Below are 57317 nucleotides of genomic sequence, written 5' to 3'. Positions count from 1 at the left end.
ATCAGCACCGCCCCGCGCAGGCGCTCGACGTGCGCGGCGACGAGCTCGTCGACCTCGACACCCTTGAGCAGCCCGCCGACGACCCACACCACCGACGGGAACGCCTTCAGAGAGGCATCCGCCGAGTGCGGGTTGGTCGCCTTCGAGTCATCGACCCAGGTCACGCCGTCGGCGACGGCCACCGTCTCGATGCGGTGCGCGTCGAGACGGAACGTCTTGAGCGCCTCGTGGATCACGCCGGTCTCGACCCCGTACGAGCGGGCGAGGGCGGCGGCCGCGAGGATGTTCGCGATGACGTGCGGCGCCGAGAGGCCCGCCGCCGTGAGCTCGTCGACGGTGGTCAGCTCGAGCGCCGTGTGGTGCCGCTCGTCGAGGAACGCCCGGTCGACGAGGATCCCCTCGATCACGCCGAAGTCGCTCGGCCCTGGCACCCCGAGTCCGAAGCCGATGGCGCGCGCGCCCTCTTCGACGTCGGCGTCTTCGACCATGCGCATGGTCACCTCGTCGGCCTTGTTGTAGACGCAGGCGACCTTGGTGTTGTCGTAGACCTTCGCCTTCGCGGCGCGGTAGGCCTCGAACGAGCCGTGCCACTCGAGGTGGTCCTCGGCGATGTTGAGGCAGACGCTGGCGTAGGGGTGCAGCTCGCCCGCCGGCCCGTGCCCGTCGCCCGTGAGGTTGATGCGGTGCAGCTGGTGGCTGGACAGCTCGATCACGAGCACGTCGAAGCCCTGCGGGTCACGGATGGCGTCGAGCACCGGAATCCCGATGTTGCCCGCGGGCGCGGCGCGCAGGCCCGCCGCTGCGAGGAAGGTCGCCGTGAGCTGCGTCGTCGTGGTCTTGCCGTTGGTGCCCGTGATGGTGATCCATTCGACGGGCGTGCCGTCTGGCCGAGCCACCTTGTCGCGCAGGCGCCACGCGAGCTCGATGTCGCCCCAGACGGGCAGTGCGGCCTCGCCCTCCGCCCACTGCAACAGGGGGTGCGAGGGTGGGAAGCCGGGGTTGGCGACCACGAGCTGGGGGTCGAAGTCGAGCAGCCGCTGAGGCGGGCCGCCGGCGAGCACGTCGAGGCTCTCGTCGACGACGAGCTCCGCGCCGATCACCTCGAGCAGCCGCGCTCGCTCATCGTCCGCCTGCTGGGTGATGACGAGCACCTCGCTGCCGAGCTCGACCAGCGTGTCGGCCACAGAGAACCCGGTCTTACCGAGGCCGAACACGGCGACGCGCAGGCCTTTCCAGGCATCCGTATGCCACGAATTCAGCGCCTCGAAATCGACGGCGCCCGCATGCCGGCCCGTCAACTGACGCTCAACCACTCGAGATAGAAGGTGCCGACGCCGGCGGCGACGAGCAGGCCCGCGATGATCCAGAACCGCACCACGATCGTGACCTCTGCCCACCCCTTGAGCTCGAAGGTGTGGTGGATCGGCGTCATCAGGAAGATGCGCTTGCCGTGCGTGATCTTGAAGTACGCGCGCTGCAGGATGACCGAGCCGGCCTCGATGACGAACAGGCCGCCGATGAGGATGAGCAGCAGCTCGGTGTGGGTGAGCACCGCGAGCGCGCACAGGGCGCCACCGAGCCCGAGCGAGCCGGTGTCACCGAGGAAGATCTGCGCGGGGTTCGTGTTCCACCACAGGAATCCGACCAGGGCGCCCGTGATCGCGGCCGCCACGATCGCGAGCGACAGCGGGTCGTTGGTCGTGTAGCACTTGCTCAGGTTGTCCTGGTCGATCGTCGCGCTGAAGCAGGACTGGTTGAACTGCCAGAAGCCGATGAAGATGAACGACCCGATCGCGAGGATCGAGGCCCCAGGGGCGAGGCCGTCGAGCCCGTCGGCGAGGTTCACGCCGTTGGTGGTTGCGGCCGCCAGGAAGTTGACCCAGATCAGATACAGGATGATCGCGATCGCCGGCACCGCCGTCGCGATGCGGGCGATATCGAGGGCGGGCACGTCGCGCACGGCAGAGATCCCGAGGGATGCCGGGGTGTAGCCCTCGCGGTTGGGGAACTGGATCGCCAGCACCGCGAACAGCGTCGCGACCACGACCTGGCCCGCCACCTTCGCCCAGCCGCCGAGACCGAGACTGCGCTGGTTGCGCACCTTGAGGAAGTCGTCGACGAAGCCCACGGCGCCCATGCCGACGAGCATCAGCAGCACGAGCAGCGAACTCGGCGAGATGCCGTCGCCCGGGAACATCAGCGATGCGGCGAAGAACCCGAAGAGCGTCGCCAGGATGATGATGATGCCGCCCATGGTCGCCGTGCCGCGCTTGGCGTGATGCGACTGGGGGCCGTCGTCGCGGATGAACTGGCCGAGCTGAAGCCGGTGGAACAGCTTGACGAACAGCGGCGTGAGGAACAGGGAGAAGGCCAGGGAGAGCGCACCCGCGGTCAGAAGAGTCCTCACGAGAACGATTCTCCCAGGCGGTCACCCAGGAAGCGCAAACCCGCGACCTTCGAGCTCTTCACGAGGATCGTGTCGTTCGGCTGCGCCAGGGCGCGCACGAGTTCGAACGCCTCGTCGGCGGTCTCGACGAACTGCGACTCATCTGAGAAGAACGTGCCCTCGCGCATCGCAGAGACGTGTACCCGGCGGGCGCCTTCGCCCACCACGACCAGGCGGTCGATGCCCAGCACGACGACGTCGAGGCCGACCCTGTCGTGCTCTTCGCCCGCGAACTCGCCGAGCTCCGCCATCTCGCCGACGACGGCGATCGTGCGGCCACCCGGTCGTTTGAGCTTCGCCAGCGTGCGCAGGGCGGCAGCCATCGAGTCAGGGCTCGCGTTGTAGGCGTCGTTAATGACGGTGATGCCGTCGCGGCCGCCGAGCACCTCCATGCGCCAGCGCTCGGCGCGCGTGACGGCCTGCAGACCCGCGACGATGTCGTCGATGCCGACGCCGAGCGCGTGGGCGGCAGCCGCCGCCGCGAGCGCGTTCATGACGTGATGCTCGCCGAGGACGCGGAACGAGACGCGCGCCTCCGCTCCTCCGGGCAGGACGAGCGTGAAGGCGGTGCCGTCGGCGCTCAGAGTGATGTCGCGCGCCGTGACCTGTGCGCCCCGGCCCAAGCCGAACCAGAGCACCTCGCCCGCGGTGGTCTTCTCGGCCATGGCCGCCACCCTCGGGTCGTCGATGTTCAGCACGGCGACGCCGTCTGCCGGCAGGTGGGTGACCATCTCGGCTTTCTCGCGGGCGACGCCCTCGATGCCGCCGTAGCCGCCGGCGTGCGCGAGACCGACCTTGAGCACCACGCCGAGGTCGGGTTTCGCCATCGCCGCCAGCCGGGTGATGGCCCCGGGCGCATACAGGCCCATCTCCGACACGAGGAAGCGCGTCGACTCGGTGATGCGCAGCATCGTCACGGGCGCGCCGACCTCGTTGTTGAAAGATTCCTTGGGCGCGACGGTCTCGCCGAGCGGCGTCAGGATGCTGGCGAGCAGGTTCTTCGTCGTGGTCTTGCCGTTCGAGCCGGTGATGCCCACGACCTTGAGCGCACCCTTCGCGTGCACCCGCGCGACGACCTCGGCGGCCAGCGCCGCGAGGGCGTCGATCACGTCCGCGACGACGATCTGGGGCACGGATGCCTGATCGGGCAGCACCCGCTCGACGATCAGCACCGCCGCCCCGTTCTCGGCGGCCTGCGGTGCGAACAGGTGGCCGTCCGTGGCCTCCCCCGGCTTCGCGAAGAAGATGCCGCCGGGCACCACCTCACGCGAGTCGGTGTACGACAGCCCGGTGACGGGCTGGTCGGCGCTCACGCCGCTCTCGCCGAGGTGCAGGGTTCCCGAGACGGCGTCGGCGATCTCGGTCAGGGTCAGTTGGATCATGCGGCCAAACTCGTGGGGCTCATCAGTGGGTAACAGGCAGATCGCTGGGGGCGCTGTTCGACGGGCTCACCCGGTAGGTCTTCAAGACCTGGCTCATGATCGTGTGGAACAGCGGCGTCGCCGCATACGACATTTTATTGCCGGCGGGGAAGCCGATGTTCACGTCGACGAGGTACTGCGGGTTGTCGACGGGGAACATGCCCATGACCGAGATGTAGAAGCCCTGCCGATAGCCGCCGTGCCCGTCGGGCTCCTGCGCGGTTCCGGTCTTGGCTGCGAGGCGGTACCCGGGCGTCTTCAGCGCCGCGTCGCTGGCGTTCTTCTGCGGCACGGACTCGAGCATGTCGAGCATCGTCTTCGACGTCGACGACTTGATCACTCGCGTCGTCGTCTTCTTCGGAACGTCCGTCATCGTGCCGTCGGCCTGCTTGCAGCCCTTGACGAGTGACAGCGGCACCATGACTCCGTCGTTCGCCATGGCCTGGTAGGCCTGCACCATCTGCGCCATGGTCGCCGAGACACCCTGGCCGAACATCGTCGTGAAGTACGTCTGGTTGTCCCACGTGCTCGGCTTCGTCAGGATGCCGCTTGCCTGGGCGGGGAAGGCCACCGAGGTCGGGCTGCCGATGCCGAACTTCTTGTAGTACTCATAGCGCGTCTGCGCCGACATGCTCTTGCCGAGCAGCGAGATGCCGACGTTCGACGAGTTCATCAGGATGCCGGTGAGAGTCATGTCCTCGACCGGGTGGTACTCGGCGTCGCTGAACCGGACCCCCTTGCTCGGATCCGAGTAACTGTCGGGCGTCACGACGTGCGAGGAAGGCGTTGCGTAGCCCGAGTCGATCATCGCCGCCGCCGTCAGCGACTTGAAGGTCGACCCGGGCTCGAACATGCTCGAGAACATCATCGACGTGCTGCGGTACGCGGCGGGAACCGACTCGATGTTGTTCGGGTCGACGGAGGGGTACTGGGCCGCCGCCTTGATCTCGCCGGTCTTGATGTCGACCACAGAGCCCTGTGCGAACTCGGCGCCCAGCTGCTTGGTCGAGGCGGCCAGGTTCTGGTTGACGAACCAGTTGAGGTCGGGGTCGAGGGTGGTCACGAGGGTGCCGCCCTGCTTCGCGGGCTTCGTCACTTTGGTACTGCCCGGCAGGGCGACGCCGTCACGGCTGGCCTGATACGTCTCTTCGCCGTTCTCGCCGACGAGGCACTTCTGGTACTGCTGCTCGAGCCCCTCGGCGCCTGCCCCCGCGGAGTTGACGTAGCCCACGATGTTCCCGCCGACCGCGCCGTCGGGGTACGTGCGCGCGGGGTGGCTCACCGGCGTCAGCCACGCGATCTTCAGCGCCTCGATCTTGTTGAAGGTCGGCACGTCGGCGTTCTTGATGAGTGGCGCGTACTGCGACTGGGCGTTCGCCTTGAGCGCGTTCCTGAACGCGGTCATGAACGTGGCGACGGGCGTGCCCGTGACCTTCGAGAGCTTCGCGAGCACGGGGTCAGCGGCGAGCTTCGCGAGGGCCTGGTCCTGCGGAAGCGCATTGCCCGAGGCATCCGTGTACGCGCTCAGCGCGTTGACGGGCGAGGCGATGAAGTCGTAGCGCAGCACGCTGCCGGCGAGCACCGTGCCGTCATCGCCGACGATGTCGCCGCGCGCCCCGTAGAGCGTGATCGCGGTGCCGCGGCGCTCGGCCGCCTGCGCCGTGAGCGCGCTCGCGTGCACGACCTGGATGTCGAACAGCTTGTAGACGAGGCTCGCCACCACGGCGAGAACGATCAGAAGGGCGATCGAAGTGCGGCGCCTCGTCGACTTCGTGGCCCTCACCTGATCTCCCCTCGTCGTCGTACTAGTGCGTCGCTGGCGCGGGCAGCGGCCCGCTCCACGCTACGGGCCCGTGCTGCTGCGGGTTGACATTCGCCGCCGGTGTGCCGGAGGACGGCTTGCTTCCGGTTTGCTGTGAGGCAGTGGGCAGGGATGCCTTGTCCGTCGCGACCTCAGAGGGCGACGGCCCCGTCTTCGCGTTGACCAGCGGAACACCCTTGATCAGCGCGTTCGGCACGAGCTGGCTTCCGGTGCCGGCGCTGCCGCTCTTCGCCGCGGGCGCGGCGGCCGTCGGCGAGCCGACCACGGCCCCGTTCGAGAGACGCAGGTAGACCGGCGACCCGTTCGGCACCATGCCGAGCGCGTTGGCGTTGGCGGCGAGGTTCTGCGGGCTCGACAGCTTGTCCGCGGCCTCGGACGACGCCTGCTGGTCGCGATCGAGCTGCTTCTGCTGCTGCTGCAGAGAGTTGAGCTCGTACGCGCCGTTCGACACCCCGATGCTCAGGGCGAGCTGTGCGATGACGATCAGCACGAGAGCGGCGACGGCGATACCGGCGTACATCAGCTTCGGCCGCTGTGCGTGGGCGACCGGCGTCTCGACGGGGGCGAGCAGGCCGCGCTTGCGCTGCTCGCGGTTCGGCAGCGGCAGCTGCGACACCCACGGGTGCTCTTCGACCCCCTCGGCGGCGGTGTCGATGGCGGTGTCGATGGCGGTGTCGATGACCGCGGTGTTGCCGTTCATGCTCATGAGGCCCCCCTCAGCAGTTCTCGAACACGCTCGACCGCGCGCAGTCGCACCGGGGCGCTGCGCGGGTTCCGCTGCTTCTCTTCGTCGCTCGCGAGCTCGGCGCCGCGGGTCAGCAGCTTGAGCTCCGGCTTGTGCTCCGGCAGCTCGACCGGCAGCCCCGCGGGGGCAGTCGAGCGCGACCTGGCCTGGAAGACCCGCTTGACGATGCGGTCCTCGAGCGACTGATACGACATGACGACGAGCCGGCCGCCGACGTTCAGCGCGTCGACCGCCCGGGGCATCGCCCGCTCGAGCACGGCGAGCTCCTGGTTCACCTCGATGCGCAGCGCCTGGAAGACGCGCTTGGCCGGGTGCCCCTGCTTGCTGATCGCGGCCGGCGTCGCCGCCTGCAGCACGTCGACGAGCTGCATGGTGCGGGTGATCGGATGCTGCGCCCTGGCCTTCACGATCCAGGAGGCGTATCGCTGCGCCAGCTTCTCTTCGCCGTAGTCGCGGAAGATGCGCCGCAGCTCGGTCTCCGGGTACTCGGCGACGATGCGCTCTGCGGTGAGCTCTGCCGTCGTGTCCATGCGCATGTCGAGCGGCGCGTCCTTCGCATACGAGAAGCCGCGCTCGGGCAGGTCGAGCTGCATCGAGCTGACGCCGAGGTCATACAGCGCGCCGTCGACGGACTCGAAGCCGAGCTCACGGATGGCGGTGTCGATGCCGTCGTAGGTGATGTGCACCGGCCGGAACCGGTCGCCGAACCGTGCGAGCCGCTCCCCTGCGAGGCGCAGCGCCTCGGGGTCGCGGTCGAGGCCGATCAGCGTCACGCCGGGGAAGCGCTCGAGCATGGCCTCCGAGTGGCCGCCGAGGCCAAGGGTGCCGTCGACGACGACGGCGTTCGGCCGGCCGATCGCCGGGGCGAGCAGCTCGAGGCAGCGCTCGAGCATGACGGGAACGTGCAGCTGTGAGGCATCCATGGTGAGAAATCGGCCTGCCACCTGCCGTGATCCCCATCCATCCTTGTGGTTCTGACTTGGCCGCGGGGAAGTCGGCCAAGGCAAGCGGATGGCTGGGAGTCACAGCCTGCGGCTCAGAAGAGGCCGGGGATCACCTCCTCCGCGGTGTCGGCGAACGCGCTCTCCTGGTCGGCGAGGTATGCCTCCCAGGCCTTGGCGTCCCAGATCTCGGCGCGGCTGCCCGCGCCGATCACGGCGAGTTCCTTGGTGAGTCCCGCGTATGCGCGCAGCGCCGGCGGGATCGAGATGCGGTTCTGGGCGTCGGGCGTCTCGTCGCTCGCGCCGGAGAGGAAGACGCGCAGGTAGTCGCGGGCCTGCTTGCTCGTCACGGGGGCCTGGCGGATCTTCTCGTGCATCGAGCTGAACTCCTCCTGGCTGAAGACGTAGATGCAGCGTTCCTGACCACGGGTGAGGACCACTCCCCCGGCGAGCTCTGCGCGGAATTTCGCGGGGAGGATCACGCGGCCCTTGTCGTCGAGCTTCGGGGCGTAGGTGCCGAGGAACATGCGCGGCGCCTCCCTTCCCCGAATGCGAACCGCGGTGCCGGTCTGACCCAGCGAGCCCCACGTTACTCCACTTCCTTCCACTCGCAAGGATTTGAAGCTAGTTTTGGGGGTCTTTTCTCATCCAAGAGCCGCGGAATTCCGCGGCAGAAGCCTGGTGGAGGACGGTGGAGGGACATGAGCGGCCCGGGGCGGAAATCGTGCACAAAAAAGGGCCGACCCGAAAGGGTCGACCCTGAGCTGCGCATTCGCCGCCGGCGCGGCGGTGTTCGCGCGGGAGGAAAGTGGAGGTGGCGGGTTAGCGGTCGCCGTCTTGCCGCTTGTCCCAGCGCTCGCCGAGGCGGTCCATGAAGTCCGATGAGTTCTTCTGCCGCGTGCCACTGCCGGACTGAGCGCTTCCGCCCTGCGCGGTGAACAGCGGGTCGCCGCCGCGCCGACGCCCGGGCGTGATCGCGACGAGAACGCCCACGAACATGACGAGGAAGCCGAGGATGCCGACGATGGCGAGGCTGATCGCGACGCCCAGGACGAGCACCGCGACGCCGATCACGGCGAGGAGCACCCCGAGCACGATCGCCCGGTAGGCCGGCTTTCGGCGAGGCGTCTGACTGATGTTCGCCACGAAGTCGGCATCGTTCTGATAGAGGTTGCGCTCCATCTCGTCGAGAAGGCGCTGCTCGTGCTCCGAAAGCGGCATCCCGATCCCCTCTTCTTCAGCTTCGTCAGCTTCGTTGCGTCCTGCTGTGACGCCTCAGTGTAATCACGGGCACTGTGCCCTGCTAGCCCGTTGCGCCATGAGTCCCTTCGGCCGCCATTAAGCTGGCCTCGTGGCGGATAGCGTGAGACTCGTCGATCTGGTCCAAGCCCGTCTCGACGGCTTCCTCGATGACCGCTCTTCCATTGTCAGGACTGTGGGCGCCGACGTGACCGCCCTGCTCGACGACTCGCGGCGATTTCTCAGCGGTGGCAAGCGATTCCGCGCCCAGTTCTGCCACTGGGGGTGGCGCGCCGTTGCAGGCATCCGCGAGTCCCCCGTGACCCAGCGCGAGCTCGATGCCGTCGTCGGCGCGGCCAGTGCCCTCGAACTCTTCCATGCAGCCGCGCTCGTGCACGATGACGTCATCGACAGCTCGGACACCCGCCGCGGCGAGCCGAGTGCGCACCGCCGCTTCGCCGACCGCCACGCCGACCATCGCTGGGCCGGCGACGCGGCAGGCTTCGGCACCTCCGCCGCGATCCTGCTCGGCGACCTCTTGCTCGGCTGGAGCGATGAGCTGTTCGACGACGCCATCCACGAGCTGGGTGACGCGCAGCGCGCCCGGGCCGCACGCCGACTGTTCAATACGATGCGAACCGATGTCACAGCCGGGCAGTACCTCGACGTGCTCGAAGAGAGCGCCTGGGTGGAGCGCGACGAGCAGGAACTGCTTGACGCAGCCCGCCGCGTCGTGGTGTTCAAGTCGGCGAAGTACAGCATCGAGTCGCCACTGCTGATCGGCGCCGCGCTCGGCGGCGGCAGCGAGGCGCAGCTCGAGGCGCTGAGCGCGTTCGGACTTCCGCTCGGCATCGCGTTCCAGCTGCGCGACGACCTGCTCGGAGTCTTCGGCGACGCTGCAGTCACCGGCAAGCCGAGCGGCGACGACCTGCGTGAGGGCAAGCGCACGGTGCTCGTCGCCCTCACGCGCAGCCGGGTCAGCAGCTCGGTGCGGCGAGCGTTCGATGAGCTGCTCGGCGACCCCGAACTCAACACCGAGCAGGTGCTGATGCTGCAGGGTGCGATGCGGGACTCGGGCGCCGTGGAAGAGGTCGAGGAGCTCATCGAGCGCGAGGTCCGCCGTGCGAACGCCGCGCTGGACGAGGCATCCCTCGCCCCCGAGGCGATCGCCGCGCTTCGTCAGCTCACCGCCCGCGTCACCGACCGCGACGCGTAGAGACGCGCTCAGACCAGCCGAGACGGCGGATCAGCCGAGCGCCTGGGCGACCCGGCGCACCTCGGTCTTCCGGCCGCTGCGCAGCGCGTCCACCGGCGCGACGCCAAGCGACTCTTCCTCGGTGAGCAGCCAGTCGATCGCCTCGTCGTCGGTGAATCCGGCGTCGCCGAGCACGATGAGGGTGCCGCGCAGCTCGCCGAGCGGCTGGCCGTTCTCGAGGAAGTCTGCGGGGACGGCGAGCACGCCGCTGCGCTTGCTGCCGGCGAGCTGCCTGTCCTCGATGAGTCTGCGAATGCGCGACGGCGAGAGCCCGAGCGTCTCGACGAGTTCGGGCACGGTCAGCCAGGTGCGCTCCGGCGACGAAGAAGCCATGGAGAAAATCGTGCCAGAAGATGCACCCCGTGTTCACAGTCGGTGTTCATCCGTTTCTGACGTGTCACGCCGCGCGCGGAATATATCGCTACCTAGACTCGTGGGGTGACCAACACGAGCCAGACCGACCCCCTGCTCGGCCGTCTCATCGACGGCCGATACCAGGTGCGGTCGCGCATTGCGCGCGGCGGTATGGCGACCGTGTACCTCGCGACAGATCTGCGTCTCGAGCGGCGTGTCGCGCTCAAGGTGATGCACAGCCACCTGGCCGACGACACCAACTTCAAGACCCGCTTCGTCCAAGAGGCACGCTCGACGGCGCGCCTGGCGCACCCGAACGTCGTGAACGTCTTCGACCAGGGGCAGGACGACGACATGGCCTACCTGGTCATGGAGTACCTGCCCGGCATCACACTGCGCGACCTGCTGCGCGACTACGGCAAGCTCACGCCCGAGCAGACGATCGACATCATGGAGTCCGTGCTCGCCGGCCTGGCGGCCGCCCACCGCGCCGGCATCGTGCACCGCGACCTGAAGCCCGAGAACGTGCTGCTGGCCGACGACGGCCGCATCAAGCTCGGCGATTTCGGCCTCGCGCGCGCCGCCGCCAACGCGACGGGCACCGGGCAGGCGCTGCTCGGCACGATCGCCTACCTCTCCCCCGAGCTCGTCACCCGCGGCATCGCCGACACGCGCAGCGATATCTACGCCATCGGCATCATGATCTACGAGATGCTCACCGGCGAGCAGCCGTTCCAGGGCGAGCAGCCGATGCAGATCGCGTACCAGCACGCGAACGACTCTGTGCCCCGGCCGAGCCTCAAGAACCCGCTCGTCCCGCCGCAGCTCGACGATCTCGTGCTGTGGGCGACCGACCGCGATCCCGAGCAGCGGCCCGCCGACGCGCGCGCCCTGCTCGAGAAGCTCTACGAAGTCGAGCGGGCGATCCACGCGCCGCACCCCGACGCGGGCCTCGATGCGACGCGCGTGATCTCCCCGACCGGGAACGACGCGCAGGCGACGACCGTGCTGGCGCCCGCCGGTGCGGCAGCGCTCACGTCGTCCTACGGCGGCGGCTTCGGCGCGGGCGCCACGACCCAGTTCGCAGGTCCGGCTGCGCAGGTGCGCAGCGAGGCGACGGCAACGGATGCCGTCAGCAAGCTCGCCTCGGTCAGCAGGCACCGCCGCGGCCGCGGCTGGTGGCTGTTCGCGGCGCTGATGGTGATCGCCGGGCTCGCCTCCGGCACCGGGTGGTACTTCGGTGCGGGGCCGGGCGCACTCGTGGCCGTTCCCTCTCTCGATGAGAAGACAGCCCAGGCCGCGACCGCCGCTCTGCAGAACGTCGAGCTGGTCGCGAAGTCGAACCCCGTCTACAGCTGCGAGGTGCCGGAGGGGCACGTGGCTCGGGCGCATCCGGCACCCGGGCGCTTGCTGCACAAGGGCAGCACCGTGACGATCGACGTCTCGCGCGGCCACCAGCCGAACACGATCCCGCCGCTGGGCGGCGTGCCGATCGACCAGGCGAGGCAGAAGATCACGGCAGCGAAGTCGCTCGTCGGCACGCAGGTCGATACGCAGTTCAACGCAAAGGTCCCGAAGGACGCCGTGATCTCGGCGACCAAGGCGACCGACAACGGCGACATCACGGGCGGCGGCGCCTTCACGCAGTGCGACACCGTGAACCTCGTCGTCTCAGCCGGCGCCATCCCCAACGTCGTGGGCAAACCCCTGGCCGAGGCGCAGGCCGCACTGCAGGACGTCGACCTCAAGTACGGCGCCGGCCAGGCGAAGTACGACGACAACGTCCCCAAGGGCTCGGTCATCGCGCAGACCCCTGCGGACTCCGGCCCGGTGCACCCGGGCGACACGATCCTGCTCGACGTCTCGAACGGGCCGCACCTCTACGACGTGCCCGACGTGACGAGCATGACGCCCGCCGACGCGAAGGCGACGCTGGAGGAGGCCGGGTTCACGGTGACCGTACCCGACACGTTCTCGGGCCTGCCGCTCGGCATCTTCCAGGACGGCACGATCGTCGTCTCGAAGGAGACGCCTGACGCGCACTCCAAGCAGCGCAAGGGCACCAACATCAGCCTGACGCTGGGCCTGAAGGGCTAGTTCTTCCGCAATTCCTCTGCGACGAGGAACGCGAGCTCAAGCGACTGCATGTGGTTCAGGCGAGGGTCGCACAGCGACTCGTAGCGCGTGGCCAGCGTCGCCTCGTCGATCATCTCGCTGCCGCCGAGGCACTCGGTGACGTCGTCGCCCGTGAGCTCGACGTGGATGCCGCCGGGGTGCGTTCCCGCCGCGCGGTGCGCCTCGAAGAATCCCTTGACCTCATCCACCACGTCGTCGAAGCGACGCGTCTTGTAGCCCGTGGGCGTCGTGATGCCGTTGCCGTGCATCGGGTCGGTGACCCACAGCGGCGTCGAGCCCTCTGCCTTGACCGCCTCGAGCAGCGGCGGCAGCGCCTCGCGGATGCGACCGGCGCCCATGCGCGTGATGAACGTGAGGCGCCCGGGCTCGCGCTCGGGGTCGAGCTTGTCGATGAGGCGGAACACATCGTCGGGCGTCGTGGACGGGCCGAGCTTCACGCCGAGCGGGTTGCGCACGCGTGAGAGGAAGTCGATGTGCGCGCCGTCGATGTCGCGCGTGCGCTCGCCGACCCAGAGCAGGTGCGCAGAGACGTCGTAGGGGGTTCCCGTTCGCGAGTCGATGCGCGTGAGCGGGCGCTCGTAGTCCATCAGCAGCGCCTCGTGGCTCGCATAGAACTCGACGCCCTTGATCTCGTCGAAGTTCGCGCCGCACGCCTCCATGAAGCGCACCGCGCGGTCGATCTCGCGCGCCATGCCCTCGTAGCGGGCGTTGGCGGGGTTCTCGGCGAAGCCGCGGTTCCAGCTGTGCACCTCGCGAAGATCGGCGAAGCCGCCCTGCGTGAACGCACGGATCAGGTTCAGGGTCGAGGCGGCCGTGTGGTAGCCGCGCACCAGGCGCGCGGGGTCGGCCTGGCGGGATTCCGGCGTGAAGTCGTAACCGTTGACGATGTCGCCGCGGTAGGCGGGCAGCGTCACGTCACCGCGGGTCTCGGTGTCGCTCGAGCGGGGCTTGGCGAATTGGCCCGCCATGCGCCCGACCTTGATGACGGGCAGCGAGGCGCCGTAAGTGAGCACGACAGCCATCTGCAGCACGGTCTTGACGCGGTTGCGGATGCGGTCGGCCGTCGCGTCGGCGAAGGTCTCTGCGCAGTCGCCGCCCTGCAGCAGGAATCCGTGCCCAGCTGCGGCGGAAGCCAGCCGCTCGCGCAACTGGTCGACTTCGCCCGCGAACACGAGCGGCGGCAGCGTCGCGAGCTCGGCGCTCGCGGCGGCGACGGCCGCGGGATCCGGCCAGTTCGGCTGCTGCTTGATCGGCAACGTGCGCCAGTGATCGAGGCCCGCGAGGACGAGCGGGTCGGTCAGGGCTGCGGGGGTCTCGACCAGAGAACTCATAGAGCAGTGAGTTTACCGCCGCCCCCTGGCGCCCAGAGACCGCGTTACCCGGCGAGACACGGCCTATCCGTTGAGACCGGCTACCGGTTGAGACGCGGCTACCGGTTGAGGCTGGGCGTCGTCGCCTTCACCGAGCTGGCGTAGACGTCGACGTACTCCTGACCGGAGATGCGCCACAGCTCGTACTGGATCTCGTCGGTCACCGCCCGCAGCACGTAGCGGTCGCTCTCGAGGCCTGCGTAGCGCGAGAAGTCCAGCGGCTTGCCGATCACGATGCCGATGCGGCGGATGCGCGGCAGCTTCACCCCGACCGGCATGATCTCTTGGGTGCCGACCATCGCGACGGGGATGACGGGAACCCGCGCCTCGAGCAGCATGCGCGCGATGCCCGTGCGGCCGCGGTACATGCGGTGATCGGGGCTGCGCGTGCCCTCTGGGTAGATGCCGAGCAGCTCGCCGGAGGCCAGCACCCGCAGGCCCGTGTTGAGCGAGTCCTCAGACGCCTTGCCGCCGGAGCGGTCGATCGGTAGCTGGCCGGTGCCGAGGAAGAACATGCGCGAGAACCAGCCCTTGATGCCGCGGCCGGTGAAGTACTCGCTCTTGGCGAGGAACGTCACGTGGCGGTCGACCATGAGCGGCAGGAAGATCGAGTCGAAGAACGAGACGTGGTTGCTCGCAAGGATCGCGGCGCCTTCGCGCGGAACGTTCTCGAGCCCGGTCACCCACGGCCGGAACACCGCCTTGAGCAGCGGGCCGAGGAAGACGTACTTGAGGAACCAGAAGAACGCGTTCATCGGATGCCTCCAGCGGCGCTCACTTGAGGTTGGCGGCCGCGTGCTGTCGGGCCACGTCGGCGGCGCCCACGACGCCGGCGTCGTTGACGAGCTCGGCGATGCGGAACTCGGGCTCCGGGTGGTAGCCGCGCGCCGGCAGCGTCTGCAGGAACGCCTGGCGGATCGGCTGCAGCAGCTTCTCACCGGCCGACGCGACGCCGCCGCCGAACACGAACACCTGCGGGTCGAGGATCGCCGCGAAGCTCGCGCACGCCTGGCCCAGCCAGTCGCCCAGCTGCCTCAGTGCCTGCAGTGCGCCGGGGTCATCGACGGCGACGAGGTCGCCGATGTCCTTGCCGTGCAGGTAATTGCCGTTCTTCGAGCGCACGTCGGCAAGGGCCTGGCCGATGCCGCCCGCGTCGGCGAGGGTGTTCGCGTAGCGCTGCAGCGCCCGACCCGAGCCGTACTGCTCGATGCAGCCGTTCGCGCCGCAGCCGCAGGGCAGGCCGTTCGGAACGACCCTCATGTGGCCGAGTTCGGCACCGGCGCCGAAGCCGCCTCGGAAGAGCTTGTCGTTCGCCACGATCGCGCCCCCGACACCGGTGCCGATGGTGAGCATCACCATGTCGGAGGTGGCCTTGCCTGCGCCGAAGCGGAACTCTGCCCAGCCGGCGGCATTGGCGTCGTTCTCGATGATCACCGGCACCGACACGCGCTTCTCGAGCTTGTCGCGGAAGGGCTCGTGCCGCCAGTTGATGTTCGGCGCGTAGTACACGATCGACTGCGTGGCGTCGATGAACCCCGCCGCCGCGACACCGGCTGCGACGGCATCCGTGCCATCTGCCAACTCGTTGATCATGTCGACGACGATGTCCTCGAGCGCCTTGGAATCGCCCGCAGGCGTCGGCTTGCGCAACTGCGTGACGATCGTGCCTTGCTCGTCGACGAGGGCCCCTGCGATCTTGGTCCCACCGATGTCGATTCCGATCGCGTGCACGCAGATTCGCCCTTCTGGATTGTGTGTCGGCTACAAGGAGGACAGAGCGTCCATGCCGCGCTGTCTAGAGTGTATGAGGTCAACTCGCCGCCTGCCATTGACGGCGGCGCCCCGGTATCGAAGGAGCTACCGTGCTCGAATCCGTGATTCCCGCGATCGTCCCCGCCGACCCCTCGGCCAACACGACTGATCTGCTCATCGAGCGGGCAGAGCTCACCCCTGACAAGGTTCTGTTCGGCATTCCAGAGGGCGACGGCTGGCGCGACGTCACCGCAGCGCAGTTCCTCGAGCAGGTGCGTGCGCTCGCGAAGGGCTTCGTCGCCGCCGGCGTGCAGCCGGGCGACAAGATCGGCATCATGAGCCGCACCCGCTACGAATGGGTGCTCATCGACTTCGCCATGTGGTTCGCGGGCGGTGTGCTCGTGCCCGTCTATGAGACGAGCTCGGCGTCGCAGCTCGCGTGGAACCTCACGGATTCGGGGGCGGTCGGCGTGATTCTCGAGGATGCCGGCCACTTCGCCGCCTTCGATGAGATCGCCGCCGACGTGCCGCTCGTGCGGAACGTCTGGCACATCGACCTCGGCGACCTCGACAAGCTCGTCGCCTCGGGCGTCGACGTGCCCGACGACGAGATCGAGCGCCGCCGTAAGATCGCGAACGGCGACGACATCGCCACCCTCATCTACTCGTCGGGAACCATGGGCCGGCCCAAGGGCGTCGTGCTCACCCACGCGAACTTCGTCGAGCTGTCGCGGAACGCGGCGCAGAAGCTCGGCTCGGTGCTCGAGGATCGGGCATCCACCGTGCTCTTCATCACCATCGCGCACGTGTTCGCGCGCTTCATCTCGGTCGTGTCGATCCACGCGGGCGTGCGCGTCGGCCACCAGGCCGACACGACCAAGCTGATGGACTCGCTGCAGTCCTTCCAGCCGACCTTCCTGCTGATGGTGCCGCGCGTGTTCGAGAAGGTCTACAACACCGCCGAGCAGATCGCCGAGTCCGGCGGCAAGGGCAAGATCTTCCGCGCGGCGGCCGACACCGCGGTCGCGTACTCGGAGGCGAAGGCGGCCGGAAAGGTGCCGCTCGGCCTCAACCTCAAGTTCAAGCTGTTCGACAAGCTGGTCTTCTCGACGCTGCGGGCCAAGATGGGCGGAAAGGTCGAGTACGCGGTCTCGGGCTCCGCTCCCCTGTCGACCCGCCTCGGGCACTTCTTCTCGGCGCTCGGCGTCGAGATCCTCGAGGGTTACGGCCTCACCGAGACGACGGCTCCGGTGTCGGTGAACCTGCCCGGGGCATCCAAGATCGGCACGGTCGGCCCCGCGCTTCCCGGCAACTCGATTCGCATCGCCGACGACGGCGAGATCGAGATCAAGGGCATCTGCGTCTTCAAGGAGTATTGGAACAAGCCGGACCTCACGGCCGAGTCGTTCGACGACGGCTGGTTCCGCACCGGCGACCTCGGCTCGCTCGACGCCGACGGCTACCTGTCGATCACGGGCCGCAAGAAGGAGATCATCGTCACGGCCGGCGGCAAGAACGTCGCTCCTGCCGTGCTCGAGGACGGCGCCCGCTCGAACCCGCTGATCGATCAGATCGTCGTCGTGGGCGAGCAGCGCCCGTTCATCGCAGCGCTTGTCACGCTCGACACCGAGATGCTGCCGGTCTGGCTCAAGAACAACGGCCAGAACGAGAACATGCCTCTCGAAGAGGCCGTGCAGAACGATGCCGTGCTCGCCGAGGTGCAGAAGGCGATCGACCACGCGAACGAGGCGGTCTCGCGCGCGGAGTCGATCAGGAAGTTCTCGATCCTGCCGACGACGTGGACCGAGGCGACGGGGCACTTGACGCCGAAGATGTCGATCAAGCGCAGTGTGATCGTGAAGGACTTCGCCGCCGAGATCGACGCGCTCTACCAGGGCGTGCCGACCCGGGCCATGTCGCTGCAGGGCTGAGCGCACGCCGCGCGGCGCCGCACCGGGCTGCACGGCTGAGCGCCGCGCCGGTTGCTGCGCCCGCTAGAACCAGTCGCTCTCGCGGATCTGCTTCATCGCCTCTCGCCGGCTCTGCTTCTCGAGCCGGTCGAGGTAGAGCATGCCGTTAAGGTGGTCGGTCTCGTGCTGCAGCGCCTGGGCGAGCACGCCGTCGCCCTGCACCTCGACCTCGTTGCCGTCGACGTCGAAGCCGACGGCGCGAGCCCACGGGTGGCGGGCGGTCTCGAACCACAGGCCGGGCACGCTCAGGCATCCCTCGCCCGTCGGCTGCTTCTCCCCGCGCACCTCGACCACCTCCGGATTGATGAGGTAGCCGACTTTCCCGTCGACGTTGTAGCTGAATACGCGCACCGTCGCGCCGATCTGGTTGGCCGCGACCCCGGCACGCCCCGGCAACTGCACCGAGTCGACCAGGTCGGCGACGAGGGAGCGCACTCCGTCGTCGAAGCCGTTCTCACCGGGGATGGCGGGGTCGCAGACGGTCTTCAGCACGGGGTCGCCGAACAGGCGGATGGGGCGTACGGTCACAGCGCAAGATTACCGAGAGCCGAGCCGGATGCCTGAAGCGTCAGTCCTTCGGATCGGCCAGCCCCTCGACCACGAGCGCGGCGAGGGTGCGTGCGGCTTCCCGGGTGAGCGGCTTGAGCTGGTGGTACGGCACGACCGACCCCGCCGCGAGCAGCGGGTCGTAGGGAATCCGCACCAGCTCGCGCACCCGCGAGCGGAAGTGCGCCTCGATCTCGTCGAGCATCACCATGTTGGTGCCCTGCGTCGCCGTGTTGATCGCGACGACCGCGTTCTGCACGAGCGCGCCGTAGCCGTTGGCGTCGAGCCAGGTGAGGGTCTCTGAGGCGAGCTTCGCCTCGTCCACGCTGCCGCCGGAGACGATCACGATCTCATCGGCCCGCCGCAGCGTCGCACGCATGACGGAGTGCACGATGCCGGTGCCGCAGTCGGTCAGCACGAAGGAGTAGTAGCGGCTGGCGAGGTCGGCGACGACGTTGTAATCGTCCTCATCGAACGCCTCGGAGAGGTTCGGGTCGGTGTCCGAGGCGAGCACGTCGAGTCGCGTCTCGTCGTGGCTGACGAACTGCGTGAAGTCGGTGTAGCTGCCGATGGAGTTCGCGCGGTGCACCACGTCGCGCACCGTGGCCGTCGAGTGCCTGGGCACCCGCTCGCTCAGCGTGCCGCGGTCGGGGTTCGCGTCGACGGCGACCACCCGGTCGTCGCGCACGTCCGACAGAGCCATGCCGAGCAGCGCCGTGACCGTCGTCTTGCCGACGCCGCCTTTGCGGGTGAGCACTGGGATGAACCGTGCGCCGCCGGTCAGTTCGCGGCGGATGCGGTGGTCGAGCTCCTTCCGGTGCCGCTCCGCCTTCGAGTCACCGAGGTTCACGCCCGTGAAGGTGGCGCCGTAGACGAGGCGGTTCCAGACGCCGGTCGGGCGCGACTTCGGGCGGCGCTTCACGTCGAGAATGCGGTCGGCGGTGAGCATGGCGGCCGACTCGGGCAGCTCGCTCGGCTCGCCCCGCAGTCGTTCGCGACGGGAAGCGCCGGGCGATGCAACGGTCCCGACGCCGGGCGCGCCGCTGTCAGCGACGGACGGCCCGATCTGAGGGGTCACGAGCGTCATCGAGCGGATGCTCGGGGCCGACGGCAACAGGCCGGGGTCGACCGGACGGTCGGGGATGGCCACGGCGACCTCGTCGTCGGGGGTCTCGTGCGGCTTCGGCGGCGGCAGCTCGAGGCTGACCGTGACGGTCTTCGGCTCGTCGGCGACCTTGTCTGCCATGGCTGCAGACTACGGCGGGATGCGTCAGAGCACCATGGCCCCCTTTTGGCGGGGTCAGAGCGGGGTGATGACGACGAGCAGGTCGCCTGCGTCGACCTGCTGGGTCGTGGGGATCGCGAGCCGTTCGACGAGGCCGCTGGTGGCGGCGGTGATCGCGGCTTCCATCTTCATGGCCTCGATGGAGGCGACGGTCTGGCCGGCCGTGACCGCCTCGCCCTCGGCGACGCGCAGGGTGACGACGCCCGAGAACGGAGCGGCGACGTGCCCGGCGTTGTCGGGGTCCGCCTTCTCGAGCGCCTTCGTGGCGACCTCGACGTGCCGGTCGCGCACGAACACGGGCCGCAGCGACCCGTTGAGCTTCGCGAGCACGGTGCGCATGCCGCGGGCATCCGCCTCGCCGATCGCCTCAAGGCCGACGTACAGCACGACGCCCGGCTCGACGTCGACGCGATGCTCGGCGCCGGCGCTCAGCCCGTAGAGGTAGTCGGCCGTGTCGAGGACGGACAGGTCGCCGAACAGCTCACGCGTCTGCTCGAACTGGCGCGTGGGCGCGGGGAACAGCAGCCGGTTCAGGGTCGTCTGCCGTTCGCGCCCCGGAGCGGCGAGGGCGGCCGCGTCGCCCTCGGAGATCGGCGTGACGCCGACCTTGACGTCGCGCCCGGCGAGCACCTTCGAGCGGAACGGCTCGGGCCACCCGCCCGGCAGGTCGCCGAGCTCGCCGGCCATGAACGAGACGACCGAGTCGGGGATGTCGTAGTTCTGCGGATTCTGCTCGAAGTCGTCCGGGTCGGCGCGCAGCGCAGCCAGCTGCAGGGCGAGGTCGCCGACCACCTTCGACGACGGCGTGACCTTGGGGATGCGCCCGAGGATGCGGTTCGCCGCGGCATACATGTCCTCGATGAGCTCGAAGTTGTCGGCGAGGCCCAGCGCGATCGCCTGCTGGCGCAGGTTCGACAGCTGCCCGCCCGGGATCTCGTGCCGGTACACCCGCCCGGTCGGCGCCGGCAGCCCCGACTCGAACGGCGCATAGAGGGCGCGCACGGCGGCCCAGTACGGCTCGAGCGCGGCGACGTTCTCGAACTCGAGCTCGGTGGCCCGCTCGGTGTTGTCGAGGGCGGCGACGAGGGCCGAGGCCGACGGCTGGCTCGTCGTGCCCGACATGGGCGCGGAGGCGACATCGACGACATCCGCGCCGGCGCGCGCGGCCGCGAGCAGGGTCGCGAGCTGGCCGCCGGCGGTGTCGTGCGTGTGCACGTGCACGGGCAGCTCGAACTCGCGCCGCAGCGCCGCGACGAGCTTCTCCGCTGCCGCCGGCTTGAGCAGGCCCGCCATGTCTTTGATGGCGATCATGTGGATGCCGGTGCCGACCAGCTTCTCGGCGAGCCTCAGGTAGTAGTCGAGGGTGTAGAAGTCCTCGGCCGGCGAGTTCAGGTCGCCGGTGTAGCACAGCACGCCCTCGGCGATCGCAGTGTTCTGCGCGAGCACCGCCTCGATCGCCGGCCGCATCTGCTCGACGTCGTTGAGCGCGTCGAACACCCGGAAGATGTCGACCCCGGTCGCCGCGGCCTCGGCGACGAAGGCATCCGTCACCTCGGTCGGGTACGGGGTATAGCCCACCGTGTTGCGCCCGCGCAGCAGCATCTGGATCGCGATGTTCGGCATCGCCTGGCGCAGCGTCGCCAGGCGCTCCCACGGGTCCTCGCCGAGGAACCGCAGCGCGACGTCGTAGGTCGCCCCGCCCCACGCCTCCACCGAGAACAGCTTCGGGGTGAGCCGGGCGACGTAGGGAGCGGCCGCGAGCAGCTCCTTCGTGCGCACGCGGGTCGCCAGCAGGCTCTGGTGCGCGTCGCGGAAGGTCGTGTCGGTGACCGCGAGGGCTGTCTGGGCGCGCACGGCCTTCGCGAACGCCACCGGGCCGAGCTCGAGCAGCTGCTGCCTCGTGCCGTCGGGGGCAGGCAGGCTCAGGTCGAGCTGCGGCAGCTTCACCGCCGGGTCGGCGACGCCCGCCGGCCGCTCACCGTTCGGCTTGTTCACCGTCACGTCGGCCAGCCAGTTGAGGATCTTCGTGCCGCGATCCTGCGAGGGGCGCGCTCGCACGAGGTCGGGGCGGTTCGCGATGAAGTCGGTGGCGATCTCGCCCGCAATGAACTCCGGCTCCTCCAGCAGCGCCTGCAGGAACGGGATGTTGGTCGCCACGCCGCGGATGCGGAACTCCGCCAACGCGCGGCGGGCCCGGCTGACCGCTGCGGGGAAGGTGCGGCCCCGGCAGGTGAGCTTCACGAGCATCGAGTCGAAGTGCGGGCTCACCTCGGATCCGGTGCCCATCGAGCCGCCGTCCAGACGGATGCCGCCGCCGCCCGGCGAGCGATAGGTCGTGATCGTTCCCGTGTCGGGCCGGAACCCGGCTGCCGGGTCCTCGGTGGTGATGCGGGACTGCAGGGCGAAGCCGTTCACCCGCACGCTGTCCTGCGACAGGCCGATCTGTGCGAGGGTCTCGCCGGCGGCGATCCTCATCTGGGTCTGCACGATGTCGACATCCGTCACCTCCTCGGTGACCGTGTGCTCGACCTGCACGCGCGGATTCATCTCGATGAACACGTGCTGGCCTCGCCGCTCGCCCGCCGCCTCGACCAGGAACTCGACGGTGCCCGCGTTCACGTAGCCGATCGACTTCGCGAAGGCGACCGCGTCGCGGAACAGCGCCTGCCGCACGTCCTCGTCGAGGTTCGGCGCCGGCGCGATCTCGACCACCTTCTGGTGGCGGCGCTGCACCGAGCAGTCCCGCTCGAACAGGTGGATCGTCTCGCCGGCGGCATCGGCGAGGATCTGCACCTCGATGTGCCGCGGCTTCAGCACCGCCTGCTCGAGGAACATCGTCGGGTCGCCGAAAGCACTGTCGGCCTCGCGCATCGCCTCCTCCAGCGCCGGGCGCAGCTCGTCCTTCGTGTCGACGCGCCGCATGCCGCGCCCACCGCCGCCCGCGACCGCCTTCGCGAAGATCGGGAAGCCGATCTCATCCGCCCCGGCCAGCAGCTCGTCGAGGTCGCGCGACGGCGGCGTCGAGGCCAGCACCGGAACGCCCGCGGCGATCGCGTGCTCTTTCGCGGTCACCTTGTTCCCGGCCATCTCGAGGACTTCCTTGGGCGGCCCGATGAACGCGATGCCCGCCGCCCGGGCCGCCTCCGCCAGCTCCGGGTTCTCGGACAGGAATCCGTAACCCGGATAGATCGCGTCTGCGCCCGCCTGCTTGGCCACGCGGATGATCTCCGCGACATCCAGGTATGCCCGAACCGGATGCCCCTCCTGCCCGATCTGGTAGGCCTCATCCGCCTTCATACGATGCAGCGAATTGCGATCCTCGTAGGCGAACACCGCGACTGTGCGCGCCCCCAGCTCGTACGCTGCGCGAAACCCGCGAATGGCGATCTCACCACGGTTGGCGACCAGGATTTTCCGGAACACGCAGGTCCTCTCCGTCGGGGTCCGCGGGCCGTGCGCCGAGTTCCTCACACGCAGGCAACGGTTAGGTTCCTTCAGACTACTGACGGTAGGTTTCTAGGCGTGCACGTACTCAGCGTCAGTTCCCTCAAGGGCGGAGTCGGCAAGACCACCGTGACCCTCGGGCTCGCGTCGGCGGCCTTCGCCAAGGGTCTGCGCACCCTCGTGATCGACCTCGACCCGCAGTCCGATGTCTCGACCGGCATGGACATCTCGGTCGCCGGTCACCTCAACGTCGCAGACGTCCTGGCGAGCCCGAAAGAGAAGATCGTCCGCGCGGCGATCGCCCCGAGCGGCTGGACCCGCGGGCGCCCGGGCAAGGTCGACGTCATGATCGGCTCGCCTTCCGCCATCAACTTCGACGGACCGCACCCGTCCGTGAAGGATCTCTGGAAGCTCGAGGATGCGCTCGTGCACCTCGAGCACGAATATGACCTCACCCTGATCGACTGCGCGCCGTCGCTCAACGCCCTCACGCGCACCGCGTGGGCAGCCTCCGACCGCGTCGCGGTCGTGACGGAGCCCGGCCTGTTCTCTGTCGCCGCCGCCGACCGCGCGCTGCGCGCCGTCGAAGAGATCCGCCGCGGTCTCGCGCCGCGTCTGCAGCCGCTCGGCATCATCGTGAACCGCGCCCGCGTGCAGTCCCTCGAGCACCAGTTCCGCATCAAGGAGCTGCGCGACATGTTCGGCCCGCTGGTGCTCTCGCCGCAGCTGCCCGAGCGCACCTCGCTGCAGCAGGCTCAGGGCGCGGCGAAGCCGCTGCACGTCTGGCCGGGCGAATCGGCGCAAGAGATGGCGCACAACTTCGACCTGCTGCTCGAGCGCGTGCTGCGCACCGGCCGCATCGGCGAATACGCGCAAGAGGGCGCAGAGGTCGCGGTGCGCGGCTCGGACCGCCCCGACGTCGCCGAGGCGTAACCCCGCAGCCCGGGAAGCGGCACGTACTGTCGCCGCGCGACACCCGAGGTCATCGGGCGACACTCAATGTGGGAATCGCGCGCCAGAACGACACCTCTTGTCGCCGCACGAATACCCCCGAGGAGCGCCGAACCGGCGGCTCACGCAGCAGAAAGCGGCGCTACGAGACCTGCTTGCGCGCGGCGCGGCGCGCGGCGAGCTCGTCGGCAGGGTCGGCCGACTCGACCGGGTCGATCTCGACCAGGCTCGCCTCGACCTCGCGCAGCACGCGCCCGACGGCGATGCCGAACACGCCCTGGCCCTGGCTCACGAGGTCGATGACCTCGTCGTTCGAGGTGCACAGGTAGACCGAGGCACCGTCGCTCATGAGCGTCGTCTCGGCGAGATCGGTGACGCCGGACTCGCGCAGCTGGTTCACCGCGACGCGGATCTGCTGCAGGGAGATTCCAGTGTCGAGCAGGCGCTTCACGAGCTTGAGCACGAGGATGTCACGGAAGCCGTAGAGCCGCTGCGATCCCGACCCGGACGCCCCGCGAACCGTCGGCTCGACGAGCTCGGTGCGTGCCCAGTAGTCGAGCTGGCGGTAGCTGATGCCGGCCGCCTTGGCCGCGACCGTGCCCTTGTAGCCCACCTCGTCGGCCATGTCAGGCAGTCCGTCCGTGAAGAGGTACTGCAGATCGAGGCGACCTTCCGGGCCAGCGGCTTCGCTCATGCGCGTACCTTTCATCGCGGGTGGGGTGCCGTTTCGGACGGTTCCGGTGGGCACTGACTAAACGGTACTCAGCACCGGCGGGGCGGGCAATCACATCGGCCACCTGGGGCCCGGCGTGTCGCAACTTTGACCCTCAAGTTGAGGTTGAAGTCGCCCCGCGAGCGCCTCGAGCCGCCCTGATTACGGCGTCAGCCGGTCGAGACCGACCTGAAGCAGAGTACGTCGCACCGTGTCGAGCTGCCTGGCGATCTCCTGCGCGGTGTCAGCCGTCTTCGCACGGCCCGAGGCGTCGCGGCGCGCCGCGAGAGGCGCCACGGCACTCTCGATCAGCCCAAGCTCTCGCTCGACCGCGGCGCGCACGGTGCGCAGGTGGCGCGGCTCGATGCCGCGCTTCGCGAGCTCGACGAGCGCCGTCAGAACCTGCAGCGCGTCTTCACCGAAGACCTCCGAGGCCTGGATCAGGGACGCGCTGACCGCATCGGTCAAGAGCTGCGGCGTGGCGCCGGACTCGCGCAGCAGTTCGTCGCGCGTGAAGCGCCGTCCGGTCGAGAGCATGTTGGGGCGCGCCGGTCGGCCGGCACCGGCGGCGCCGACACCGCCCGGAAGCAGCGGGCTCAGCCCGGCGTCCAGCTCGGCGAGATGATCGCGGATCACCTTGAGCGGCAGGTAGTGGTCGCGCTGCATCGACAGCACGAGCTTGAGCCGCTCCACGTCGTCGGGCGAGAACTTGCGATAACCGGAGGGCGTGCGCGCGGGCGACACGAGCCCCTGCTCCTCGAGGAAGCGCAGCTTCGACGGGGTCAGCTCAGGGTGCTCCGGCGTGAGCTTCGCGAGCACCTGACCGATGCTCAGAAGAGCCGGCCCGGCGTCTTTCGCCTGGGCCGCCGATCGCGCCACTACTTCGTGCCCGAGTCGCTCTTACCCAGATCGGCCCGCGACGCGTAGAACGTGAAGCGGTACTTGCCGATCTGCACCTCGGCGCCGTCGACGAGCAGTGCGGATTCAATACGCACGCCGTCGTAGTAGGTGCCGTTGAGCGACCCGAGGTCGCGGACTTCGAACTGCGTGCCGTGCCGGGTGAACTCGGCGTGGCGGCGGGAAACGGTGACGTCGTCGAGGAAGACGTCTGCGTCAGGGTGACGACCGGCGACGGTCGTGTCTGCGTCGAGCAGGAAGCGCGCGCCGGTGTTCGGGCCGCGCCGCACGATCAGCAGCGCCGAGCCGGAGGGCAGCGCCTTGATGGCGTCGAGTTCGTCGGCGGTCACACCAGTGCCGTCGACGTTCATCGCCTGGGCGAATTCCTCACCGAAGCGCGCAGTCGTCGCTTCGTTGGCTCTCGCCGGTTCGCGCAGGGGGTTCTCGTCGGCCACCATCGTCCTCCTTCGTTCGACCAGCGTATCGGAAAGGTCACGGCGGGGAACCAGCCAAACACGACCTTACGATGAGGTTCGTGCTCCCTCTTCACGTGGATTTCTGGATTCTGATCGGCGTCTGCGCCCTCACGTGGATCCTGTCGCTGATCACCAGAGAGCATTCCTGGGTCGACCGGATCTGGTCGATCGTTCCGATCGCCTACGTCTGGGTGTTCGCCGCCGCGACCGGGCTCGCAGACCACCGGCTCGTGCTGATGGCGACCCTGGTCACGCTGTGGGGCATCCGGCTCACCTTCAACTTCGCACGCAAGGGCGGCTACGCACGCGGCGGCGAGGATTACCGCTGGGAGTACCTGCGGGCGCGGATGCCCAGGCCGCTGTTCGAGGTCTTCAATCTGCTCTTCATCGTCTGCTACCAGAACGTGCTGCTTCTGCTGATCTCCCTTCCCGCGTACACGGCGTGGAGGCATCCCCGCCCCCTCAATGCCTTTGACTGGCTGCTCACCGCCGCCTTCCTGGCCGCGCTGGTCGGCGAGACGGTCGCCGACCAACAGCAGTGGAACTTCCAGCAGTGGAAGAAGTCCGAGCGCGCCGCGGGGCGCGAGCCGCGCGTGCGCTTCCTGCAGACGGGACTGTTCGCCTATTCGCGCCACCCGAACTTCTTCTTCGAGCAGGCGCAGTGGTGGCTGCTGTTCCTGTTCGGCTGCGTCGCGGCAGGGTCGCTCTGGCAGTGGACGGTCATCGGCGCGGCGCTGCTGAGCGTGCTGTTCATCGGCTCGACGCGCATGACCGAGCAGATCTCGCGCGAGCGCTACCCCGAGTACGCCGAGTACCAGGCGCGCGTCTCAGCGCTCATTCCGTGGTTTCGACGGTCTCGGGAAGACCTCGCGCAGGTGGGCTGAGCCGAGGTACGCGCCGATGCCGAGCAGGATCAGGCTGAACACGATCTGCTCGGTGATCATCCACGCCGGGTAGAGGTGCGGAATCGCCGCCAGCACGAGGGTCACGACCGGGAAGATGCGCGTGAAGAGCAGCAGTCGCTGGTAGGCCCAGTACCAGCCGCGCGACGCGCGCCAGGTGAAGTAGAACAGCGTGGCCGTGATGCCGAGGACGACGACCGTGCGCATCCACACGGGCAGGGTGACGGATGCCCCACCCAGCGCGAGCCCCACGGCGATGCCGACCGCGGCGAGCCCCAGCAGCAACTCCACGCCGAGCAGCCACGCCACGCGCAGGAACGCCTGCCGGGTGCGAGGGTGCGCGACCGCCTCGGCCGGGGCGACCACGTCTGCGTGCCGGCCGCCCGCCACCCGATCGAGGAACCGGAAGGTCGGCTCGAGGCGGGTCAGAAGGGCGTTCATGGCTGGAATCGACCCTAACCGGCTCGCCTTGGTGGGTCTCTCGGCGATGTCCGAGCTTCGGGGTTAGCGTGGGGGCCATGTCGTGCATCCGGTTCAACACCCCCGCCCAGCGCGAGCAGATGCGCCGGCTGGCGCCGAGCCAGCTGACGCCCGAGGAAGTGGCTGAGCTGCACCCCGCTCCCCCGGTGACCGACAGCAAGATCCGCCGACTGCGGCTGCTCGCGACGAACCCGAACCCGAAGATCCGCGAGGCTGTCGCATCGTCGTACAACACCCCCGTCGACCTGTTCGAGACGCTCGCCCGCGACGACGACGCGGGCGTGCGCGCCTGCGTCGCGCGTAACGAGGCGACGCCGTGCGATGTGCTGCGCGCCCTGGTCGACGACCCCGACGAGCACGTGCGCGGATTCCTCGCGATCAACTACTACGTGCCGGAGGACGCCATGGAGCGCCTGCGTCACGACGCGAGCCCGACCGTCCGCTCCCTCGTGAAGTGGAAGACGGTGCTGGCGGCGGAGGCAGCTCTCGAGTCCGGGGCCGCGCGGGAGCTACAGGGTGCCCAGTAGCTCGCGGATGCGCGCGCGCAGCGCCGGCCAGGATGCCTCGAGCCCGGGGTGCAGGGGAAGCTGATCGACCTCGGCGACGGGCACCCAGCGCAACTCGATGCTCTCGGCGTCGCCGATCACGGGCGTGAAGGCATTCTCGATGTGACCGACGACGGTGGTGTAGCTCCACCAGCCGAGATCCCACACGGACTCGAAGTCGATCACGACCTGCTCGGCGGGGACGCCAGCCTCTTCCTGAGCCTCGCGGATGGCACCCTGAGCCGCACTCTCATCCTCGTGCCGAGCGCCGCCGGGGATTCCCCAGGTGCCGCCGAAGTGGCTGTAGTCGGCGCGGTGCTGCAGCAGCACGCCGACCTCGCGGTTCACGAGCAGCAGCCCGGCGGAGCCGAACTGGCCCCAGAACCTGCGCCCATCCGGTCCCTCCACCCAGCCGTCGCCGCTGCCGAGCGGGCGCCGCGGCAGCGGGTCGCTCGCGTCGGCGCGGGCCGAGAGGTTGAGCTCGGGGTCACGGTCAGTCACCCTTCTACTCTGTCACTCCCCCTCGGCCGCACGCCGCGTCACGCGTAGAACGGCGTCATACGGCCACGTCGGCCGGCTGCTCGGCCGGGTACGGCTCGGCGAAGTCCGCGGAGCGGCTGACCTGCCGCCACGCCTCGGCTTCGGCGAGCTGCCGCTTCGAGTACGCGATCGACATCTCGACCGCGTTCACCCCGACGAGCAGGTGGCTCGGCACGTTCTGTCGAGCGGCCGCACGCACGATGATCTCGGCGGCGCGCTTCGGGTCGCCTGCAGGGCGCGAACCGGTCTGGCGCATGCGGGAGTTCATGGCGCCGACGGTCTGCTGGTACTCGTCGGGGATGTCGTGCACCTGCATCGAGCTGCCCGCCCAGTCGGTCGCGAAGCCGCTCGGCTCGACGACCATGGTGCGGATGCCGAACGGCGCGGTCTCGACCGCGAGCACTCGCGTGAAGCCGTCGACGGCGAACTTCGCGGCCTGGTAGCTCGCGATGCCCGGCGAGCCGCCGACACGGCCGCCGACCGACGAGAACTGGATCACGAGCCCGCCGCCCTGAGCACGCAGCTGCGGGATCGCGGCCCGGGTCACGTTGAACACGCCCCAGAAATTCGTCTCGAACTGGGCGCGGAAGTCGGCCTCGTCCGAGGTCTCGATGGGAGCGACGTTCGCGTACCCGGCGTTGTTCACGACGACGTCGATGCGGCCGAAGCGCGCGACCGCCTCATCGATCGCGGTGCGTGCGGCGGAGGCATCCGTCACATCCAGCGCGACGGGCGCCACGCGCTCGCCATACGTCGCGACGAGGTCGTCGAGCTGCTGGGGCCTGCGCGCGGTAGCGACCACGCGGTGCCCCGCCTCGAGCGCCGCCTCGACGAGCGCGCGTCCGAAGCCGCGCGACGAGCCTGTAATGAACCAAACCTGCTGTTGAGTAGTCATGTGAGTTAGTACAACAGCGTTGCGTTATTTATTGCAACCGAGTTGCGTAAACTGCCAGCATGAGCGATATCGGATTCCAGCGCGCCCGCTCCGACGAGGCGAAACAGCAGCGCGAGCAGGCGATCCTCACGGCGGCGACGCGGCTCGGCGCCGACCGCGGCATCCGCACCGTCACGCTGACCGACATCGCCGCCGAGGTCGGCATGCACAAATCGGCGCTGCTGCGCTATTTCGAGACGCGCGAGCAGATCTTCCTGAAGCTCACGGCCGCAGGCTGGCGCGACTGGGGCGCGGCGCTGCGCGCGGCATTCGAGGGCATGACGGATGATTTCGACACGCACAATCCGGCATCCTCGCCTGCGCTGGTCGCGCAGGCGATCGCCGACTCGCTCGTGGCCCGCCCGATGTTCTGCGACCTGCTCGCCCAGGCACCGCTCAACCTCGAGCGCAATGTCTCGCTCGAGTCGGTGCGCGAGTTCAAGCTCGTGACCCTCGAGGAGGTCGAGGGCATCGGAGCCGAGCTCACCCGGCTGCTGGGCCTCACCGAGCAGCAACGTGTCGACGTCATCGCCACGGCGACCAGCATGGCCGGGGCGCTCTGGCAGATGGCGACGCCGGGGGCGGAGGTCGAGGCGCTGTATCGCAGCGACCCGAGGCTCGGGCACGCGATCGTCGAAGTCGGGCCGCGCCTGGTGCGGGTGCTCACCGCGCTGCTCCAGGGCATGCGGGGCTGACACCTGCAGTCAGGCCAGGTCGGCGCCGATCAGCGCCCGTGCACGGCGTCCAGCCGCACGAGGTTGCGCGTCGCCATGGCGATCGTGAGCGGTCCAACGCGTGGCACGAAAACGCTCGCGCGCTCGAGCACCGACTCGTCGAAGTTCGTGTGCTCTGCGACATCCACGCAGATCGCGCCGGTCTTGATCTCGTCGCCGCGCACGAGCTCGAAGCTCTTCGACGGCACGGCCGAGATGATCACGTCGGCCTCGGCGAGGGCGCCTGCCCGGTCGATGCCCGAATCGCGCACGTCGTGCGTGTGCCGCCCGATGGCCGGCTCGAAGGTCACCGCCCCGTCGATGTCGAGGGAGTGCACCCGCGCTCCGTCATTCGCGAGCATCGCCGCCAGGGGGCGGCCGACGAGATCGCTGCGATTGAACACGCACGCCGTGACGCCTTCGAGCGGGGCATCCCCCGACGTCCCCCGCATGCCCGCGTGCTGCAGCAGCTTCAGGATCGCGAGCGGCGTGCACGGCAGGATCGCGCGGGCGTAGTGATCGTCGTCGACGAAGCGCCGGTTCTCGTAGAGCAGGCGGCTCCAGAACGAGTGCAGGCCCTCGACGTCTTTGCGCGGGTCGACGAGCTCGCGCAGCCAGTGGTCACCTGCGCGGTCCATGAGTGGGTAGTAGAGGAAGATGCCGTCGATCGCCGGGTCCACGTTCGCCGCCGCGATCGCCGCCTCGACATCCGCGGGCGCCGTCAGTCGAACGTCGAGCTCGATGCCGACGGACTCGCAACCGCGTCGGGCGTAGCGGGCGTAGGTCGCCGCCGGCCCCTCTTCCTGGCCGAGCAGCCCGAGAATCCGCGGCGCGCGGCCGTGCTGCTGCGTGAGCCGCACGACGTCCTGGCGGACTTCATCGCGGTACTCCGCGGCGATCGGCGAGGGGTCGAGAATCCGAGCGGTCACAGGCCTGCCTCCACTGCCGCGGCCGCGGCGTCTCTGCGGGCTCTCAGCTGCGGCGCTGCCGCAGAGCCCAATCGGTCGAGTTGGTCGATGTTGATGTCGGCCGTGCGCACAGCCGCGCGGGCCGCGCCGATCACGATGTCTCGCCCGGCGAGCACGTCGCTGACCACGCCAGGCTTCACGAGCGGCTCGAGCTCGTGCGAGAGCGCGATGGCCGCCGCGAAGGTCTCCACGAGCGACAGCGGCCGCTCCGTCGCCGCGGTGCTGGTGCGCTCGATCTCGCGCGAGCGGGCCTCACGCTCTGCGTCATCGCCGCGCGGCAGGCGGTAGGCGCTCATCAGCTCACCGAAGTCGTGCACATCGCCGTCAGCGGCCGGAGCGATCTCGGCCTGCAGCTGCTCGAGCCGGGCCGCCTGTGCGTCGAGCGCCGCGTCACCGGTCACCGCCACCGCCATCTGGATCAGGCCGACGCCGAAGGCTCCCGTGATGGCGGCGATCGAGCCGCCGCCAGGCGTCGGGGCCGCCGACGCCGTGCTCGCCAACAGGTCACTCGCGGGCCTGGCCCACAGACTTTCGCTCACGCGATGTCAGCCTACCGAAGTGCGCAGGGCCTACTGCGCCGTCCAGCCACCGTCGACCGGCAGCACCGTCCCCGTCACGAGCCCCGCCGCCGGCGAGGCGAGGTACAGCACGGCAGCGGCGACGTCAGCGGTCGTCCCGAAACGCGCGGCCGGAATGCGGGCGAGGATGTCTGCCGCGATCTCGGGGTCGTCGAGGCGCTCCGCGGTCCCGGGCGTACGGATGTACGTCGGCGCCACCGAGTTGACCGTCACGCCGCGGTCGGCCCACTCGAGTGCGAGCACCTTCGTGAGCAGGTCGACACCGCCCTTGCTCGCCGAATACACGGCGTGGCGACGGATGCCCACGATTCCCGCCTGCGACGACAGGTTCACGACCCGGCCGTAGCCCGCCGCGAGCATGTGCCGAGCGACCGCCTGCGTGACGAAGAACAGGCCCTTGAGGTTGACGTCCATCATGGCGTCCCAGTCGTCTTCGCCGACGTCGACAGCGTCGTGGTTGAAGCCGAGGCCGGCGTTGTTGACGAGGATCGAGATCGGCCCGTTCGCGGCCACCTCTGCATCGATCGCGGCGCGCGTCGCCGAGACATCCGTCACGTCCAAGAGAAAGGGCGTGATGCGAGCGGATGCCCGCGCCAGCTCGGCCCCGTCCTCGAGGCGACGCACCCCGGCCAGCACCTCAGCGCCCGCTGCCGCGAGGGCGAGCGCCAGGTCGTGACCGATGCCGCGAGACGCGCCCGTCACGAGCGCCCGCTGGCCGGAGATGGAGAAGTCGGGCTGCACGAATCCGCTCACGCCGCCACGTTAGCGCGGCGCCACAGCCGTCACGGTGCCCGGCGACCGGAATACTGGTGACGCTATGGCCAAGAAGAGCTCAGGGGCGCCGACGACCGCCGCGACCGTCGTGCTGCAGCGCGCAGGCATCCGCTTCACCCCGCATTCGTACGCGCACGACCCGGCCGTCACCGATTTCGGCGCGGAAGCCGCACGCGAGCTCGGCATCGAGGCCGCGCGCATCTTCAAGACGCTGATGGTGACAACGGATGCCGGCGGCTTCGGCATCGGCATCGTGCCGGTCGACTCACTGCTCGATCTGAAGGCACTGGCAGCGGCGCTCGGGGGCAAGAAGGCCGAGCTCGCCGACCCCAAGGTCGCCGAGCGCAAGAGCGGCTACGTCGTGGGCGGCATCTCGCCGGTCGGGCAGAAGACACCGTTGCCGACGGTGCTCGACGAGTCGGCCGCCGGGTTCGAGACGATCCTCGTGTCGGGCGGCCGACGCGGGTTCGATCTCGAGTTGGCACCCGGCGATCTGCTCGCCGTCACGAAGGGAAGCTACGGGAGTATTCGGCGCGGGTGATCGTTTCGAGACGCGCGCTCCGCAGGCTCCGCGTGCTCCTCAACGATCGGATGCGGTGATCTTGATCAACTCGCGCAGGCAGTAGTGCAGCAGCGGCTCAGGGAAGTCGGGGGCGAGGCGGTTGTAGACGACGCGCCCTTCCTTGCGCGTCGCGACCAGCCCCGCCGCGCGCAGCAGGCGCAGGGCGTAGCCGGCGGCGTCTTCGCTGACGTCGAGCGCGAGCGCGAGGTCGCCGACGCAGAGCTCTTCGGTCTCGTCGAGGGCGAAGACGATGCGCAGCCGCAGCGGGTCCGCCATGACCGACAGCAGCCCGGCGAGCCGCGCCGTCTCGTCGGCACTCGGCACCGCGCCGCGCGCCTGCGCGACCGCCGCAGCGTCGATCGGATGCTGGTGACCCGATCCTTCGACAGACGTCGTGCTCATTGCGCCGTGAGGAACGCCTCGGGCTTCAGCTCGAACGCGGTGCGGCAACCGCGTGAGCAGAAGTAGTACGTCTCGCCCTCGTGCTCGAAGCTCGCGGCCGCCGTCTCAGGGCTGACCGTCATGCCGCACACGGGGTCGCGGTGCGTTCCGTTGGGGTCGTGCTGCATGGCGGGCGGCGTGCTGCCGGGCATCCCCAGGTTCTCACTCATGGTCTTCGATTCCCTTTCATCGAAATGCCGCGCGCAGCGGTCGGAGCAGAAGTAGAAGTCTTCGCCGTCGCGGCGGCGGTGCGCCGGCGCGTTGGCGATCTCGACCTGCATGCCGCAGATCGGGTCCTTGGCGTAGCGGCCCTCGGCGGCAGCCTCGCGGCGGCGGGCGCGATAGAGCCCGTACATGACGGCGAACAGCGCGAGCGCGGCCAGGTTGAGCCAGGTCGTATGGTTCCAGGCGAAGCCGTGGTCGGCCATCGCGCGAATGGGCGCGGGCTCAGGAATCCGGGCCCAGCGGAACAGGTACTCGACCGCGAGACCTGCGGCGCTCATCGTCGCCCAGAACACGACCAGGATGCGCGCGGTGACGCGCAGCCCGAAGTATCCCCGGTAGATCGCGAGCAAGGGCAGTGCAATGAGGTCGGCGAAGACGAACGCGACGACACCGCCGAAGCTCGCTCCCCCATGCCACAGCGTCGCGGCGAGCGGCACATTGCCGACCGAGCAGACGAAGCTGATGATCGCGAGGAACGGGCCGACGATCACGTTCTCGAGACTCGACCAGAAGCCGTGGCCGGTGAGGAACAGCGACTGCCACACGGCGGTCGGCACCAGCACGGCGATGAAGCCGGCGACGAGGAATCCGATCACCAGTTCTTTGCGGATCATCGTCAGGTCGCTGATCATGTAGCCGGCCGCGTCGCCCCAGCCCGCGCGGGTGCGCAGGCGCTCGCGCAGGGGCGCTGCGCCGCCGGCGCCGGACGCGTCGTGGTGGTGCGCGTGACCGCCGTGGCCGCCCGACGGCCCGCTCTCGGAGCGCTCGAGATGCTCACGCGCTTCCTGCGCCGTGCGGCCGCCGAGCACCCGCGGGCCGATGATGCCGAGCAGCGCGATCATGATGGCGCCGCCGACGAGCTCGGCGAGGGCGAACTGCCAGCCGAGCAGCAGCCAGAGCACGAGGCCGAGCTCGATGACGAGGTTGGTGCTCGCGATCATGAACACGAGGGAGGTCGTGAAGTCGGCGCCGCGTCGGAAGAGCGTCTTCGCGAGGGCGCTGGCCGCATACGAGCACGACGAGCTCACCATGCCCCAGAATGTCGCCTTCGCGATTGTCGCCGGGCGGTGGTCGCCGAACATGCGCTGCATGTGCTCGCGCGTCACGAAGGCCTGCACCGCGCCCGAGAGCGCGAACCCGAGGAACAGCGCCCAGAGCGTCTGCCAGAACATCGACAGCGCATCGAGGAGCCCGTCGCCCAGCATCCGGATGATCGTCATTGGGTCCACAATATCTGCAAAACCGTACGGATATCCAGATATTCCCGATTCCTGGCGATCGGATGCCCGGCAACAGAACAGGGCGCGGGATTCCTCCCGCGCCCTGCCCTCGTGAAGCGAATCAGCCGGCGATCGGCTCGCCCAGCTCGGCGCTCTCCTGCTCGGCATGCGCCGCGGTCTCCTCTGCCATCAGCAGGATGCCGTCGGTGTCGACCGAGGTGTTGACGGCCCAGAAGTAGATGATCAGGCTGAACGCCGCCGTGACCGCCATGTCCCACCCGAACGGCAGCCAGTCGGGGCCGGCGATCGTGCCGTTCGCATCCTGGTTCCAGTCGGAGAGGAAGACGATCAGGCCGAGGCCGATCAGGTACGGGAAGAGCCACTGCGCGGACTTCCAGTTGAAGTGCACCGGCGTCGGGTTCAGCTTGAAGACGCGCGTCACGACGATGATCGCGAGGCCGATCAGGATGCAGATGCCGAGCTTGTAGTCGGTGATCCAGCCGGTCCAGAGGATGATCCAGTTCGCGACGACGAAGGCGATCGGCGCCAGGATCGCGCCGCCGGGCAGGCGGAACGGACGGTCGGCGAGCGGGATGCGCTTGCGGAACGCGCCGAAGGCGAGGGGCGCGCCCGCATACATCAGCACGGAGGCGCTCGTGATCAGGCTGACCAGCTGCTGCCAGCTCGGGAACGGCAGGAAGCAGACGCAGCCGAACACCCACGCGATGATGAGGCCGAACCACGGAACGCCGCGCTTGTTGACCGACTGGAACAGCCGCGGGAAGTAGCCGTTCTTCGACAGTCCGTAGGACACGCGGCTCGTGGCGGTGAAGTAGATGAGACCGGTGCCACCGGGCGAGATGACCGCGTCGACGTAGAGCACGACCGCGAGCCAGCCGACGCCGACGGCGGTGGCGAGCAGCGCGAACGGACCGGAGGCGTACTGCGCCGCGGTCTTCGCCCAGGTGCCCAGCAGGTGGTCCCCCGGAATCGAGGCGATGAAGACGACCTGCAGCGCGAGATAGATGACGAGACCGATGAGGACAGAGCCGATGACGGCGCGCGGGATGTCTCGCTTGGGGTTCGCCGACTCGCCGGCGAGCTGGTCCGCCTGCTCGAAGCCGAGCAGTGCGAACACGATGCCGGCCGTCGGCAGCGCGCTCAGGACGCCCTTGAGGCCGCCGGGCGCGAAGCTCTCGCCCGCGCTGAAGTTGCTGCCGTGGAAGTTGATGATCGCGAGCACGAAGATCGCGAGCACGGGAACGCCGATCTTCCACCAGGTGGCGGCGCTGTTGGTGCGGGCGAGGGCGCGGATGGACAGGAAGTTGATCGCGGTGAAGATCGCCATGATGATGAGCGCCGAGATGACGCCGGTGGCCGTCAGCGTCTCGAGCTTCGTCTGCGGGTCGGTGACCTGCAGGTGAGCGCCGAAGCTCCAGTGCTCGGTCTGCGCGAGCGATTGCCAATAGCCGAGCATCGCCATCACCTCGATCGGGGCGACGGTCACGGCCTGCAGCCACGAGAACCAGCCGAAGGCGCCACCCGCGATGCCGCCGAAGGCGAGGTGCGGGAAGCGCGCAGTCCCGCCGGCGATCGGGTACATGCCGCCCAGCTCGGCGTGCACGAGCGCGAGGATCAGGATGGCGATCGCGCCGATGATCCACGACCAGATGACTGCGGGCCCCGCAGCCGCGAGGCCCTTCTGGGCGCCGTACAGCCAGCCCGAGCCGATGATCGAACCGGCCGAGGCCCACATGAGGCCGATGAAGCCGATCTGCCGTTTGAGGCCCGTATCAGGCAACGGCATCTTCTGCGTCTGCGTGTTGGTCGTCATGGAGCTTCTCCTCGCGGGGGGACGTCAGTGTCCCCTGTCTGGGTTACGCCCGCAACTTTTTCAGATCATTGACGGTCGGTCAATTCCGCGCATCAGCCGCACCATCGCTCGCGGCATCAGCCCACGTCGCTCGAGCGCTGCCAGATGTTGATGCCCGCGTCGACCGCGTGCTCATCGATCGCGGCGAGCTCAGCCTCGGTGAAGTCGAGCCGGCCGAGCGCCGCCAGGTTGTCCTCGAGCTGGGCGACGCTCGAGGCGCCGATCAGCGCCGAGGTCACGCGCTCGTCGCGCAGCACCCACGCGATGGCGAGCTGCGCAAGGCTCTGGCCGCGAGCCTCGGCGATGCCGTTCAGGGCGCGCACGCGCCCGAGGACCTCGTCGTTCAGGAATCCCTCGCGCCACGACGGCGCCTTGGTCGCGCGCGAACCCTCTGGTACGCCGTTCAGGTACTTGCTCGTGAGCAGTCCCTGCGCGAGCGGGCTGAACGCGATTAGGCCGAGGCCCAGCTCGCCGACCACGTCGAGCAGGCTCTCGCCGCCGGCGTCGCCGTCGCCGTCGCGGTCGCCGTCGCCGGCACCGGCATCCTCACCGGAACCCGAGCCCTCGATCCACCGGTTGAACATCGAGTAGCTCGGCTGGTGGATGAGCGCAGGCGTGCCGAGTTCGCGCAGGATCGCCACCGCCTCGCGCGTGCGCGTCGGCGAATAGCTCGAGATGCCCGCGTACAGCGCCTTGCCGCTGCGCACCGCCTGGTCGAGCGCGCCCATCGTCTCTTCGAGGGGTGTGTCGGGGTCTGCGCGGTGCGAGTAGAAGATGTCGACGTAGTCCAGGCCCATGCGCGCAAGCGACGCATCGAGGCTCGACAGCAGGTACTTCCGGCTTCCCCACTCGCCGTACGGGCCGTCGAACATCTTGTAGCCGGCCTTGGTCGAGATGATCAGCTCGTCGCGGTACGGCCGGAAGTCCTCGGCGAACAGGCGGCCGAAGTTGGTCTCCGCGCTGCCGGCGGGCGGCCCGTAGTTGTTCGCCAGGTCGAAGTGGGTCACCCCGAGGTCGAATGCCCGCCGCAGGATCGCGCGCTGGGTGTCGAGCGGCGTGGTGTCGCCGAAGTTCTGCCACAGGCCGAGCGAGACGGCGGGCAGCTTGAGCCCGCTGCGCCCGACGCGGCGGTAGGGGATCGACTGGTAGCGGTCTTCTGCAGCTGAATACGGCACGGTCTCAGCCTTGCACGCCCGCGTCGCGGGGCAGCCCCAGCGCACGTGCGAGCTGCGTGTAGCCGGCCGCCACGTCGTCATCGGATGCCTGCACCAGCTGCACCGCGACGTGGTCGGCCCCTGCGCGCAGGTGTGCGCTGAGCCGCGCTTCGATGGCCGCGTCGTCTCCGTAGACCACCAGGTCGTCGATGAGCCGGTCGCTGCCCGGGCTCTCGACGTCTTCGTCGCCGTAGCCGAGGCGCTTCAGGTTGTTCACGTAGTTGCGCAGGCCGAGGTACGGCCGGTCGACGCTCGGGCGGCCGAGCTCGCGCGCGGCCTCTGCGTCTTGGCGCAGCACGACCCGCTGCTCGGTCGCGAGCAGCTTCCCCGCCCCGAGAATCGCCCGGGCGCCCTCGTTGAACGACGGCGTCACGAGATAGGGGTGGGCGCCCGCCGAACGGTCGCGAGCGAGCTCGAGCATGCGGGGGCCGAGCGCGGCGAGCACGCGGCGCTCCAGCGGCACCCCCTCTTCGTCGAGCACGTCGAGGTACTCGACCATGGCGGCATACGGCTTCAGCGCCTGATCGCCCTGACCCTCGGGGTGACCGGCGCCGATTCCGACGATCAGACGGCCCGGGTGCGCGGCCTCGACGCGGTGGTACGCCGCCGCCAGCTCGCGCGCGTCCGCCGTCCATATGTTGGAGATGCCCGTGGCGACCGTGATGTCGCTCGTGTTCGCGATGATCGCCTCGACCAGCTTGAGATCGGCCGGCTGGCCACCGAGCCAGAGCGCGCCGAAGCCGAGGTTCTCGAGGTGGTAGGCGAGCTCGGGCGTCGGGTTGGCGCGGGCGCCGATCCAGATGCCGAAGCGGCCGACTTCAGGGGTTCGCGAATCGCTCATGTCTCCCTCGTTCCCCGTTCAGGGGCTTCGATCACTCGCTGTCTCTCACACGCCGAAATACGGGCGGATGCCTGTCGCGGCCTCGAGGAACGTGTCCACGTCCTCGGCCGAGTTGTAGAGGTACACGCTCGCCCGCACGCTCGCGGTGAGGCCGAGGCGGCGGTGCAGCGGCTGCGCGCAGTGGTGCCCCACGCGCACCGCGATGCCGCGGGCGTCGAGGAACTGCCCGGCGTCGTGCGCGTGCACCCCCGCGACGTCGAAGGCCACGAGCCCGGCGCGCTCCCGGCCAGCGCCCGGCCCGATCAGCCGGATGCCCGGGATGTCGGCGAGGCCGTCATAGAGCCGCGCGGCGAGCGCGTGCTCGTGCTCGAGGATCGCCTGCGTGCCGGCATCCGTCAGATATCCGACTGCGGCCCCCAGGGCGATCGCCTGCGAGACCGGCTGCGTGCCTGCCTCGAAGCGCTGAGGAGCGGGCAGGAACTCGGCCCCCTCCATCGTGACGGTCGTGATCATCGACCCGCCGGTGCGGGCAGGCGGCAGCGCATTCAGCAGCTCGCGGCGTCCGTAGAGCACGCCGAGGCCGGTCGGGCCGAGCATCTTGTGCGCGCTGAAGGCGGCGAAGTCGACGCCGAGCGCGCCCAGCTCGAGCGGCCGGTGCGGTGCGGACTGGCACGCGTCGAGAACCGTGAGGGCACCGACGGATGCCGCGAGCTCGACCAGCTCCGCCAGGGGGGCCACCATGCCCGTCACGTTCGAGACGTGCGCGAACGCGATCACCCGCGTCTTCTCCGTGATGACGGCGCGGGCATCCTCAATGGTCCACAACCCGTCGTCGTCAACGGGGATCCAGCGCAGCACTGCTCCGGTCTGCGCCGCGAGCTGCTGCCACGGAATCAGGTTCGCGTGGTGCTCGGCCTCGGTGACGACGAGCTCGTCGCCGGGCTGCAGCGCGAACCGCTTCGCGGCCTCTCCCCCGAGGCCTCGCGAGGCGACCCCGATCGCGAGCGCCACCGTGTTCAGGGCATCCGTCGCATTCGCCTGCCAGGCGATCTCGTCCGGCCGCGCACCCACGAACCGGGAGACGGCCTCGCGCGCGCCCTCGAATTCCTCGGTGGCCTCGGCGGCGAGCGTGTGCGCGCCGCGGTGCACGGCGGCGTTGCGCTGCTCGAGGTACGCGCGCTCCGCATCGAGGACGACGCGCGGCCGCTGCGCGGTCGCCGCCGAGTCGAGGTACACGAGCGGATGCCCGTTCACGCTCTGATCGAGAAGGGGGAAGTCCGCGCGCAGGTCAGCGAGGACGGAAGTTGCCGAGGTTGCCACCCCTCAACGCTATGCCGCGGTGTCGCGTTCTGTCTGTTCGTTACCTTCGGCGGGCTGCACGCCCGGCCGCTCCCCCGCCTGGTCGCCGGCCGCCGGCCGCCCGAAGCTGAACGGGAACTCGCGGCGCACGACGAAGCCGAGGCGCTCGTAGACGCGCTTGGCGTCGTAGTTGTCCCACCGCACGTGCAGGAACGCGCGCTGCCCGTCCGCACGGATTCCGGATGCCACGGCCCGCACGAGCCGCGCCGCATAGCCGCGCCCGCGGTGCTCCTCGTCGGTGCACACCGCGCTGATCTCGACCCACCCGGCGGGGTTCATGCGCCGGCCTGCCATCGCGACGAGCTTGCCGTCGACGCGCACGCCGACGTAGCCGCCGAGCTCGATCGTGCGCGGGGCGAACGGCCCCGGCTGCGTGCGCTCGACGAGGTCGATCATCTCGGGCACATCCTCGGCGGTGAGCGTGACGAGTCCCTCGCCGTCGCCGGGCTGAGGCTCGTAGTCCTCGTCGATCAGCTGCAACCCGAGGCCGCCGTCGCCTTCCCAGCCCTCAGGCAGCTCGCGCCCGGGCAGGCTGATCGACTCGTCGGCGCCGAGCAGCGCGCCGAGCGCGGCCCAGTCGTCGGCGGTCGCGTCGTCGGGCGTCGCGCCCCAGACCGAGACCTCTGGGTCGTAGCGCAGCGCCCGAACCGTGCCGATCGGGCCGCCGACGGCATGCTGTGCGTGGGCGCCGGTCAGCGAGTACCAGGCCGGGTTGTCAAGCTGGGGGAAGTCGTACTCGGGCACCGCCTAAGCCTAAGTCGGGCGGCCACTGCCGGCCTTTCCTGCACACTTTGTTACGGCGGGAGGTCACGGTCGGCACCGCGTCATCACGGCAGCGTGTAGCCCGCCGCCGTGAACAGCCGATACCACTCGACGCGCGTCAGCGGCAGCTCGCTTCCGGCCGCGGACTCGCGCACGCGCTCGGGCTTCGTCGTGCCCAGCACCACCTGGAAGTTCGCGGGGTGGCGTGTGATCCACGCCACGGCGATGGCGGTCGGCGTCACCTCGTACTTCGCGGCGAGCTCGTCGATTGCATCGTTGAGTTCCGCGTACTTCTCGCGGTCACCGAGGAACACGCCGTTGAAGAACTGCTTCTGGAACGGCGACCACGCCTGCAGCGTGATGTCGTTCAGGCGCGCGTAGTCGAGGATGCCGTTGTCGCGGTCGATCGACTGGTCGAGCCCCGCCATGTTCGACGCGACGCCGGTGGCGATGAGCGGCGCGTGCGTGATCGAGAGCTGCACCTGGTTGAAGGCGAGCGGCTGGCGCACGTACTTCTTCAGCAGCTCGGTCTGGCCGGGCGTGTGGTTCGAGACGCCGAAGTTGCGGACCTTTCCGGATGCTTCGAGCTGATCGAACGCGGCGGCGACCTCTTCCGGCTCGACCAGCGCGTCGGGGCGGTGCAGCAGCAGCACGTCGAGGTAGTCCGTGCGCAGCGCCTCGAGCGAGGCATCCACCGACTCGAGAATGTGCTCCTTCGAGAAGTCGAACGCGCCCGGCACGATGCCGGTCTTGGTCTGGATCTTGACCTGCTCGCGCTCGCTGCTCGTGAACCGCACCGCGTCGCCGAAGCGGCGCTCACACTGGTGCGGCCCGCTGCCGTAGACATCGGCGTGATCGAAGAAGTCAATGCCCTCGTCGCGGGCGGTGCCGACCAGGGTGCGGATCGCCTCGTCATCGAGGTCGGTGATCCTCATCAGGCCGAGGATCAGGTTGGAGGCGGTCAGATTCGTCTGCGGCAGTGCAAGTGTCTTCACTCCCTCAGTCTCTCCCCGCCGTGACCAACGACAGCGGCTCACTGACCGTTTCGAGGGACCTTCGCTCGGCATCCGTGCCGAAGATGAAGGCGATCACGCCGCCGATGATCATGATCACGGCGCCGATGATGTAGCCGACCGTCAGCGGCCCGCGCGACGATCCATCGCCGATGAGCGCGCCGTACAGCGTCGGCGCGATCGCCCCGAAGATCTGCGCGAGCGAGAAGAAGTACGAGATCGCCTGCGCCCGCAGCTCGAGCGGGAAGGTCTCGCTCACCGTCAGGTACGCACTCGAGGCGCCAGCCGAGGCGAAAAAGAACGCCACGCACCAGAAGATCGTCTGCGTGGTCGCGTTCAGCACGCCTGCGTGGAAGAAGAACGCCGAGACGAGCAGCACGAGGCCCGAGAGACCGTACGTCGCGAAGATCATCTTGCGGCGCCCGATCGCGTCGAACAGGTGCCCGAGCACCAGAGGACCGATCAGATTGCCGATCGCGAACGGGAAGAAGAAGTAGCCGGTGTGGTCCTTCGGGATGTCGTAGAAGTTCTGCAGGACGAGCGCGTAGGTGAAAAAGATCGCGTTGTACAGGAACGACTGCGTGATCATCATGGCGGCGGCGGTCAGCGTGCGCTTCGGATATTTCCGGAAGAGCACGCCGACGATCACCCGGAAAGGCACGTACTCGATGGGCCTCAGCTGGATCGCCTGCGAGTCCTCGACCGGTTTCAGACTCCCGCCGGACGCCTCGACGCGCTGCTCGATGTCGTCGATGGTGGTTTCGGCTTCCTGTGCGCGGCCATGCGTGATGAGCCAGCGCGGGCTCTCCGGGATGTGACGTCGCAGATAGATGATGAACAGACCGATCACGGGGCCGATCCAGAAGCCGATGCGCCAGCCCCAGTCGACCGGGAAGATGTCCGGGTTCAGCAGGAAGATGTTCGCGGCGGCGCCGATCGCCGCGCCACCCCAGTAAGTGCCGTTAATGGCGATGTCGACCCTGCCGCGATAGTGCGACGGGATGAGTTCGTCGATCGCGGAGTTGATCGCCGCGTACTCGCCGCCGATGCCCGCCCCCGCGATGAAGCGGAAGATCAGCAGGAACCACAGCGAGAACGCGAAGCCGGCGATGCCCGAGCCGATCAGGTAGACGGCGAGGGTCAGAATGAACAAGCGGCGCCTGCCCAGCCGGTCTGACAGCCACCCGAAGTACAGCGACCCGATGACCTGGCCGACAAGGTACGTGGTTCCGACGAGGCCGACCTGAGTGGGCGACAGGTTGAGGGTGTCTGCGTAGCCGTTCGCCGCGACGATCTGGATCTCGAGACCGTCGAGGATCCACGCCACGCCGAGCCCCACCACGATCGACCAGTGGAACTTCGTCCACGGGAGCCGGTCGAGCCTCGCCGGAATGAGGCTCCTGACGGTGCCCGTTCCCCCCGCTGCAGATGATTCAGATGCTGACGCCGTTGTCATTTTTGGATGCCCTTTCCGATCACACCCGGACTGCACACACAACTTCACTCAACGTGCAGTTCCTCTTCTACACCCCTTCGCGCGCCCAGACACGGTGCGCAGGCAGCAAGTCGAGGACTCCGGCTGCGACGGCCGCCGCATCGCCGGTGACGACACCGGGCGCAGTGGCGGGAACGCCGACGTCGGGCAGCAGCGGCTCGGCATCACTGGAGACACCGATCGCCTTGTCGTGACGGAACGCCTCGCGCAGCAGCTCGAGCACGCGTGGGTCGACCGCGGGCGCCAGCACGATCACCGCGTCGAGCTCGACACTGGTGGCGGTGTGGAAACTGCGCTGCACGTCGAGGCCGCCCACCTTTCCGCCGTGCGGCGCGATGACGAGCGGCGTCACGCCCGCCGCGTGGAGCGTCTCGCGAACGGATGCCACGGCCGAAGCATCCGTATCGTCATCGACCACGATCCCGACCTGGCGGCCGTCTGCCGGCCAGGCCACGTCGGTCACCATGCGCAGCGCCGGGCTGATCTCGACGTCGGGCACCACTTCGGTGGGCGCAGGCGCCGGCAGACCGAGCTCGTTCGCGACGAACGCGCACAGCTCCGCATCGATGTTGGCCAGGCACTGCAGCTGGCGCTCCTTGATCGCCTGCTCGTACACCTTGCCGAGCTCGAACGCGTAGGCCTGCTTCACGTGCAGCTGCTCCACCGGCGTCAGCGAGCGGTAGAAGAGGCGCGCCTGCGAGAAGTGGTCGTCGAAGCTCGCGGGCTGCTCACGGGTGACGACGTCCTGCTGGATCGGCTGCGGCACGTCGGTGAACGCCTCGCCGCCGGTGACCATCGCCGGGAACGGGCACCCGCCGTCGAGCGAGTTCGGGTGGTACGGCGCCACGCCGCGGTGCACCACGGTCTGATGCATCCCGTCACGCAGCATGTCGTTGATCTCGGCGTGCGGCCGGTTGATCGGCAGCTGGCCGAAGTTCGGGCCGCCGAGGCGCGAGATCTGCGTGTCGAGGTACGAGAACAGGCGCCCCTGCAGCAGCGGGTCGCTCGTCACATCGATGCCCGGCACGAGGTGGCCGGGGTGGAAGGCGACCTGCTCGGTCTCTGCGAAGTAGTTGCTGGGGTTCCGGTTGAGCGTCATCGTGCCGACGACGACGATCGGTGCGAGCTCCTCCGGCACGATCTTGGTCGGGTCGAGCAGATCGATGCCGTGGAAGGTCTGATCCTCGGTGTCGGGGAAGACCTGGATGCCGAAGTCCCACTCGGGGTACGCGCCTGCCTCGATCGCGTCGGCGAGGTCGCGGCGGTGGAAGTCGGGGTCCTTACCCGAGATCAGCTGCGCCTCCTCCCACGTGACGGCGTGTGTGCCGAGCCGCGGGCGCCAGTGGAACTTGACGAGCGTGGTCGCGAGGCTGCCGTCCGCCTCCGTCTTGACGAGGCGGAAGGTGTGGATGCCGAAGCCCTGCATCATGCGGTACGAGCGCGGGATGCCGCGGTCTGACATGTTCCAGATGGTGTGGTGCTGCGCCTCGGTGTGCAGCGAGACGAAGTCCCAGAAGGTGTCGTGCGCCGACTGCGCCTGCGGGATCTCGCGGTCGGGGTGCGGCTTGCCCGCGTGGATGATGTCGGGAAACTTGATCGCGTCCTGGATGAAGAACACGGGGATGTTGTTGCCGACGAGGTCGTAGACGCCCTCGCTCGTGTAGAACTTCGTCGCGAAGCCGCGGGTGTCGCGCACGGTGTCGGCCGAGCCGCGCGAGCCGAGCACGGTGGAGAACCGCACGAAGGTCTCTGTCGTCGTTCCCGCCTTGAGGAACGCGGCGCTCGTGTAGCGCTCCGCCTCGCCGTTGGCGACGAAGACGCCGTGCGCGGCAGCACCCCGCGCGTGGACGACGCGCTCAGGAATCCGCTCGTGATCGAAATGCGTGATCTTCTCGCGCAGGTGGTGGTCCTGCAGCAGCACGGGGCCGCGGCGGCCGGCCTTGAGCGAGTGGTCGGTGTCGCGCAGCGGCGCGCCCTGCGCGGTCGTGAGGCGCTCGCCCTGCTGGGCGACGGCGTCCTGCGGGGTGGTGGTCGGCGCGCCGGTGGGCGTGTAGGTGTCGGGGCCCGACTGGTCGGGCTTCGGCGGCAGGGGTCCGCGCGGCTGCGTGGGCTCGTCGAGAGGGGCGGGTTCGGGGCCGGGCGCCCCGGGAATCTTGATCGAATCGGCGTCAGCAGTCATGCCCGGGCTGTTCCCTGCCCAACGGCTTCGCTAACGCGTGCTCCACCGATATGGCTTCGCGAACGCGGCGCGGGCAGGGGGCGTCCTCGGAGCCCCTCCCGGCTTCGAAGACGTGCGCTCGGACCGACTCGTCACAGTCCCATGGGGTCGGCGACCACGTCGTTGTGATCGTTGCTCGACGCGTCGGCGCTTGCGCGATCCCCCGGATCACCGTTGATCCGCAGGACAGCCTGCCCGTGCCCGTTGCACGGGTCAAGTGCGCTCAGATCACGATCGGGTCAAGGCGCCGCCCGGCACGGCGGGGAGCTCGGGCGTGAGCTCGACATAGGGCTCGCCCTGCGCCGGCCGCAGGTCCGCTTCACCCCGCGTAGGCCACAGCGAGAGCGCACGCTCCGCCTGTGCCGTGATGGTCAGGGACGGGTTCACGCCGAGGTTCGCCGACACCGTCGAACCGTCGACGATGTGCAGCCCCGGGTAGTTCCAGACACGGTGATAGGCGTCGACCACGCCGTTCGCGGGATTCGCTGCGATGGTCGCACCGCCGAGGAAGTGCGCGGTGAGCGGCACTCCGAACAGCTCGAGCCAGCTGCCCCGAGCGAGGGCCTTCACGCCCGTGTCCTCTTCGAGCTGCTCGGCCATCGCCTCCGCGGCGCGGTGCGCCTGCGGCAACCAGTCGGGGTTCGGCTCGCCGTCGCCCTGCCTGCTGGTGAGGCCGATTCCGCCCAGCATCCGACGCTTCGCGCTCACCGTCAGCGAGTTGTCCGCGCTCTGCATGACGAGCGCGATGACACCGCGCTCGGTCGCGCGCCACGGCACCATGGCGCGCAGTTCGATGAGCGGATGCCTCGCGAGCCGCCCGAGCAGGAAGCCGACCCGTTTGTGCAGCGGCTTGCCGCCGGGGGCGAGCACCGTCACGAGCGCCATCAGGGCGTTCGAGCCCGCGCCGTATCGCACGTTCTGCACGTGCGTCTTCTCGTCGACGTAGAGCGAGGTCGTGATCGCCGAGCCCTCGGTGAGTGCCGCGCCGTCGGGCACGCGCACGGCGAGCGCGCCGTCGAGCGCCTCGGAGTTCGTTCGCGTCAGCCGCCCCAGCGCCGGCGAAAGTTCGGGCAGCTCGCCCCGGCTCTTGAGTGCGTGCAGCAGCTTCTGCGTGCCCCAGGCGCCCGCTGCGAAAACGACTTGGCCCGCGGTGACGGTGCGGCGCTCCTTCGGCGTCAGCGCCGTGCCCGTGCGCTCGGTGGTCACCTCGAAGCCGCGCGTCGGGTCGGCCGGGTCGATCGGCCGCACCGACGTCACGGTGCGCATCGGCTCGATCACCGCACCGCGGCGCTCGGCGAGCCAGAGGTAGTTCTTGGTGAGCGAGTTCTTCGCCCCGACGCGGCAGCCGACCATGCAGTTCCCGCAGAGCGTGCAGCTCGTTCTGGCGGGTCCCTCGCCACCGAAGAACGGGTCTGCCACCGTCTCGCCCCTGGCGATCGAGCCGTCGCTCTTCGGCCTGCCATAGAAGACGCCGGTCGGGGCTGTGCGGAACGTCTCTGGCACGCCGAGGCGCACCGAGACCTTCCGCATGAGCTGCTCGGCGGAGCCGTCATACGGGTAGTGCTCGACCGTGCCCAGCATCCGCTTCGCCAGCGCGTAGTGCGGGGCGAGCTCACGCTGCCAATCGGTGATGCCCGCCCAGCTGCCGCTCGTGAAGAACGGCTCCCCCGGCACGTACTGCACGTTCGCGTAGTTGAGCGAGCCGCCGCCGACACCTGCCCCGGCGAGAATCAGGACGTCCGGCAGCTTGTGCAGCCTCTGCGGGCCGTACCAGCCGAGCGCCGGCGCCCACAGCGCGTTCTTCAGGTCCCAGTTCGTCGTGGCGAAGTCCTCGTCGGCGAAGCGCCGGCCGGCCTCATAGACCAGGACGTCGTAGCCCTTCTCCGCAAGCCGCAGCGCGGCCACCGAGCCGCCGAATCCGGATCCGATGACCACCACGTCGTGGTCGTAGCCCTCGGCTGGTGACTCCTGTGATGACCCCGTTGTCATAAGGGGACGCTATCACTACTGACTAGAAGTCAATAGGCGGCGCGTCTCGGCTCGCCGTTCGTCGCCTTGGCGCGTGGCTCACGCGGGGATGCCGGTGAGCAGCCCGTCGATCTGGCTCAGCGCCATCTTCGAGCCCTCTTCGTGGCCCATGGCCAGCATCTTCTCCATGTAGGGCACGGAGTCGAAGACGGTCAGCGCCGTCATGCGGGTCCCAGGCTTCCCGCCGAGCTCGATCGGCTCGAGCGTGATCGTGCCGTGCATCACTCCGTCGGGGTCGTGCGCCTTCGTGTCGTTGTCGGCGAGGCCGCCGTCGAACTCGATGCGGCGCAGCTTGTCGACCGCGGTGGTGGCCCACCAGGCGCGCTGGAATTCGCCGTTGGGACCGGTGTTGAAGTACTCCGACGTGCCGCCGGGAGTCAGGTCGTGCGTCTCGAAGGTCGCCGGGTACGGTTCGGGGCACCACCACTTCTCGAGCTGGCGCGGGTCCTCCCAGAGCTGCCAGATGCGCTCAACCGGTGCCGGGAACTCGCACACGATGGTGAGGCTGCGGGCTTCGGCATCCCGCTCGGATGAGATGACAGGCATGACGCCCTCCTACTTTCTGTCGCGTTGATCTGAGTTGTCGCTGGTATCGGCACTGGTGTCGGCGCTGGTGTCTGCGGCGAGAAGCGCGTCGATCGCATCGACGCGCGCCCGCCAGAGCTGCTCGTAGCCGCGCAGCAGCTCCTGGGCCCGCGCGATCGTGTCGACCTCGCCGCTGACGAGCTGCTCGCGCCCTTTGCGTTCCTTGCTCACGAGCGCCGCCCTCTCGAGCACCGCGACGTGCTTCTGCACGGCCGCGAAGCTCATCGCATAGCCGGCCGCGAGCTCTGAGACCGAGTGCGGCCGCTGCAACACCCTGGCCACGATGTCGCGCCGGGTTGCGTCGGCGAGCGCGTGGAAGATGAGATCCACCGCCTCGTCGCCGCCTCGCAGGTCACGTTCTACAACCATTTGGTTGTAGGTTAGGGCGACAGGATGCTTCGCACAAGACCCCTGCGAAAAAGAGCGAGCCTCAGCCGCCGGTACCCTTGAGCCCATGCGTCGCACGCTCCCCGCTTTCGTCCTCGCTGCTGTCACGGCTCTCGCGCTCGCGGGGTGTGCAGGATCGCCGGCGCCGAGCGGCACCATCGGGGGCTCACCCGAGGTGCAGCCGATTACCGGCGCTCCGACGATCGTTCCGGCCACGCCTTCTTTCACCGCAGAGACCTGCCCCGGCGTGTTCGTCACGGTGCAGTTCGGCCTGCTCGGCGGCGATGACGTTAGCGCGTGCGCCAAGACCGGCGAGCCGATGACCGCCGCGGCCGCGCTGAAGCAGATCGGCGTCTCGACCGAGGGCACCAAGAAGTACGGCGACCAGGTCGTCTGCCGCGTCAACGGCGAGCCCTCCGCGTCGAAGCCGATCGAAGTGCCGGGCAAGGCCGCGTACACCGAGACCTGCGCGGGCATGCCCGCCGCGTTCGCCTACTGGGCGTTCTGGGTGCGCGATTCCGCCGCCGGGAAGTGGAGCTACGCCACCAGCGGCATCACCACTCAGCAGTTGAAGCCGGGCCAGACGCTGGGGCTGAAGTTCACGACCGGCACCGACACCACACCGCCCAAGGGATAGCCCATGACGGTTCCGGCCCGCCCGCGGCCGCGCTTCCGATCGGCCCCGCTGCGCCAGGCCGCCGTCTTCGCGGCGGTGTTCGCAGGGGTGCGGGTCGTCTACGGCGCGGTGTTCGCGGGGGCCGGAGGCACGGGCATCCCCCTGCTCTCACTCCCTGTCATCTCACTTCCCGCGCCATTCACCGGCGTCACCCTGCTCGGCCCTGTGACGGCGGACGGCATCGGCCGCCTGCTGCTCACCGCTGTCCCGTTCGCCGCGGTGATCCTCGGCTTCGGCGTGCTCAACGCGCTGTGGGACGTGCGTCCCTGGTTCGCGGCCGCGGCCCGCCGCGGGCCGTTGCGTTCATCCGCCCGCGCCCTCGTGATCGCATGGCAGACGTTGCCCGCGCTCGGTGCCTCGCTGCGCCGCGCCGCACGAGCCGCCCGGTTGCGCGGCGAGCGGCCGGGGCCGAGTGCGCTGGTGCCCGTGCTCGAGGACGCTATCGAGCGCGCCGTCGCCCTCGCCGCCTCGCTCGAGCTGCGCGGCTTTGCGGCTGCGCGACGGGTCGAGGGCGCCTGCGAGGTGCCCGTGCGAGTCGCGGATGCCGTGCTGATCAGGCCCGACGGCGTCAGCGACGTCCACGGCGAAGGCGTCTGCAACGTCCGCGGCGAAGGCGTCAGCGACGGCGGCCGCCGCGGCGGCGGCCGATCGCGCGGTTGGACCCTGTCGATCCCGTCTCTGTCCCTCTCCCCCGGCACGCTCACCGTGCTGACTGGCGCGACGGGTTCGGGGAAGTCGACGGTATTGGACGCCCTCTCCGGACTGTTCCAGCACGCCGACCGCGGAGTGCAGACCGGCATCGTCGAGGTCGGCGGCGTCGATCGCGCCGCCGTTCCCCCGCGCGAAACCGCGGGATTCGTCGGTGCGGTGGCGCAGCGCGTTCGGGCGGGCTTCCTCGGCGAGACAGTGGGGGAAGAGATCGGCTTCGCCCTGACGCTGCGCGGTGTCGCCCCGGTCATCGTCGATGCGCGCGTGGCCGAAGTGGCCGGCCGCCTGGGCATCGCCCACTTGATCGGCCGCCCGATCACCGCGCTGTCCGCGGGTGAGGCCGAGCTGGTGGCGCTCGCGGCGGCAGTCGTCGAGCACCCGACGCTGCTGCTCGTCGACGAGCCGCTCGCCGAGCTCGACGCCTCCGCGCGCCCACGCGTGGTGGCCGCGCTCGCGGCCATGGCACACGAGGCGGGCGTCTGCGTGGTGGTGGCGGAGCACCGCATCGCCTGGTTCGCGGAGGTCGCCGACCGTTGGCTGGCGATCACGGACGGTGAGCTGCGCGAGTCGGCCATTCCCCCGACAGCACTTGAACGAGAGCACCATTTTTCCAGCCGACAGCACCAACGGTGCCGCCCCGGCACCAATGGTGCTGCCCCAGCACCATTGGTGCATTCCGGGTCAGAAATGGTGCTGTCAGCTCCAAAAATGGTGTCCTCGTTCAAGTCCGACGGAGGGGTCGTGGTCGAGGTGCGCGCGGTGAGCGTGCGACACGGCGAACGGGCGGCCGTCGATGGCGTGTCGCTCGAGCTGCGCGAGGGCGAGCTCGTGGCACTCACCGGCCCGAATGGTGCGGGGAAGTCCTCGCTGCTCGGGGCGATGGCGCTTCCTGACGAGGCCGGGCGCGTCTTCGTCCGAGGAGATGACGTCCACGCGCTGAAGCCGCGCGCGCGGCACGCGGCGGTCGCGCTCGTGCCCGAGCTCGTCGACGACCTGTTCGTCACCGATTCGGTCGCCGCCGAGTGTCGCCGCGGTGATCGGCGGTTCCGGCCCGTCGTGCCGACATTCGAGCGTTTCCTCGCGCTGCTCGGGGTGCAGCTACAGGCATGCCCCGGCCACGGCGCCGCACACGACGCGCTTGCCGAGACCCATCCACGAGACCTCTCCGGCGGGCAGCGACTCTGTCTCACCGTCGCGCTGCAGCTTGCCGCCGACCCGGCGGTTCTGCTCGTCGACGAGCCGGTGCGCGGGCTCGACTCAGCCGCCCGCGAGCAGGTCGCCGACGCCCTCGCACGCGCCGCGAGCTCAGGCACGGCGGTGCTGTTCGCGACGCACGAGGTCGAGTTCGCGGCCGCGCTCGCCGACCGCACGCTTCGGCTCGAGGCAGGGCGGCTGGTGGGCCTGGCGGAGGTCGCCTCATGACGGCGAACGCCCAGCTCGCAGGCATCCGTTCTGCATCTCGCCCACGCCTCGACTGGCGCGGCCTCGCGCTCATTGCGGGCAGCATCGTGGCGGCGGCCGGGTTCGCGTGGCCGTTCGTCGCACCCGCTCTTCCGCAGGATGCGCAGCGCGCCGTGCCCTATCTCGCGCTCGCGCTGGTTCCCGCGATCGTCGCGGTGCTCGCGCTTGCCCTCGATCGGCAGTTCGCCAGCGCGAAGGCGGTCGCGCTGCTGGGCGTGCTCGGGGCGATCGGGGCCGCCGCCCGTGTGCTCGGCGACACGGTCGGCGGCATCGAGCCGGTGTTCATCGTGCTGATCCTCGCCGGGCGCGCGCTCGGCGCGCGGTTCGGCTTCCTGCTGGGGCTCATCGTCGTCGCGGCGTCGGCGGTGATCACCGGCGGCATCGGCCCGTGGCTGCCGTTTCAGCTGTTCGCGTGCGCCTGGGTGGGCGCGGGCGCCGGACTGCTGCCGCGGGTGCGGGCGGGGCGTGCGAGCAAGGGCGTCGAGGTCGTGATGCTCGCGGCATACGGCGCCATCGCCTCGTGGCTCGTCGGGGCGCTGCTGAACCTGTGGTTCTGGCCGTTCGCGATCGCGAGCGGGTCGAGCATCTCGTACACCGCCGACGCCGGCATGCTCGCCAACCTCAAGGCGTTCGTGCTGTATTCGCTCGCCACCTCGACGCTCACCTGGGACACCGTGCGCGCGATCACGACCGTCGTCGGCATCGCGCTCGTCGGCCGACCTGTGCTGGCGGCGCTGCGGCGGGCGAAGCTCTGATCAGACGCTGAAGTACTTCGCCTCGGGGTGGTGGAAGACGAACGCATCGGTCGACTGCTCCGGGTGCAGCTGCAGCTCCTCGGAAAGCTCGACTCCGATGCGCTCAGGGCGCAGCAGCTCGACGACCTTGCGCCGGTCCTCCATCTCGGGGCACGCGGGGTAGCCCAGCGAGAAGCGGGCTCCGCGGTACTCGAGCTTGAACAGCCCGTCGACCGAGGCGGGCTCCTCAGCTGCGAACCCCAGCTCGGCGCGGATGCGCGCATGCCAGTACTCGGCCAGCGCCTCGGTGAGCTGCATGGCGAGGCCGTTGAGCTCGAGGTAGTCGCGGTAGCGGTTCTCGGCGAAGATCTTCGCCGTCGCGCGGCTGACCGACTCCCCCGCGGTGACCAGCTGCACGGGCATCACGTCGATCTGACCGGACTCGCGCGAGCGCACGAAGTCCGCCAGGCACAGGTGCCGGTCGCGCCGCTGGCGCGGGAAGTGGAAGCGCAGCCGCTCGGTGCCGATCGCGCCACCCGAGCCGCCGTCGGGCGCGAGCACGCCCGGCGCACCCAGCGCACCGGTGTCGTCGCCGTGGTGCAGCACGACGACGTCGTCGCCATCAGCGACGACGGGGAAATACCCATAGGCGACGGATGCCTCGAGCAGGCCCTCCGCGAGGATGCGATCGAGCCAGTACCGCAGCCGCGGCCGGCCCTCGGTCTCGACGAGCTGCTCGTAGCTCTTTCCCGAATCGCCGCGCCCGGGCTTCAGCCCCCACTGCCCCATGAATGTCGCGCGCTCGTCGAGGAACGCGGAGAAGTCGGCGAGCGGGATGCCGCGCACGATGCGGGTGCCCCAGAACGGCGGCGCGGGCACGGGGTTGTCGACCGCGACGTCGGACCGCGCCGGCATCGACTCCGGCTCGGTCAGAGTCAGCTGCGAGCCCTCGCGGTGGATGCGCTTCTTGAGGGGCGGCAGTCCCACGGCATCCGGCGCCGCCCCTCGCGCGATCTTGACGAGCGGCTCCATCAGCGCGAGTCCCTCGAAGGCATCGCGCGCGTAGCGCACAGTGCCCTCGAACAGGTCGGCCAGGTCGTCCTCGACATACGCACGGGTGAGCGCCGCACCACCGAGCAGCACCGGCCAGCGCCCTGCCAGGCCGCGCTGGTTCAGTTCGAGCAGGTTCTCTTTCATCACGACGGTCGACTTCACGAGCAGGCCGCTCATGCCGATGACGTCGGCGTTGTGCTCTTCGGCCGCGGCGATGATGTCGGTGATCGGCTGCTTGATGCCGAGGTTCACGACGTCGTAGCCGTTGTTCGTCAGGATGATGTCGACGAGGTTCTTGCCGATGTCGTGCACGTCGCCGCGCACCGTCGCGAGCACGATGCGGCCCTTGCCGCCGCTCGCAGCGCTCTTGTCCATGTGCGGCTCGAGGTAGGCGACGGCGGCCTTCATCACCTCGGCCGACTGCAGCACGAACGGCAGCTGCATCTCGCCCGCGCCGAAGCGCTCGCCGACGACCTTCATGCCCTCGAGCAGGTGCACGTTGATGATGTCGAGCGGGCTGAGGCCCGGCCCGTTCTCGGCGTCCATCGCGAGATCGAGATCGGATTCCAGGCCCTTCGCCTCGCCGTCGATGATGCGCCGCTCGAGTCGCTCGCCCACGGGCAGGGCGGCGAGCTCTGCGGCGCGCTGGTCGCGCAGCGCCTTCGTGTCGACGCCGGCGAAGATCTCGAGCATACGGGCGAGCGGGTCGTACTCGAGATTGCCGTCGGCGTCGTAGCGGCGGCGGTCCCAGACGAGGTCGAGCGCGACCTGGCGCTGCTCGTCGGGAAGCGACGCGAGCGGCACGATCTTTGCGGCGTCGATGATCGCCGAGTCGAGGCCGGCCTGCACGGCTTCGTGCAGGAACACCGAGTTGAGCACCTGGCGGGCAGCCGGGTTGAGCCCGAACGACACGTTCGAGATGCCGAGGGTCGTGTGCACGCCCGGGTACTTCGCTGTGATCTGCTTGATCGCCGAGATCGTCTCGATCGCGTCGCGGCGGGTCTCCTCCTGCCCCGTGGCGATGGGGAAGGTGAGGCAGTCGACGATGATGTCGGTGACCTCGAGGCCCCACTCCCCCGTCAGCGCGTCGATGAGGCGCGAGGCGATCGCGACCTTGCCCTCTGCCGTGCGCGCCTGGCCATGCTCGTCGATTGTGAGCGCGACGACGGCGGCGCCGTGCTCCTTGATGAGCGGCATGATGCGGCCGAAGCGCGACTCGGGCCCGTCGCCGTCTTCGAAGTTGACCGAGTTGATGACCGGGCGGCCGCCGATGAGCTCGAGGCCGGCCTGCAGCACGGCGGGCTCGGTGGAGTCCATCACGAGCGGCAGGGTCGAGGCGCTCGCGAGGCGAGAGACCACTTCACGGGCATCCGCCACGCCATCGCGGCCCACGTAGTCGACGCAGACATCCAAGAGGTGCGCGCCCGCGCGGATCTGGTTGCGCGCGATCTCGACGCAGTCGTCCCAGCGGCCCTCGAGCATCGCCTCGCGGAAGGCCTTGGAGCCGTTCGCGTTGGTGCGCTCGCCGATCGCGAGGCACGACGCGTCCTGCTCGAACGGCACGTGCTGGTAGAGGCTCGCGACGCCCGGGTCCAGCTCGATCGTGCGGGCGGTCGCGGCAGCGCGGCCCACGCGCTCGACCACGGCCTTCAGGTGCTCGGGCGTCGTGCCGCAGCAGCCGCCGACGAGGCCCAGACCGAACTCGCGCACGAACTGCTCGTGCGCCGTCGCGAGCTCGCCCGGCTGCAGTGGGTACTCCGCGCCGTTCTTGCCGAGCACCGGCAGCCCGGCGTTCGGCATGCACATGACCGGCACGCGCGAGTGCTTCGACAGGTAGCGCAGGTGCTCGCTCATCAGGTCGGGGCCGGTGGCGCAGTTGAGACCGATCGCGTCGACGCCGAGCGGCTCGATCGCCGTCAGCGCCGCCCCGACCTCTGAGCCCATGAGCATCGTGCCGGTCGTCTCGATCGTGATCTCGACGAAGATGGGCAGGCGGATGCCTGAGGCCGCGCTCGCCGCCTTGCAGCCGTTGATCGCCGCTTTGGTCTGCAGCAGGTCCTGCGAGGTCTCGACGAGGAACGCGTCGGCGCCGCCCGCGATGAGTCCCGCGGCCTGCTGAGCGAAGGTGTCGCGCAGGTGCGCGTAGGTGGTGTGGCCGAGGCTCGGCAGCTTGGTGCCCGGACCGATCGAGCCGAGCACCCAGCGCGGCCGGCCGTCGCGGCTCTGCCATGCCTCGGCGCGCTCGCGTGCGATGCGGGCCCCGGCGGCGGCCAGCTCTTCGATGCGGTCGTCGATGCCGTAGTCGGAGAGGTTCGACCAGTTCGCCCCGAAGGTGTTCGTCTCGACCGCGTCGACTCCGACCTCGTAGTAGGCATCGTGGATGCCCGCGATGATGTCGGGCCGGGTGACGTTGAGGATCTCGTTGCAGCCCTCGAGCTGCTGGTAGTCGTCGAGACTCGGGTCCTGCGCCTGAATCATCGTTCCCATCGCCCCGTCGGCGACGACGACGCGGCTGCTCATCTCCTCGAGCAGAGCTTGGGAGCGGGCAGACAGAGACGGAGCCGGGTGCACGCTCTCAGGGTATCTGTGAGCACGCACCCGGCTCCGCCGGATGACGCAGGTGGGCGGCGGTTATGCCACCTTCACCGGCTCGTCGAGCGGAAGCTCGTCGAGGTCGATGAGCTCGTTCTCGTCCTGGGTCTCGACGAGCTCGATCGCCTCGGCCGGCGTCTCGACAGCCGGCATCGAACCGGGCAGCGGGCGGCGTGCGGACTCGCGCAGACCGAAGGCCGCGAGGGCGCCCGCGACCGCGAAGCCGATCAGGTAGTACGCCGGGGTCATCGAGTCGCCCGTGGCCTGCATGATCGCCTGGATGAACACCGGGGCCGTGCCGCCGAACACCGCGACCGCGATGTTGTACGAGATGCCCATCGAGCCGTAGCGCATCGAGGTCGGGAACAGCGCGGGCAGCGCGGACGCCATCGTTCCGACGAGCAGTGCCGTCGGGATGGCCATCAGGAACAGGCCCACGAAGGTCGACCAGACGTCGCCGACCGCGAGCAGCAGGAACGCGGGGATCGCGAAGACACCCATGGCGGCGGCGCCGATCCAGGTGGTCGGGCGGCGGCCGATGCGGTCAGAGAGCATGCCCGCGAGGGGGATTCCGGCCGACATCACGACGAGCACCGGGATGGTGACGAGCGTGCCGTGCACCGCGTCGTAGCCGAGCGTGTCGGTCAGGTAGGTCGGCATGTAGCTGGTGAGCGCGTAGCCGACGGTGTTCGCCATAGCGACGAGCACGATCGCGATGAGCAGCGGCTTCCACTGCGTGCGCAGGATGCTGAGCACGCCGGTCTCGGGGGCGGGGCCCTCGATGGCATCCACCGCGTCGTTCATCGCCTTGAACGCGGGCGACTCCTCGATCTTGAGGCGGAAGTAGACCGCGATCGCGCCGATCGGGCCGGCGATGAGGAACGGGATGCGCCAGCCGAAGTCGAGCATCGCCTGGTTGCCCATGGTGAGCTGCATGATCGAGACCATCAGGGCGCCGACGGCGAAGCCCAGGTAGGAGCCCAGGTCGAGGAATCCCCCGAAGAAGCCGCGACGTCGGTCGGGCGCGTATTCGCTGACGAAGGTCGTCACGCCGGCGTACTCGCCACCGGTCGAGAAGCCCTGCAGCAGCTTCATCACGACGAGGATCACGGGTGCGGCCGGGCCGATCGTCGAGTACGAGGGAATGAGGCCGACGATGAACGTCGCCGAGGCCATCATGATCAGCGTCGTCGCGAGCACCTTCTGGCGCCCGACGCGGTCGCCGAGGCGGCCGAAGATGATGCCGCCGAGCGGGCGGGCGATGTAGGTCGCGGCGAAGACGCCGAGCGAGAAGAGCACCTGCACGCTCGCCGCGGCGGTGGGCAGGAAGACGGCGCCCATCGTGACGGCGAGGTAGCCGTAGACACCGACGTCGTACCACTCCATGGTGTTGCCGACCACGGTGCCGCGCAGTGCGCGCTTCAGCATGGTCGTGTCGACGACCTGGATGTCGTCGAGGCGCAGCTTCCGCGGGCGCGGGCGCGAGATGGGTCGGGCTGCTCGTGTGGGATTGGACTGTGCGTGAGAACTCATGGTTCCTTCCTGATTGAGCGACTGACCCGGCGGCTCTCTTGGCCGCCGTCGTCTGCCTCCCAGGGGCTTAGCGCGACCCCCGTTCGGGGGCCTTAGGGCGCGCATGAACCAACAAGTTTACATCAGTAAAGGAGTTGCCGG

The 57317-nt window shown here is 69.3% G+C and carries 50 protein-coding genes (1 of these 50 cut by a window edge); 11 read left to right on the top strand and 39 right to left on the bottom strand.

Translation table 11 applies throughout. The annotated features are described in order from the left end of the window. From murD to ABD736_RS00840, 8 genes are all read right to left on the bottom strand, one after another. Positions 1–1313, bottom strand: partial view of a UDP-N-acetylmuramoyl-L-alanine--D-glutamate ligase gene (gene murD, locus ABD736_RS00875; protein WP_344789852.1) — the 5' portion only. It extends 265 nt beyond the left edge of the window; the window shows 1313 of its 1578 coding nt (coding positions 1–1313); its start codon is at positions 1311–1313; its stop codon lies beyond the left edge, outside the window. Beyond that, the gene (gene mraY, locus ABD736_RS00870) at positions 1295–2407 is read right to left on the bottom strand and encodes a phospho-N-acetylmuramoyl-pentapeptide-transferase (RefSeq protein ID WP_344789851.1); all 1113 of its coding nucleotides are present in this window, start codon (positions 2405–2407) and stop codon (positions 1295–1297) included. The genes murD and mraY overlap by 19 nt, the downstream gene beginning before the upstream one ends. Continuing rightward, positions 2404–3828 (bottom strand): UDP-N-acetylmuramoyl-tripeptide--D-alanyl-D-alanine ligase, encoded by a 1425-nt coding sequence (locus tag ABD736_RS00865; protein WP_344789850.1) that lies wholly within the window; start codon positions 3826–3828, stop codon positions 2404–2406. Before ABD736_RS00865 ends, mraY begins: the two co-directional genes overlap by 4 nt. A 22-nt stretch (positions 3829–3850) precedes the next feature. Continuing rightward, positions 3851–5650, bottom strand: coding sequence for a peptidoglycan D,D-transpeptidase FtsI family protein (locus ABD736_RS00860; protein WP_344789849.1), 1800 nt, complete (start codon positions 5648–5650; stop codon positions 3851–3853). Between the two features lie 22 nt (positions 5651–5672). Next, complete coding sequence (ftsL, locus tag ABD736_RS00855; RefSeq protein ID WP_344789848.1) at positions 5673–6395, bottom strand: cell division protein FtsL; 723 nt, start codon at positions 6393–6395, stop codon at positions 5673–5675. Beyond that, a complete protein-coding gene (gene rsmH, locus ABD736_RS00850) occupies positions 6392–7357 on the bottom strand; it encodes a 16S rRNA (cytosine(1402)-N(4))-methyltransferase RsmH (protein ID WP_344792181.1) in 966 nt (321 codons plus the stop codon). The genes ftsL and rsmH overlap by 4 nt, the downstream gene beginning before the upstream one ends. 113 nt (positions 7358–7470) lie before the next feature. Then, the gene (gene mraZ, locus ABD736_RS00845) at positions 7471–7902 is read right to left on the bottom strand and encodes a division/cell wall cluster transcriptional repressor MraZ (protein WP_344789847.1); all 432 of its coding nucleotides are present in this window, start codon (positions 7900–7902) and stop codon (positions 7471–7473) included. A gap of 295 nt (positions 7903–8197) precedes the next feature. After that, the gene (locus tag ABD736_RS00840) at positions 8198–8596 is read right to left on the bottom strand and encodes a DUF3040 domain-containing protein (protein WP_344789846.1); all 399 of its coding nucleotides are present in this window, start codon (positions 8594–8596) and stop codon (positions 8198–8200) included. Positions 8597–8726: 130 nt separating this feature from the next. Between ABD736_RS00840 and ABD736_RS00835 the strand changes: the two genes are divergently transcribed. Beyond that, positions 8727–9830, top strand: a complete 1104-nt coding sequence (locus ABD736_RS00835; RefSeq protein ID WP_344789845.1) for a polyprenyl synthetase family protein — start codon at positions 8727–8729, stop codon at positions 9828–9830. Positions 9831–9860: 30 nt separating this feature from the next. On the opposite strand, the gene ABD736_RS00830 is transcribed toward ABD736_RS00835, so the two are convergent. Continuing rightward, entirely contained in the window at positions 9861–10202 is a 342-nt protein-coding gene (locus tag ABD736_RS00830; protein ID WP_344789844.1) for an Rv2175c family DNA-binding protein, read from the bottom strand. A 105-nt stretch (positions 10203–10307) separates the two neighbouring features. Between ABD736_RS00830 and pknB the strand changes: the two genes are divergently transcribed. Further along, on the top strand, positions 10308–12320 hold the full coding sequence (gene pknB / locus ABD736_RS00825) for a Stk1 family PASTA domain-containing Ser/Thr kinase (RefSeq protein WP_344789843.1): 2013 nt from the start codon (positions 10308–10310) through the stop codon (positions 12318–12320). Here the strand turns inward: pknB and ABD736_RS00820 are convergent. The 3 genes from ABD736_RS00820 to ABD736_RS00810 all read right to left on the bottom strand — a co-directional run bounded on the left by ABD736_RS00820 (position 12317) and on the right by ABD736_RS00810 (position 15460). Next, positions 12317–13690 carry a class II 3-deoxy-7-phosphoheptulonate synthase gene (locus ABD736_RS00820; RefSeq protein WP_344789842.1) on the bottom strand — a complete coding sequence of 458 codons (1374 nt, stop codon included), beginning with the start codon at positions 13688–13690 and terminating at the stop codon, positions 12317–12319. The genes pknB and ABD736_RS00820 overlap by 4 nt on opposite strands. Positions 13691–13788: 98 nt before the next feature. Next, on the bottom strand, positions 13789–14484 hold the full coding sequence (locus ABD736_RS00815) for a lysophospholipid acyltransferase family protein (RefSeq protein ID WP_344789841.1): 696 nt from the start codon (positions 14482–14484) through the stop codon (positions 13789–13791). A gap of 19 nt (positions 14485–14503) precedes the next feature. Further along, complete coding sequence (locus ABD736_RS00810) at positions 14504–15460, bottom strand: ROK family glucokinase (protein WP_344789840.1); 957 nt, start codon at positions 15458–15460, stop codon at positions 14504–14506. Positions 15461–15591: 131 nt separating this feature from the next. Between ABD736_RS00810 and ABD736_RS00805 the strand changes: the two genes are divergently transcribed. After that, positions 15592–17412 (top strand): AMP-dependent synthetase/ligase, encoded by a 1821-nt coding sequence (locus tag ABD736_RS00805; RefSeq protein ID WP_344789839.1) that lies wholly within the window; start codon positions 15592–15594, stop codon positions 17410–17412. Between the two features lie 63 nt (positions 17413–17475). Here ABD736_RS00805 and ABD736_RS00800 read toward each other — a convergent pair whose 3' ends face one another. The 3 genes from ABD736_RS00800 to ABD736_RS00790 are packed head-to-tail and all read right to left on the bottom strand — an operon-like array spanning position 17476 to position 22705. After that, a complete protein-coding gene (locus ABD736_RS00800) occupies positions 17476–17979 on the bottom strand; it encodes a peptide deformylase (protein ID WP_344789838.1) in 504 nt (167 codons plus the stop codon). A gap of 40 nt (positions 17980–18019) precedes the next feature. Next, positions 18020–19243: a MinD/ParA family ATP-binding protein gene (locus tag ABD736_RS00795; RefSeq protein ID WP_344789837.1), complete on the bottom strand. Its 1224-nt coding sequence runs from the start codon at positions 19241–19243 to the stop codon at positions 18020–18022. Between the two features lie 54 nt (positions 19244–19297). Beyond that, positions 19298–22705, bottom strand: coding sequence for a pyruvate carboxylase (locus tag ABD736_RS00790; protein ID WP_344789836.1), 3408 nt, complete (start codon positions 22703–22705; stop codon positions 19298–19300). Between the two features lie 99 nt (positions 22706–22804). On the opposite strand from ABD736_RS00790, the gene ABD736_RS00785 reads away from it, so the two are divergent. Next, complete coding sequence (locus ABD736_RS00785; protein ID WP_344789835.1) at positions 22805–23659, top strand: ParA family protein; 855 nt, start codon at positions 22805–22807, stop codon at positions 23657–23659. Between the two features lie 160 nt (positions 23660–23819). Here the strand turns inward: ABD736_RS00785 and ABD736_RS00780 are convergent, their stop codons facing one another. From ABD736_RS00780 to ABD736_RS00770, 3 genes are all read right to left on the bottom strand, one after another. Further along, a complete protein-coding gene (locus ABD736_RS00780; RefSeq protein WP_344778234.1) occupies positions 23820–24371 on the bottom strand; it encodes a MerR family transcriptional regulator in 552 nt (183 codons plus the stop codon). A 180-nt stretch (positions 24372–24551) separates the two neighbouring features. Then, positions 24552–25268, bottom strand: a complete 717-nt coding sequence (gene ftsR / locus ABD736_RS00775) for a transcriptional regulator FtsR (RefSeq protein ID WP_344789834.1) — start codon at positions 25266–25268, stop codon at positions 24552–24554. After that, positions 25268–25744, bottom strand: coding sequence for an FHA domain-containing protein (locus ABD736_RS00770; RefSeq protein ID WP_425554978.1), 477 nt, complete (start codon positions 25742–25744; stop codon positions 25268–25270). The genes ftsR and ABD736_RS00770 overlap by 1 nt, the downstream gene beginning before the upstream one ends. 77 nt (positions 25745–25821) lie before the next feature. On the opposite strand from ABD736_RS00770, the gene ABD736_RS00765 reads away from it, so the two are divergent. Further along, positions 25822–26646 carry a DUF1295 domain-containing protein gene (locus ABD736_RS00765; RefSeq protein WP_344789832.1) on the top strand — a complete coding sequence of 275 codons (825 nt, stop codon included), beginning with the start codon at positions 25822–25824 and terminating at the stop codon, positions 26644–26646. On the opposite strand, the gene ABD736_RS00760 is transcribed toward ABD736_RS00765, so the two are convergent. Beyond that, on the bottom strand, positions 26590–27105 hold the full coding sequence (locus ABD736_RS00760) for a hypothetical protein (protein ID WP_344789831.1): 516 nt from the start codon (positions 27103–27105) through the stop codon (positions 26590–26592). The two genes, ABD736_RS00765 and ABD736_RS00760, sit on opposite strands and share 57 nt — an antisense overlap. A 77-nt stretch (positions 27106–27182) precedes the next feature. Here ABD736_RS00760 and ABD736_RS00755 point away from each other — a divergent pair, with 77 nt between their 5' ends. Beyond that, positions 27183–27671, top strand: a complete 489-nt coding sequence (locus tag ABD736_RS00755; RefSeq protein ID WP_344789830.1) for a hypothetical protein — start codon at positions 27183–27185, stop codon at positions 27669–27671. Here ABD736_RS00755 and ABD736_RS00750 read toward each other — a convergent pair. Both ABD736_RS00750 and ABD736_RS00745 read right to left on the bottom strand, forming a co-directional pair. Further along, positions 27654–28190, bottom strand: coding sequence for an NUDIX domain-containing protein (locus ABD736_RS00750; protein WP_344789829.1), 537 nt, complete (start codon positions 28188–28190; stop codon positions 27654–27656). The genes ABD736_RS00755 and ABD736_RS00750 overlap by 18 nt on opposite strands. Positions 28191–28245: 55 nt before the next feature. Then, positions 28246–29124: an SDR family NAD(P)-dependent oxidoreductase gene (locus tag ABD736_RS00745; RefSeq protein WP_344789828.1), complete on the bottom strand. Its 879-nt coding sequence runs from the start codon at positions 29122–29124 to the stop codon at positions 28246–28248. Between the two features lie 59 nt (positions 29125–29183). Here ABD736_RS00745 and ABD736_RS00740 point away from each other — a divergent pair, with 59 nt between their 5' ends. Then, positions 29184–29858 carry a TetR/AcrR family transcriptional regulator gene (locus ABD736_RS00740; RefSeq protein WP_344789827.1) on the top strand — a complete coding sequence of 225 codons (675 nt, stop codon included), beginning with the start codon at positions 29184–29186 and terminating at the stop codon, positions 29856–29858. Positions 29859–29887: 29 nt separating this feature from the next. Here ABD736_RS00740 and ABD736_RS00735 read toward each other — a convergent pair whose 3' ends face one another. From ABD736_RS00735 to ABD736_RS00725, 3 genes are read right to left on the bottom strand one after another with little or no spacing between them, the layout of a single operon-like run. Next, on the bottom strand, positions 29888–30805 hold the full coding sequence (locus tag ABD736_RS00735) for a bifunctional methylenetetrahydrofolate dehydrogenase/methenyltetrahydrofolate cyclohydrolase (protein ID WP_344789826.1): 918 nt from the start codon (positions 30803–30805) through the stop codon (positions 29888–29890). Beyond that, positions 30802–31383, bottom strand: coding sequence for a cyclodeaminase/cyclohydrolase family protein (locus ABD736_RS00730; protein WP_344789825.1), 582 nt, complete (start codon positions 31381–31383; stop codon positions 30802–30804). The genes ABD736_RS00735 and ABD736_RS00730 overlap by 4 nt, the downstream gene beginning before the upstream one ends. 30 nt (positions 31384–31413) lie before the next feature. Next, on the bottom strand, positions 31414–32175 hold the full coding sequence (locus tag ABD736_RS00725; RefSeq protein ID WP_344789824.1) for an SDR family NAD(P)-dependent oxidoreductase: 762 nt from the start codon (positions 32173–32175) through the stop codon (positions 31414–31416). A gap of 64 nt (positions 32176–32239) precedes the next feature. On the opposite strand from ABD736_RS00725, the gene ybaK reads away from it, so the two are divergent. Further along, entirely contained in the window at positions 32240–32737 is a 498-nt protein-coding gene (gene ybaK / locus ABD736_RS00720; RefSeq protein ID WP_344789823.1) for a Cys-tRNA(Pro) deacylase, read from the top strand. A 39-nt stretch (positions 32738–32776) separates the two neighbouring features. Here ybaK and ABD736_RS00715 read toward each other — a convergent pair whose 3' ends face one another. The 13 genes from ABD736_RS00715 to ABD736_RS00655 all read right to left on the bottom strand — a co-directional run bounded on the left by ABD736_RS00715 (position 32777) and on the right by ABD736_RS00655 (position 48401). After that, positions 32777–33160 (bottom strand): ArsR/SmtB family transcription factor, encoded by a 384-nt coding sequence (locus ABD736_RS00715; RefSeq protein ID WP_344789822.1) that lies wholly within the window; start codon positions 33158–33160, stop codon positions 32777–32779. After that, positions 33157–34644 carry a permease gene (locus ABD736_RS00710; RefSeq protein WP_344789821.1) on the bottom strand — a complete coding sequence of 496 codons (1488 nt, stop codon included), beginning with the start codon at positions 34642–34644 and terminating at the stop codon, positions 33157–33159. Before ABD736_RS00710 ends, ABD736_RS00715 begins: the two co-directional genes overlap by 4 nt. Positions 34645–34765: 121 nt before the next feature. Beyond that, positions 34766–36478, bottom strand: coding sequence for an APC family permease (locus ABD736_RS00705; protein WP_344789820.1), 1713 nt, complete (start codon positions 36476–36478; stop codon positions 34766–34768). Between the two features lie 116 nt (positions 36479–36594). Beyond that, positions 36595–37692 carry an aldo/keto reductase gene (locus ABD736_RS00700; RefSeq protein ID WP_344789819.1) on the bottom strand — a complete coding sequence of 366 codons (1098 nt, stop codon included), beginning with the start codon at positions 37690–37692 and terminating at the stop codon, positions 36595–36597. 4 nt (positions 37693–37696) lie between these two features. After that, complete coding sequence (locus ABD736_RS00695) at positions 37697–38572, bottom strand: LLM class F420-dependent oxidoreductase (RefSeq protein WP_344789818.1); 876 nt, start codon at positions 38570–38572, stop codon at positions 37697–37699. Positions 38573–38617: 45 nt separating this feature from the next. Then, the gene (locus tag ABD736_RS00690) at positions 38618–39892 is read right to left on the bottom strand and encodes a SufS family cysteine desulfurase (protein ID WP_344789817.1); all 1275 of its coding nucleotides are present in this window, start codon (positions 39890–39892) and stop codon (positions 38618–38620) included. Between the two features lie 9 nt (positions 39893–39901). Continuing rightward, positions 39902–40675, bottom strand: a complete 774-nt coding sequence (locus tag ABD736_RS00685; protein ID WP_344789816.1) for a GNAT family N-acetyltransferase — start codon at positions 40673–40675, stop codon at positions 39902–39904. An 83-nt stretch (positions 40676–40758) separates the two neighbouring features. Next, the gene (locus ABD736_RS00680) at positions 40759–41688 is read right to left on the bottom strand and encodes an aldo/keto reductase (protein WP_344789815.1); all 930 of its coding nucleotides are present in this window, start codon (positions 41686–41688) and stop codon (positions 40759–40761) included. A 4-nt stretch (positions 41689–41692) separates the two neighbouring features. Next, a complete protein-coding gene (locus tag ABD736_RS00675) occupies positions 41693–43162 on the bottom strand; it encodes an MFS transporter (RefSeq protein ID WP_344789814.1) in 1470 nt (489 codons plus the stop codon). Positions 43163–43229: 67 nt separating this feature from the next. After that, positions 43230–45380 (bottom strand): catalase, encoded by a 2151-nt coding sequence (locus tag ABD736_RS00670; protein ID WP_344789813.1) that lies wholly within the window; start codon positions 45378–45380, stop codon positions 43230–43232. 267 nt (positions 45381–45647) lie between these two features. Further along, positions 45648–47408, bottom strand: a complete 1761-nt coding sequence (locus ABD736_RS00665; RefSeq protein WP_344789812.1) for a GMC oxidoreductase — start codon at positions 47406–47408, stop codon at positions 45648–45650. 78 nt (positions 47409–47486) lie between these two features. Beyond that, positions 47487–47993: an SRPBCC family protein gene (locus ABD736_RS00660; RefSeq protein WP_344789811.1), complete on the bottom strand. Its 507-nt coding sequence runs from the start codon at positions 47991–47993 to the stop codon at positions 47487–47489. 9 nt (positions 47994–48002) lie between these two features. Next, entirely contained in the window at positions 48003–48401 is a 399-nt protein-coding gene (locus tag ABD736_RS00655; RefSeq protein WP_344789810.1) for an ArsR/SmtB family transcription factor, read from the bottom strand. A gap of 85 nt (positions 48402–48486) precedes the next feature. Here ABD736_RS00655 and ABD736_RS00650 point away from each other — a divergent pair, with 85 nt between their 5' ends. From ABD736_RS00650 to ABD736_RS00640, 3 genes are read left to right on the top strand one after another with little or no spacing between them, the layout of a single operon-like run. Further along, positions 48487–49056: a hypothetical protein gene (locus ABD736_RS00650; RefSeq protein ID WP_344789809.1), complete on the top strand. Its 570-nt coding sequence runs from the start codon at positions 48487–48489 to the stop codon at positions 49054–49056. A 3-nt stretch (positions 49057–49059) separates the two neighbouring features. Beyond that, positions 49060–51225 (top strand): ATP-binding cassette domain-containing protein, encoded by a 2166-nt coding sequence (locus ABD736_RS00645; protein ID WP_344789808.1) that lies wholly within the window; start codon positions 49060–49062, stop codon positions 51223–51225. Continuing rightward, on the top strand, positions 51222–52019 hold the full coding sequence (locus ABD736_RS00640; RefSeq protein WP_344789807.1) for an ECF transporter S component: 798 nt from the start codon (positions 51222–51224) through the stop codon (positions 52017–52019). The genes ABD736_RS00645 and ABD736_RS00640 overlap by 4 nt, the downstream gene beginning before the upstream one ends. On the opposite strand, the gene metH is transcribed toward ABD736_RS00640, so the two are convergent. Beyond that, on the bottom strand, positions 52020–55571 hold the full coding sequence (metH, locus tag ABD736_RS00635; protein ID WP_344789806.1) for a methionine synthase: 3552 nt from the start codon (positions 55569–55571) through the stop codon (positions 52020–52022). 111 nt (positions 55572–55682) lie between these two features. After that, positions 55683–57176 carry an MFS transporter gene (locus ABD736_RS00630; protein WP_344789805.1) on the bottom strand — a complete coding sequence of 498 codons (1494 nt, stop codon included), beginning with the start codon at positions 57174–57176 and terminating at the stop codon, positions 55683–55685. Positions 57177–57317: the final 141 nt, after the last annotated feature.

This window comes from Gryllotalpicola daejeonensis, from assembly GCF_039538145.1.
GTDB classification, from domain to species: Bacteria; Actinomycetota; Actinomycetes; order Actinomycetales; family Microbacteriaceae; genus Gryllotalpicola; species Gryllotalpicola daejeonensis.
The sequence above is the reverse complement of the archived record's forward strand: the minus strand, read 5'-3'. Positions and strand labels throughout refer to the sequence as shown.

Excerpts from the sequence above, each read along its gene's own strand:
- ABD736_RS00865 (WP_344789850.1), bottom strand. The coding sequence starts at position 3,828 with ATGATCCAACTGACCCTGACCGAGATCGCCGACGCCGTCTCGGGAACC.
- ftsL (WP_344789848.1), bottom strand. The coding sequence starts at position 6,395 with ATGAGCATGAACGGCAACACCGCGGTCATCGACACCGCCATCGACACC.
- rsmH (WP_344792181.1), bottom strand. The coding sequence starts at position 7,357 with ATGGATGCCTCACAGCTGCACGTTCCCGTCATGCTCGAGCGCTGCCTC.
- mraZ (WP_344789847.1), bottom strand. The coding sequence starts at position 7,902 with ATGTTCCTCGGCACCTACGCCCCGAAGCTCGACGACAAGGGCCGCGTG.
- ABD736_RS00840 (WP_344789846.1), bottom strand. The coding sequence starts at position 8,596 with ATGCCGCTTTCGGAGCACGAGCAGCGCCTTCTCGACGAGATGGAGCGC.
- ABD736_RS00830 (WP_344789844.1), bottom strand. The coding sequence starts at position 10,202 with ATGGCTTCTTCGTCGCCGGAGCGCACCTGGCTGACCGTGCCCGAACTC.
- ABD736_RS00820 (WP_344789842.1), bottom strand. The coding sequence starts at position 13,690 with ATGAGTTCTCTGGTCGAGACCCCCGCAGCCCTGACCGACCCGCTCGTC.
- ABD736_RS00815 (WP_344789841.1), bottom strand. The coding sequence starts at position 14,484 with ATGAACGCGTTCTTCTGGTTCCTCAAGTACGTCTTCCTCGGCCCGCTG.
- ABD736_RS00795 (WP_344789837.1), bottom strand. The coding sequence starts at position 19,243 with ATGGCAGACAAGGTCGCCGACGAGCCGAAGACCGTCACGGTCAGCCTC.
- ABD736_RS00780 (WP_344778234.1), bottom strand. The coding sequence starts at position 24,371 with ATGAGCGAAGCCGCTGGCCCGGAAGGTCGCCTCGATCTGCAGTACCTC.
- ABD736_RS00770 (WP_425554978.1), bottom strand. The coding sequence starts at position 25,744 with ATGGTGGCCGACGAGAACCCCCTGCGCGAACCGGCGAGAGCCAACGAA.
- ABD736_RS00760 (WP_344789831.1), bottom strand. The coding sequence starts at position 27,105 with ATGAACGCCCTTCTGACCCGCCTCGAGCCGACCTTCCGGTTCCTCGAT.
- ABD736_RS00755 (WP_344789830.1), top strand. The coding sequence starts at position 27,183 with ATGTCGTGCATCCGGTTCAACACCCCCGCCCAGCGCGAGCAGATGCGC.
- ABD736_RS00745 (WP_344789828.1), bottom strand. The coding sequence starts at position 29,124 with ATGACTACTCAACAGCAGGTTTGGTTCATTACAGGCTCGTCGCGCGGC.
- ABD736_RS00740 (WP_344789827.1), top strand. The coding sequence starts at position 29,184 with ATGAGCGATATCGGATTCCAGCGCGCCCGCTCCGACGAGGCGAAACAG.
- ybaK (WP_344789823.1), top strand. The coding sequence starts at position 32,240 with ATGGCCAAGAAGAGCTCAGGGGCGCCGACGACCGCCGCGACCGTCGTG.
- ABD736_RS00715 (WP_344789822.1), bottom strand. The coding sequence starts at position 33,160 with ATGAGCACGACGTCTGTCGAAGGATCGGGTCACCAGCATCCGATCGAC.
- ABD736_RS00710 (WP_344789821.1), bottom strand. The coding sequence starts at position 34,644 with ATGACGATCATCCGGATGCTGGGCGACGGGCTCCTCGATGCGCTGTCG.
- ABD736_RS00705 (WP_344789820.1), bottom strand. The coding sequence starts at position 36,478 with ATGACGACCAACACGCAGACGCAGAAGATGCCGTTGCCTGATACGGGC.
- ABD736_RS00695 (WP_344789818.1), bottom strand. The coding sequence starts at position 38,572 with ATGAGCGATTCGCGAACCCCTGAAGTCGGCCGCTTCGGCATCTGGATC.
- ABD736_RS00675 (WP_344789814.1), bottom strand. The coding sequence starts at position 43,162 with ATGACAACGGCGTCAGCATCTGAATCATCTGCAGCGGGGGGAACGGGC.
- ABD736_RS00670 (WP_344789813.1), bottom strand. The coding sequence starts at position 45,380 with ATGACTGCTGACGCCGATTCGATCAAGATTCCCGGGGCGCCCGGCCCC.
- ABD736_RS00665 (WP_344789812.1), bottom strand. The coding sequence starts at position 47,408 with ATGACAACGGGGTCATCACAGGAGTCACCAGCCGAGGGCTACGACCAC.
- ABD736_RS00660 (WP_344789811.1), bottom strand. The coding sequence starts at position 47,993 with ATGCCTGTCATCTCATCCGAGCGGGATGCCGAAGCCCGCAGCCTCACC.
- ABD736_RS00655 (WP_344789810.1), bottom strand. The coding sequence starts at position 48,401 with ATGGTTGTAGAACGTGACCTGCGAGGCGGCGACGAGGCGGTGGATCTC.
- ABD736_RS00650 (WP_344789809.1), top strand. The coding sequence starts at position 48,487 with ATGCGTCGCACGCTCCCCGCTTTCGTCCTCGCTGCTGTCACGGCTCTC.
- ABD736_RS00645 (WP_344789808.1), top strand. The coding sequence starts at position 49,060 with ATGACGGTTCCGGCCCGCCCGCGGCCGCGCTTCCGATCGGCCCCGCTG.
- ABD736_RS00640 (WP_344789807.1), top strand. The coding sequence starts at position 51,222 with ATGACGGCGAACGCCCAGCTCGCAGGCATCCGTTCTGCATCTCGCCCA.
- metH (WP_344789806.1), bottom strand. The coding sequence starts at position 55,571 with ATGAGCAGCCGCGTCGTCGTCGCCGACGGGGCGATGGGAACGATGATT.
- ABD736_RS00630 (WP_344789805.1), bottom strand. The coding sequence starts at position 57,176 with ATGAGTTCTCACGCACAGTCCAATCCCACACGAGCAGCCCGACCCATC.